Here is a 57,149-nt window from a genome sequence, read left to right on the forward strand (position 1 = left end):
GTCAAAATCCAAAATATCAAATTTTAAGCTGCGAGGTAGGTATGCAGAAACCTGCTTGGCGACATCGGTTTTATCGATTTTGCCACCTGGTGGTATACCTGAAGCTTCTAAGTCGCCATTGTCTTTTACACCAATGATCAGCGCGCCGCCACCGGAGTTTGCTAGAGCAAGGATATGTTTGGCAATTTTATGTTTTTCTGGCCAGATCTCTTTGAAGTCAAATTGATTTGCCTCGCCCGAGCCATATTTAAGAAGATCTCTTAATGTGTCTCGGGTCGGCTGATCAAAGAATCGAGAAAAACCACCGTGAAAATCTTTACTAATTGCCATACTGGGTCCTGCTGTGATGAATGGTTTTGTTTTAATGAATTCATCATACCCTATATGGTTATATGCTTAGTGGTCTTCTGGATTATTCGGCTTGATTTTGTAGATGGGGAAGGGTAAAAATCTTATCAAAAATCAAGGTGAAGACAAAGGTGTACACCAAGAAAAAGAGTAAAAGTGTGATTTCCATGGTAAAGGCTTTCCAAAGCCCAACCCCGTACCACAGCATATAAATCGGTAAGCAGATCAACAATAACCCGCCCTCAAACCCGATCGCGTGCACACTACGAATACGTAGACTGCGCACCGTAACATGCTGACGGCGCTCCCAAGATTCAAAAAGGGTGTTGTAGATGTAGTTCCAGATCACAGCGGCTACGGAAACCATAATAGCCACAGGCAAGGATTCTTGAGCATCGCTATGGCTAAGTGCCATCAGAATCCATGTGGAGAATAAAATAGCAAAAATTTCAAAGATGGTGACGTAAACAATACGTCTTTTGATAGGACTAAGTGTAATCAACATAAACTCCATTGAGCCTAAGACAGGCTCCAGATGCAAGAGCCGGCCCGTCCCGGTCGATGAAGAAAAACAAGGATGCAGCGCCACGGTTTCCGCCTGCGCTGCTTTTTTACCGCACTCACGCTTTTTTGTCAAAAAATCTGGTCAGATCAAACGAGGTAGAAAGTAGACAACAAAAAACCCGCAAAGCCAATGACTATGCGGGTTTATGGTGTTTATAGACGGTTTGTGACGTCTAGTGAAACATGAATTCTGGTAGGCAGTACTGGATTCGAACCAGCGACCTCTACGATGTCAACGTAGCGCTCTAACCAACTGAGCTAACCGCCTAAAAATATAACTATAGCGTAAGTTATGTTTTTGTGTCAAGTGTTTTTTGCTGTTTTTATGGGGGGAACTTTTTACTTAACACAGTGTCTATGTAGATAGGACCATAATTTAACCCAAACGTCGTGATAGAGCAACAAAAATCGTGCCTTTTGGCTGCGTAATAGGGGGGTTAATGGTAAACTTGTTAGTAACTACTAATCTTGAATAACGAATAGGATCTCTTATGACCACAACGCGAACGACTAGCTGGCGACAATAATATTGGCCGCATTGTGTTCGCTCGTTGATTCAAGCCAATCACAGATACCTTAAACGCGGCCTTGGTGCCGCGTTTTTTATTTTTTAGGATGTTGTATGGTTCAGATTACCTTACCCGATGGTTCACAGCGCTCATTTGATGGGCCTGTTTCTGTTGGTGACGTAGCTCATTCTATTGGCGCAGGTTTAGGGCGTGCTGCTCTTGCAGGGCGAGTGACGACAAAAGGGGCTGAGCCTACGTTGGTAGATACCAGTTATGTCATTGATCAGGACGCCGAGCTAGCGATTATCACCGCTAAGGACCCCGAGGGCTTGGAAATCATTCGCCACTCTACGGCTCACTTATTAGCTTATGCCGTACAAGAGCTTTACCCTGATGCGCAGGTAACGATTGGTCCTGTTATTGATAATGGCTTTTATTACGACTTTGCTTATAAGCGCCCCTTTACGCCAGAGGATTTGACGGCGATTGAGAAAAAAATGGCGGAGCTCGCCAAAGCGGATATTCCCGTTTCGCGTGAAGAGTGGGACCGCGATGAGGCCGTGGCGTTTTTTAAAAGCATTGGCGAAACTTACAAGGCTGAAATCATCGAGTCTATTCCGTCCGGCGAGACCATTAGCTTATATCGTGAGGGCGATTTTATTGACTTGTGTCGCGGCCCCCACGTGCCATCTACAGGCAAGCTAAAAGTCTTTAAGCTGATGAAGGTCGCAGGCGCTTACTGGCGTGGCGATAGCAACAATGAAATGTTGCAACGTATTTATGGTACAGCGTGGGCAACAAAAGAGGATCAAAAGGCCTATCTAACCATGCTAGAAGAGGCCGAAAAGCGTGATCACCGTCGTTTGGGGCGCGAACTCGGTTTGTTCCAGTTTCACGAAGACGCGCCCGGGTTGATTTACTGGCACCCTAAAGGCTGGACGGTTTGGCAGCAGGTAGAACAATACATGCGTAAAATCTACCAGCAAAATGGTTATCAGGAAGTCAAAGCACCGCAGATTCTAGATTTGTCCTTGTGGAAAAAAACGGGTCACTGGGACAACTATTCTGAAAACATGTTTACCACGGAATCAGAAAACCGTGTGTACGGGTTAAAACCCATGAACTGCCCTGGTCATGTGCAGATTTTTAATCAGGGCTTACACTCTTACCGTGAGCTACCTATCCGTTATGGCGAATTCGGGCAGTGTCATCGGAATGAGCCCTCGGGGTCATTGCATGGCATGATGCGGGTGCGTGGTTTTACGCAGGACGATGGGCATATTTTCTGTACCGAAGACCAGCTACAAGAAGAATGCATTAACTTTACGGCTTTATTACAAAAAGTCTATAAGGATTTTGGCTTTACTGAAATACTTTATAAGGTCGCTACGCGTCCAGAAAAACGCATTGGCGATGATGCGGTTTGGGATAAAGCCGAGGCGGCTCTCATGGAAAGCTTACGCCGTACCAATTGCGAATTTGAAATCGCCGAGGGTGATGGCGCTTTTTACGGGCCTAAAATTGAATACACCTTAAAAGACGCTATTGGCCGCCATTGGCAGTGTGGTACGATTCAAGTGGATTTTTCCATGCCAGCACGCTTAGGGGCGGAATATGTGGATGCCAATGACCAGCGGCGTACTCCCGTTATGTTGCACCGTGCCATTTTGGGGTCATTTGAGCGCTTTATTGGTATTCTATTAGAAAACTACGCGGGGGCTTTACCTGTATGGTTAGCACCCGAGCATGCTGTGGTGTGCTGTATTGCTGAATCTTCTGCCGATTATGCAAAACAGGTAGCGGATCAGCTAAAAGCACAAGGCTACCGTGTTAATAGCGATTTGCGTGGTGAAAAAATCACCCGTAAAATTCGTGAACACAGTATGCAAAAAGTCCCTTATATCTTAGTTGTAGGGGACAAGGAGCGTGAGGCAGGTACGGTCGCTGTGCGCGGTCGTGGGGGCCTCGACTTAGGGGTTATGCCACTGGCCGACTTTGCAGATCGTCTGCAAAATGATATTGACACACGTCAATAGCCAATCATTTGGCATAGATTTGATTTAATTACTTAGGAGTCTTAGACATCGCAACCGAAAAGAAACATCGCATCAACGGTGAAATCCGTGTTAATGAAGTGCGACTTATTGGAATTGATGGTGAACAGCTTGGCATCGTAAAAGTAGCTCAGGCGTTAGATTTAGCAGAAGAACATGATGTGGATTTGGTGGAAATTGCACCTAATGCAACGCCACCAGTGTGCCGTCTCATGGACTACGGCAAGTTCCGTTATCAGGAACAAAAGCGCCAACAAGAAGCTCGAGCCAAGCAAAAAGTGGTTCAGGTCAAAGAGGTGAAGTTCCGTCCGGCCACGGACGAAGGGGACTATAACGTAAAACTACGTAATGTCCGCCGCTTCATCGAGGACGGGGACAAGGTCAAAGTTTCACTGCGTTTTAGAGGCCGCGAAATGGCTCACCAAGAGCTAGGAATGCGTGTTTTGGAACGTGTACGTGACGACGTAGAGGATATTTGTCAGGTGGAATCTTTTCCACGCCTAGAAGGCCGACAAATGGTGATGGTGCTTGCGCCACGCAAGAAAACCACCTAATCCTTATAGCGTTACTTGCCTTTAACCCCTTCGTGGCTTTACGTTACGAAGGGGTTTATTACAGGATTCATTATGCACGTTTTATTTATTATTGATCCGTTGCCGTCATTGTCCGCCTATAAGGACACATCCGTAGCGATGATGCGCGCATTAATAGCGCATAACCATCAAATTAGCGTGACGCTATTGTCCGATATGTATATCGATAATAGTCGTGTCAAAGCTCGCACCACCCCTATTCATATTGCGGCAGATGCCGATTTGCATAGCGCTAACTGGTGGACGGAAACCGGAGCACCCACTGAGCTGGAACTGAATGCCTTTAGTGCAGTTATTATGCGTAAAGACCCTCCATTTGATATGGAGTATTTCTACGCCACACACTTGCTTAGCTTTGCCGAGGCCCAAGGGGCGAAAGTATTTAATACGGGCGCAGCATTACGCAATCACCCCGAAAAGCTGGCGATTACGGAATTTCCTGAGTTTACACCCCCGACGTTGGTGACGCGGGATATGGATCGAATTCGCGCTTTTCATCAACAACATAAAGACGTGATCGTCAAACCGTTGGATGGCATGGGCGGTATGGGGATTTTTCGTATGCGCGAAGGCGAGGTGAATGTGGGGGCGATTTTAGAGACGCTCAGCAAAAATAGCACAGAAAGCCTAATGGTCCAGCGTTATATTCCAGAAATTACACAGGGCGATAAGCGGATTTTGATTATTAATGGTCAGCCAGTGCCGTATTGCTTGGCGCGGATTCCTTTAGCGGGAGAAACGCGGGGTAACTTAGCAGCAGGTGGGCGAGGCGTAGCACAACCGCTTAGCGAGCATGACTGGCACATTGCTAATAGCATAGCGCCTAAACTCGTCGAGCGTGGTTTGTTTCTTGTGGGCTTGGATGTGATTGGTAACTATGTTACAGAAATAAATGTCACCAGCCCAACGTGTTTTGTAGAGATTACCGAGCAGACCGACTGTCATGTCGGAGAGCTGTTTGCACAAGCCTTAGCCACTGTGGTTGGAAATGAAACCTGATCCTACAGCCTTAGCGGTAGTGCTCGTGACACACGCGCCGTTGGGGCAAGCGCTCTATGCCTGCGCTCAGCATGTATTAGCTACACCGCCTAGTGTGCGCGTGGCGGATATTTTGCCTACGGATTTGCCGGAGCCGTGGATCGACACACTTGTGAATGAATTGCGAGCCCAAAATAAACAACATGTGTTGATGCTTTGTGATCTATATGGCTCTACTCCTTATCATATTGCCACAGGGGTGCAGCGTCAGCTTTGTTTAAAAGGCTTTCACGTACATCTTTTATCAGGGGTCAATGTCTGTATGCTGGTCAAAGCACTCACCGACGCTTCTCCTACAATGGATGAGCGTATTCAAAATATTTTACACAGTACACACCGCGGTATTGTGCATCAGGCACCCACTGTTTCTTAACTTTACTCATTATTGTTATGCCTTCTATAGATATTGTTATCAGTAATAAATTAGGGCTACATGCGCGGGCGGCGTCTAAGCTCACTCAATTAGCAAGCCAATTTCAAAGTGATATTCATATTGCACGTGGGGCTCAGCGTGTTAATGCAAAAAGCATTATGGGGGTGATGATGCTGGCGGCAGGGTTGGGGGTGACCGTGACCGTGGACGCAGAGGGCGATGATGCAGAGCAGGCTCTAACACAGATCGAGCAGCTCTTTGCGGATAAATTTGGTGAGGAAAGCTAAATGAGCGAAGCCGCGCTGCCATCCAATGCGATGTTTTGCTTAATGGGGCAGGGTGTAGTCCAAGGCTACGCAATTGGCAAGGCAGCAGTAATGGGTGCTGCCGCCTTAGAGGTTGCTCATTATTATATTGAAGCCGATCAGGTGCAAACCGAGTCAGATCGGCTTTATGCAGCAATGGACCAAGCTCAGCAGGATTTGGCGGTGATTGCTCAACAGCTGCCTGCTGATGCACCGCGAGAGATTGCGCCAGTGCTCGAGGTGCATCGTTTATTGCTGGCTGACCCGATGCTGCGACAACAAAGCGCACAGCTCATCGCTGACAGACTCTATAACGCCGAGTGGGCGCTAGCGACCCAAGGGCAGCAAATTATCGCGCAATTTGAACAAATCGAAGACCCGTATTTACGTGAGCGTAGCGCAGATGTGCGTCAAGTTATTGAGCGAGTGCTTTTGATTCTTAATGGTAAAGCACCCCATGCACATAGCTTGCCGGTGCAGACAGACCCGACCGATTCGGGTTTGATCGTTGTTGCCCGTGACATTTCCCCAGGGGATATGTTGCGTTTGCGTAAAGTACGTTTTTCTGCTTTTTTAACGGATTTAGGTGGTCCTACCTCGCATACCGCCATTGTTGCGCGTAGTATGAATATTCCCGCTGTGGTGGGCTTGGGGGATGTGCGTCGCCTAGTCAAAGATGGCGATATGCTGATTGTGGATGGCTTTAAGGGCATTGTCATCGTTAACCCAGCTGAAACAATTTTGCAGCAGTATCGTCAGCTACAAGCCGAGCATTTACGTCAAGAGGCGCAGCTTTCTCAGTTGCGTGATACGCCCGCCATGACGGTCGATGGCATTCGCATCCACCTTGAAGCAAACATTGAGCTTCCTTCCGAGGCCCAAGCCGCTTTTGAGATCGGAGCCGATGGCATTGGTTTGTTTCGTAGCGAGTTCTTGTTTATGGGGCGCAAAGATTTGCCTTCTGAAAACGAGCAATTTGAAGCCTATGCTCGTGTAGTGCAAACGATGCAAGGACGCCCCGTAACCATACGCACTTTAGATATTGGAGCAGATAAAACACTGGATGGGGAGCAGACCGTAGCGACGAACCCAGCGTTGGGCTTACGCGCTATTCGTTATTGCTTGGCGCATCCTGAGTTGTTTCAAACACAACTGCGCGCCTTATTGCGTGCATCTCAGTTTGGTTTGGTGCGTATTCTTATCCCCATGATCTCTACCATGGAAGAAGTACATGCCGTGCGACAAGCCTTGGATAAAGCGGAGCAAAGCTTAATAGCCGATGGTGTGCCTTATGCAAAACAGATTCAATTGGGGGCGATGGTAGAGGTGCCCGCTATTGCCATAGCGATCGAGCCATTTGCACAACATCTTGATTTTTTATCTATCGGTACTAATGATTTAATTCAATATGTGATGGCCGTAGATAGGGCTGATGCAGATGTTGCCGACTTGTACGATCCTATGCACCCAGCTGTATTGCGTTTAATCGCGCATACTATTAATCGTGCCGAGGTTTACGGTAAGCCCGTTTCCGTGTGTGGTGAGATGGCAGGGGATGTGCGTTTAACGCGTATGTTGCTTGGCTTAGGATTACGTTGTTTTTCTATGCCAGCGGCGCAGATTCCTCGTGTAAAGCAAGAAATACTCAGCTCACACTCGGCAGCTCTGCGCCTTAAGGTGGCGACGGCCTTAAATCGTGCTGAGCGGATTGATCTGCATAAACTTCTTGAAAAATAAGTATTAACCCCTATTTTTATGTAACAAAAGCTGTGTCAGTCGTTGCAATTGTAACTTCCAGTGCGCTGGCTTTTTGGATGGGTTTTATGTATCTGTTTGATAGTTAAGGGGTTTTTTTAATGGGTTTGTGTTTTTCAAAAAAAAGATGACATTGAGCTTTACACTACTTTGCTTGCTCGCAGGAGCGGACTGAGTAGAATGTAATTGTAACAAGGGGGCTGGTTACAGCTTCTCAATAATATCTTTAGAAAAAGGATTGATATGAATAAGACTCGTATTACATTAGCTGCTTTGGTTGTGTCTTCTGTAGCATTATTAACTGCTTGCTCGGATAATGATGATAAAGTTGCTGCGCCTGCAGAGTCTCCTGCCGCCACGGCACCTTCTGCACCCGTAGCACCATCTGCTGAAACCGAGGCAAAGATCGAATCCGCTAAAGAAAGTGCTATTGCCAAAGAAAAGGAAGTAGAAGCTGATCTAAAGTCAGGTGAGGAAGCGGCAAAGGCCAAAGCCGAAGCGGAAGAGGCAAAAGCCAAGGCCGAAGCTGAAAAGTTAAAAGCCGAGGCAGCAGAAAAGACAGATGAGGCCAAGTCCAAAGCAGAAGAAGCTAAGGATAAAGCAGCCGAAGCCGCAAAAGATGCTAAAGAGGCAGCATCTAAAGCTGCCACAGCTACAGGCGATGCAATTAAAGACGCTGCCGCTAAAGCCGATAGCGCTATTCAGGGTGCTGTAGGTAATGGTGTACAGTCACCACGTAACGAAGAGTTGCCTGCTGTACAACAAGCAAAACCTTAATCGCTGTGTTTGCTTGATATCAACAAAAGCCGCCCTTGAGGCGGCTTTTTTAGCTTAAACTAGCCTTAATATTTTATGAAAGGATAAATCATGAACACTCGTAATGATTTTTTTAGCCAGCTTCAACAAAATCTTTCAGATTTGATTGCTAATAGTCCCGCGGCAGATCTAGAAAAAAATGTCAAAGCTTTTATGGGGCAAACTTTTAACCGCATGGATCTATTGACGCGTGATGAGTTTGATTCACAAGTAGCGGTGTTAGAGCGTGCTCTAGCCCGTGTAGCAGCATTAGAGCAGCGGGTACAAGAGCTTGAGGCACAGCTTGGTCAGAAAAGCAGTACGGATGAAAAACCGACCGAATCGTAGTAATACGGAAGGCTCATAGGGTCTAGCTAGGGCGCATACGACTATTAGAATGCGGCATACTCCTTTAGTACGATAAAGGAGATGGCAATGAGTTTAGCTGTTTTGGCCAGCGGTACCCTGATTGGCCTAGAGATGATAGCAGTACGGGTAGAGGTACATATTGCTCCCGGCTTGCCTAGCTTTCAAGTAGTGGGGTTACCGGATGCGGGGGTGCGAGAAAGCCGAGAGCGCGTGCGCTCAGCCATTGTAAGCAGTGGTTTTGACTTTCCTGCTGCGCGTATCACAGTGAACCTAGCACCAGCAGATGTGCCCAAAGAATCGGGGCGGTTTGATCTGCCTATAGCGCTCGGGGTACTGTTGGCATCAGGGCAAATCAGTGATGCAACGGCTGTGTCAGGGGAACGTTTGCCAGTGGCAGTACAAGACTTTGTCTTTGCCGGCGAGTTATCTTTAACAGGAGCCGTTGTACCAAGTGGTGCGGCTCTGGCTTTTGCGCTTGGGGTGCAGCGTCATTATGCTGAGCGTATTCTTTTTTACCCGTGGTTGTCAGCAAAGCAAGCGGCACATATACCGCAATTAAAGGTTGTGGGGGTCTCTACGTTAACAGAGACTGTGGCCTTATTGTCAGGGCAGCAAGCTATGCAGTTTGCCCAGCCTGCTCCTATGACAGAGCGCGCAGCGTCTACCTCATGCTTATGCATGTCCGAGGTCTATGGCCAGCAGCAGGCTCGTTTTGCTTTAGAGCTAGCCGCAAGCGGTGGACATAGCCTATTGATGTCAGGGCCACCTGGTGTCGGTAAAAGTATGTTGGCGCAGCGTTTGCCTACCTTATTACCCCCATTGCGCACGCAACAGCAACTAGAAGTGGCAGTATTAAAACAGCTTAGTGGTAACGCAACTGATGCTCTGTTCACTGAGCAACCGCCTTTTAGGGCACCTCACCACTCTTGTACGATGGCAGCAATGGTGGGGGGCGGTCGTCAGCTGCGTCCCGGAGAAATCACCTTAGCACATCATGGGGTGTTGTTTATGGATGAGTTGCCCGAGTTTGATCGGCGTGTTCTTGAGTCTCTAAGAGAGCCATTGGAAACCGGAGAGGTGGTCATTTCTCGAGCAAATCAGCGCGGTTGTTTTCCAGCACGTTTCCAGTTGATTGCAGCCATGAACCCATGCCCTTGTGGGTATTTGGGGCATCCCAAAATAGCATGTCGCTGCACACCAGAAAAAATCGATCGTTACCGTGCAAAGCTTTCTGGGCCCTTACTGGATCGGATTGACTTGTATTTGGTGCTGCCTTTTGAAGAGACTTTTCCTACGCCGCACGTCGCAGTTGAAGACTCATCCACGATACGGCAGCGGGTACAACGCTGCCAGCAGCGACAATATCAACGTCAGGGCATATTAAATGCGTCCTTACAGGGCGAGGCATTGGATCGCTATGCGGCGTTACAGCCCGAGGCATTGCAGCTGATGGAAAATGCAATGCGTAAATGGGCCTGGTCAGTACGGGTGGTGCAGCGCTTGCGTCGTGTGGCGCGTACTATTGCCGATATGCAGCAATCAGAGCACATTACCGCCGAGCACGTGGCTTTGGCGATGCAGTTCCGTGATCAATCTGGTCTAAAATACTAATTTTTATAGACAAATTCTTTTTTTGCTTTTATAATTTTTCTTTTATTTGGCTAGTATTGGCTTCAAATAAAAAATCAATAAGTGTCTAAAGGGTTAAAAAGAGCAGCTTTAGTTTGGCTGCCACCTATAGTCACAACTTTATTTTGAGTGTTCTTATGCCTAAAATGAAAACAAAGCGTGGCGCAGCCAAACGCTTTAACGTACGTGGCAGTGGTTCCATCAAGCGTGGTCAGGCCTTTAAGCGCCACATCTTGACGAAAAAAACCACTAAAAACAAACGTCAGTTACGCGGTACTGTTGCAGTACATGCCGCAGACGTAGCATCCGTAAAACAGATGCTTCCTTTTGCTTGATTGGAGTGTAATACATGTCACGCGTAAAACGTGGGGCCAATGCCCGTGCCCGTCACAAAAAAGTTCTAGCCGAAGCCAAAGGCTTTCGTGGTCGTCGCAGTACCGTCTACCGCGTAGCTAAACAAGCGGTAATGAAAGCCGGTCAGTATGCATATCGTGACCGTCGTAATCGCAAGCGTGTATTCCGCGCTTTGTGGATCACACGTATTAATGCGGCTTGCCGTGAGCTAGACTTAACGTATAGCCAGTTCATTGCCGGCTTAAACAAAGCCAACATTGAACTTGATCGTAAAGTGCTCGCCGATATGGCTGTTAACGACAAAGCAGGTTTTGCTGCCGTAGTAGCACAAGCCAAATCCGCTTTAGCCGCTTAATCGCACAATTCGATTCTGTATATGTACAAACGGGCTCTTTATAGGGCCCGTTTGTTTTTGGAAATAGACATTGACCATGACACTACCGGCCGACGAGATGATTCAACGCGCACAGACTCTTTTTGCCGAGGCTGTGGATGCTGCTGCTTTAGAAAATGCTAAAGCGACTTTTTTAGGTAAACAGGGCGAGATCACTGCTCTTATGAAGGGGTTAGCTAAATTGTCCCCCGAGGAAAAGCGCACACAAGGCGCGGCAATCAATCAACTGAAGCGCCAAATCGAAGCACTGCTTAATGCGCGTCGTGCCGAGCTGGCTCAAGCTGAGCTGAATCAGCGCTTGGCTTCAGAAACCATTGATGTGACCTTACCAGGGCGTGGTCGCTCTGTGGGGGGGATCCATCCTGTAATCCGGACATGGCAGCGGGTCGAAGCGATTTTTCGCTCTATTGGTTTCGAGGTCGCAGATGGCCCCGAAATTGAAAACGACTGGACTAACTTTACTGCTTTAAACAATCCTGAAAATCATCCTGCACGCTCTATGCAAGACACGTTTTATGTGGATATGCAGGACGAGGATGGACTGCCGTTTTTATTGCGCACGCATACCAGCCCTATGCAGGTTCGTTATGCTCGTATGCATCAACCACCCATTAAAGTGATTGCGCCTGGGCGTACTTATCGGGTTGATAGCGATGCCACGCACTCGCCTATGTTCCACCAGGTCGAGGGCTTATGGATTGCCGAGGACATTTCTTTTGCAGACTTAAAAGGCGTTTACACTCATTTTTTACGTGCGTTTTTTGAAACGGACGACTTGGTTGTGCGCTTTCGCCCCTCGTTTTTCCCGTTTACCGAGCCATCTGCTGAAATCGATATGATGTTTAGTTCGGGTCCTAATAAAGGCAAATGGTTAGAGATTTCTGGCTCTGGTCAGGTGCATCCAGATGTGGTGCGTAATTTTGGCTTAGATCCCGAGAAATATATGGGCTTTGCTTTTGGTTCGGGGCTGGAGCGTTTAACCATGTTGCGTTATGGTGTTAACGATTTGCGTCAGTTCTTTGAAGGCGATTTACGCTTTTTGAAGCAGTTCAATTCTTAATTTTAGCTCGGTCTATTACTCATGTTTGTTTCTGAATCTTGGTTACGTACTTTAGTTAATCCTGCATTGGATTCTGATACGCTTTGTCATCGCTTAACCATGGCTGGGCTAGAGGTCGAAGAATCCGTTACGGCAGCGCCGGCATTTAGTGGGGTGGTAGTAGCAGAAATCACTGCTATAGAACCACATCCTGATGCGGATCGTTTGCGTGTTTGTCAGGTCAATACCGGTACAGACACGGTACAAATTGTATGTGGGGCACCGAATGCGCGTCAGGGTCTAAAAGCTCCTTTAGCTCAGCTAGGCGCGGTGTTGCCGGGTGATTTTAAAATTGGTAAAGCCAAAATGCGGGGCGTGGAGTCCTTTGGGATGCTATGTTCAGCTAAAGAGCTAGGCATTACCGAGGACTCCGATGGGCTCTTGGAGCTACCAGCTGATGCTCCTGTAGGCACCGATATTCGCGAATACCTAGACTTAGATGATCATATTATTGAAATCAAAATGACCCCAAACCGAGCTGACTGCTTGTCCATGCTTGGGGTGGCGCGTGAGGTAGCAGCATTAACGGGCGATACGTTAAATCTGCCTTCTTTTGAGCCAGTGCCTGTTACGATTGATGATCGTTTGCCGGTCACAATTTCGGCACCGGATTTATGTGGGCGGTTTGCTGGGCGCATAGTAAAAGGTATTAATGCGGCAGCGCAAACGCCTGATTGGATGGTTCAGCGTTTAGAGCGTGCTGGACAGCGTTCGGTTTCTGTGTTGGTGGATATTTCTAACTATGTGATGTTAGAGCTTGGTCGTCCGACTCATGTTTTTGATTTGGCAAAAATTGCCTCGGGGCTCGAGGTTCGTTGGGCAAAAGCAGGGGAAAAACTCACCCTGTTAAGCGGTAAAGAGGTAGAACTGCATGAGCAGGTAGGGGTGATTGCAGCCAATGGCGTTCCACAAAGTTTAGCCGGTATTATGGGTGGGGAAGACAGTGCTGTTGATCCCGCCACCACGCAAGATATTTACATAGAGGCCGCATTCTGGTGGCCAGAGGCCATTATGGGCCGTGCGCGTCAGTTCAAGTTCCACTCCGAGGCGAGCCATCGTTTTGAGCGCGGTGTAGATTATGAGCACGTGGTAGAGCACTTAGAGCGTATGACGCAGCTAGTCTTGTCCATTTGTGGGGGGCAAGCCGGTCCAATTGATGATCAAAAAATTAATGTGCCAGAGCCCCATCAGGTTTCTATGCGGCTGGCGCGCTGCCGCCGTGTTTTGGGTATTCCCGTCACCGAAGAAGAAGTAACCCAGATTTTTACACGTTTGGGATTTGAGTTTACGGTGGCAGATCAAGTGTTTACGGTAACGTCGCCTTCGTACCGATTTGATTTGCGTATCGAAGAGGATCTGATCGAAGAGGTTGCACGCATTTATGGCTTTGAGCGTATTCCCGATCAAGCGCCTGTTGCTGCTGCAAATATTGTGGTTGAAACAGAAACCCATAAAGGACCTCATCGTCTCCGTGCGCAGATTGCTGCTTTAGATTACCAAGAGGTCATTAATTTTTCCTTTGTCGAAGAGGCATGGGAAAAGCAATATGCTGGCAATGAAGACCCGATTCGCTTGCTGAATCCGATAGCGAGCCAATTGGCGGTGATGCGTTCATCCTTATTGGGTGGGCTGTTAGCTAATATTGAGCATAATGCACGTCATCGTCAATCGCGTGTACGGGTTTTTGAGCTAGGCAAAGTCTTTATGCGTGATGCTTCGGTTAAAGACGGGGATTTGACCGTGGCGGGGGTACATCAGCCCATGCGTTTAGCTGCTGCCGCTTGGGGGCCTGTGTATCCAGAACAGTGGGGGACAAAAACACGCCAGGTGGACTTTTTTGATGTGAAGTCCGATATAGAGAACCTGTTTGGTGTGCGTGCCGCGCAGTTGCGTTTTGTGGCCGCTGAGCACCCAGCGTTACACCCTGGTCGTAGTGCGCGTATTGAACTAGATGAGCGCGTTGTGGGTTGGTTAGGGGAATTACACCCCTTATGGTTGCAACAGCTTGATATTCAAACAGCCCCTGTGCTATTTGAGCTCGATGCAGAGGTACTGATGAATGTGCCGATGCCTGCTCCGCAACGGCAGTCCCGTCAGCCTGTCGTGCAGCGCGACTTGGCTTTTTGGCTAAGTACGACAGTCAGCTATCAAGATATTGTGGATACGCTGCAGCGTACCATTGCCGCGGATACCGAATTAACCATTGTGAAACAGTTCCGTTTGTTCGATGTATGGAAAGCCGATGCACAAGCCGCTGAACAAAGTCTGGCAATGCGTTTCTGGCTACAAGATAGTGAGAGCACCTTAGAGGACGAACGGGTAGAGAAAGCGATGCATAAACTGCTGGTTGCTCTTGAGCAGGCGCATCAAATTCGTCAACGGGCTTAATGTGTCATGATGATGAAAATAGATAAAACGTTGACCAAAGCGGAGTTAACCGATTTTATTTTTGAACAAGTCGGCCTCAATAAGCGTGAAGCCAAAGAGCTAGTGGATGCATTTTTTGCAGAAATTAGCGCGGCGCTAGAGCGGGGAGAGGAAGTCAAGCTATCCGGTTTTGGTAACTTTCAGGTACGAGATAAATCTTCTCGTCCTGGGCGTAACCCAAAAACCGGGGAGCCGATTCCCATTTCTGCGCGTCGGGTGGTGACTTTCCATGCCAGTCAAAAACTGAAGTCAGCGGTAGAAAATACCGGCCTTGAGTAAAGGTTATGGATTGAGCACAAAATGCGCTTATACTAATAAGCACAAAGGATCAACGAAATGAATGCTATGGAAAATCAAAACCTACCACCCATTCCGGCAAAACGCTACTTTACCATTGGCGAGGTCAGCGAGCTGTGTGATGTTAAGCCCCATGTGTTGCGTTACTGGGAGCAAGAGTTCACCCAGTTACGCCCCATGAAGCGCCGTGGTAATCGCCGTTATTATCAGCACCACGAGGTCTTGCTGATCCGTCGTATCCGCCACTTGCTCTACGAAGAGGGGTTCACGATTGGTGGAGCGCGTAATCGCCTAGGGGGCACAGGTGCTATTGAGCCAGATGCCGCTGCAGCGGTGCGTTTATCGGGTGCAGAGCTTCAAAGCATCCGTCAGGATTTACTAGCAGTAAGAAATATTTTAGATAAAGCCTTGGCGCAATAGCCCTTAGGCTGCTTCAACAAGTCCGGCATCGTCCGGACTTTTTTACTATGGAATACGATTACTTACGTGAGCATGCATTGCATGCTTTATTGATCAGTGACCCTAAAACTAAAGCAAATTACATTAAACAGCTGCACCAGCAGGGACCATGGCAGGTAGGGGCAGATTTAGCGATTCAAGAACCAAGTCAGGGGGTACCTGGCCGCCCACAAAAGCCGGACATTGTGCCCCCGCAGCAGGTGAAACAGCGCTCACTGAATACCCCAGAGGGCCGCGCTACGCTTTTACATGCTTTAGCCCATATTGAGTTTAATGCCATTAATTTGGCTTTAGACATTATTTGGCGTTATGCCGATATGCCTGATGCTTTTTATGGGGATTGGTTATGCGTGGCTTACGAAGAAGTACTGCATTTTGAGTTGTTAAATCAACGCTTAAAGACCATGGGGTATGTCTATGGTGACTTTCCGGCGCACGATGGCTTATGGGATATGGCGGAGCGAACCAAGCATGACTTGGTAGCACGCCTTGCTTTGGTACCACGTACCTTAGAGGCCAGAGGGCTAGATGCCTGTCCGGTGGTTAGAGCGAAGCTTGCACAAGCGGGCGACGAGGATTCGGCTGCGATTTTGGATATTATTTTGCGTGATGAAGTAGGTCATGTGGCCTTGGGCAATAAATGGTATCACTGGATATGTTTACAAAAAGACCTGGATGCGGTGTTGTTATATCCGGATTTAGCGGAGCAATACCGAGCGCCCCGCTTACGTGGTCCTTTTAATTTGCCCGCGCGTCGTGCCGCAGGTTTTCAGCCCGAAGAGCTCGATTACCTAGAAAAACAAGCCCAGCTTAAAAATTAAGTGGTGGGCGCTTCCTGAACGGGGGCTTGGTATTCACCAAAATTAACCACTCTTCCGATAAACAACACAGCGCTAGAGGGTTCAGCCGAGCCCTCTTTGGGCTCTATCGTCATTTCAAAGATTTGCCCCACATGTACTTGACCAATAATTTCTGCTGGAATAGTGACGGGTTGATTCGGGTTGATTAAACCCAATGAGCGAATTTCTGTGCTGCTGGGTTCTTGGGTCCACAATTGTACAGACTGATCCGGGTGGAGATCGGTGCGGACTTGAGGGGCAAGCAAAACATGACCTTCGGGATCAACGCTAAGCACCCAGCCCGGGGTAGAGGTCTGCCCTGGGGCTTGAAGCACGGCTCCGGCGCGTGGGCTCATCTGTACCATTTGGACGGTGGGGCTTTTTGGGGTAAGTAACCAAGCAAGCGCAGCAAGGAGGACGAGAAAAGCAACAATAAGCCAGATATAGTGTGGCCTCCAAGTAAAACGCGCTCTTTTTGTTTGATCAGGAGAGGGGGCTGCTGGCGTTGATGGAATAGAAGTATCCGTAGCCAAAGGCTGCGCTGTAGCCTGAGTTTTATCTGGCTGGTCGCTATTTGTAGAAGCAGGAGGGGTAGAGCTGCTGGGCGCAGAAGGGGTGGCTTTGACGGTGGTGGGGGTATCAAAGCGTGTGGTGGCCGGCTTTTGTAAAATGGCCTGTAGGCTTGCGCTTGGCTGTTGAGGGCGGGGGACAGGAGCCTTAACGGGGGTAGGCGTGCTGATTGGCAGCCCAAGCTCTTGAAAGAGACGTTGTTGTATACGAGGGTTGGGCTCAATAGGGGTAAGACAGGCGGTTAACGCACAGAAAATGCCTTCCCACTGAATGAGGTCTTTAGCGGCATTAGAATCAGCACTAAGAAGTTGTTGAGCAGGTAGAGCGGCGTGTGCATCCCGTAATAAACCAAGGCAATATATTCCCAAAAGTGCCACTTCGTCATTGATGGGACGGTGCCAACCTGAATAATGCGGCGCCAAGGCCAATAGCGCGTCGTGAATTTGTTTTTGAGTGTGGCTAATGCTGCTATGGCATTCCTTAGCGATTTCAGCAAAGCTATAACCATGTAGATAGGCTAGGCCTATCATTTTGCGTGATTTTTCATCCAGGTACTGAAAAGGCAGCAAGTCCTTAGGGGCTTGCGCAGGAATAAAGAGGCTGTTTTTGACCTTTATAAAAGGGCTTAGTGTTGGGCTTTGTTTAAGACGTTGCTGCGCCCGAAAGCGTAAAATACTGTACATCCACGCTTTAGCTGAACCCATGTCAGGTGCATAGGCATTAGCATGCCGCCAAATAAGGGCAAAACTTTCTCGAGTTAATTCTTCGGCGTCAGTGGTGCGTTGTAAAAGACTTGTGCCTAATGCTAAAAAAGCCGGGGCTTCTTTTTCATAGAGTTGCTCGAGTGCTGCACTTTTTTCTTGTGCACATTGTGCTAATAAGGTCTGATAGGATACAGATTGCTCAGCCATAAGCTCGCCAAAAGAGGTTAAACAAAAAAACTATTGTATGGGCGAGCGCCCGTTTGATGCAGTAACAGAATGCAGCATTCTATTTGACGTATATAGTACCAAAGCGGTACTATATAGGTATAGTTAGTAAAAACCGAGACGAATATGCTGCGAATTAGCAAAATCATCGATTATGGCACCTTGGTGCTGACCCACATGGGCAACGAGCCAGACCGAGTTTTTAGTGCTTCGGAGCTTGCCACTGTGTTGGGTTTGGGCCAACCTACCGTAAGCAAAGTATTAAAGTTACTTTGCCAAGACGAGCTGGTCGTAAGCACACGTGGCGCGCGCGGTGGCTATGCCCTAGCCAGACCGGCGGATCAAATAAACATCGCTCAAATTATTGATGCCTTGGATGATCAGCCCTTTGGTTTAACCGAGTGCGTTGCCCACCCCGGAGCCTGTTCGGTAGAACAAGATTGCCATCTACGTAGCAATTGGCAGCGTATCAATGATATTGTACGCCGAACGCTAGAAGATGTCAGCGTTGCTGACATGCTTCGCCCTAATAACGAATACCCTTTGAAGCAATCCGACGGATTTGTGACTACATCAAGACGTCAGAACAGCACTTCCACAGCGGAGTTATCTTAATGAGTACTGTTAATGAACACCTCGACACGTTCTTGGATCGTGACTATGAGGCTGGGTTTATTACCGAGATTGAATCGATTACGATTCCTAAAGGCCTAAGCGAAGACACCATTCGACGTATTTCGGCTATTAAACAAGAGCCTGAGTTTATGTTGGAGTGGCGTTTAGCCGCCTACCGCCAGTGGCTACAAATGAAAGAGCCAACATGGTCGGTGGTGGAATACGAGCCTATCGATTTCCAAGACATCAGCTATTATTCAGCACCGAAAAGCAAAATGGATGGACCTAAAAGCTTGGATGAGGTCGACCCAGAGCTTTTGCGTACGTATGAAAAACTAGGCGTGCCCTTACACGAGCGTGCGCGGTTAGCCGGAGTGGCGGTGGATGCCGTTTTTGATTCGGTGTCAGTGGCGACCACTTTCCGTAAGCAACTCGAAGAGGTAGGCGTTATCTTCTGCTCCTTTTCAGAAGCCGTGCGGGAATACCCCGATCTGGTACAAAAATACCTAGGTACGGTGGTGCCGCCCAGTGATAACTTTTATGCGGCCCTGAACTCCGCAGTGTTTTCGGATGGTTCTTTTGTTTATATCCCTAAAGGGGTCAAATGTCCGATGGAACTATCCACGTATTTCCGTATTAACTCACCGGATACAGGGCAGTTTGAGCGTACTTTGATTATTGCCGAGGAAGGCGCTTCGGTGAGTTACCTAGAGGGCTGTACGGCGCCCATGCGGGATGAAAACCAGCTGCATGCGGCCGTTGTCGAGTTAGTAGCGTTAGATGACGCCAAAATTAAATACTCTACCGTACAAAACTGGTATCCCGGTGACAAGGATGGTAAGGGCGGGATTTATAACTTCGTGACCAAACGTGGTGAATGCCGTGGCGCTCGCTCTCATATCTCTTGGACGCAGGTGGAAACGGGTTCAGCCATTACATGGAAATACCCGAGTGTTGTCTTGCGTGGTGATGACTCGGTTGGCGAGTTTTACTCGGTCGCGTTAAGCAACCATCGTCAGCAAGCGGACACTGGAACCAAAATGATCCATATGGGGAAAAACACGACTAGCACCATTATCTCTAAAGGGATTTCTGCTGGTCGCGGGCTTAATACCTATCGAGGTTTAGTGCGCGTTAGTCCCAAAGCGGAAAACGCACGCAATTACACGCAATGTGATTCGCTGCTGATTGGTAAAGAATGCGCTGCTCATACTTTCCCTGTGGTCGAGGTACAAAACCCTACAGCCAGTGTGGAGCATGAAGCCACGGCCTCACGTATTGGGGAAGATCAGCTGTTTTATGCGATGCAGCGTGGTATCTCTGCCGAAGACGCCGTGTCCATGATTGTAAATGGCTTCTGTAAAGAAGTGATTAAAGAGTTACCTATGGAATTTGCCGTAGAGGCCCAAAACCTACTTGGCGTGAGCCTTGAGGGTAGTGTTGGTTAAGGACTGAATAAACATGTTGAAAATTAATGATTTACATGCCTCTGTTGAAGGCAAACAAATTTTGCGCGGTTTAAACCTCGAGGTCAAACCCGGTGAGGTACATGCGATCATGGGGCCGAATGGCTCAGGTAAAAGCACGCTGTCTCAGGTGTTAGCAGGTCGTGAGGACTACACCATTGATTCTGGCTCAGTAGAGTGGCTAGGCCAAGATCTACTGGATATGTCCATCGAAGATCGCGCACGTTCGGGCTTGTTTTTAGCATTCCAATACCCCATCGAAATCCCAGGGGTATCCAATGCCTATTTTTTACGTACAGCTGTTAATGCCGTACGTCGTGAGCAAGGTCAGCCTGAATTGGATGCTATTGACTTTCTAAAACTTGTCAAAGAGGAAATGAAAGTCGTAGGTATGCGCGAGGAATTCTTACATCGCTCTGTGAACGAAGGGTTCTCAGGGGGTGAGAAAAAGCGCAACGAAGTATTACAGATGAGCATGCTACAGCCTAAGCTAGCGATTTTAGACGAAACGGACTCAGGCTTAGATATTGACGCGTTGCGAGTTGTTTCCGAAGGGGTAAACCGCCTACGTTCGCCTGAGCGTTCTATGGTGGTGATTACACACTATCAGCGACTTCTCGATTACATTGTGCCGGATGTGGTGCATGTGTTGTCGGGTGGCCGCATTGTACGCACTGGCGATGCCTCTTTAGCCAAAGAGCTCGAAGAGCGTGGCTATGGTTGGGTTTTAGAGCAGGCAGATGAGCAAGCCAAAGGAGCCGCGGTATGACCTCCTTACCCACATGGGTAACCCCTTTCGTGGAGCAAGTCGAGGCACAATCGGCCACACCGGCCTGGTTGCAAACGGTGCGCCAACAGGGGTTAGCTCGTTTTGCGAATGAGGGTTGGCCTACCAGTCGCTTAGAGGCTTGGCGCCATACATCACTGGCTCTATTAGATAGCAAGCAGTATCAGGTTGCCGAGGCTTTTGATGCTAAAGCGTTGGTGGATTCCTGTAAAAACAATGAACAAGCGTACTGGTTGGTTTTTGTGGATGGGCAGTTTGCCGCTGACTTATCCTCAACCGATATGCCTACTGGTGTGAGTCTACGTTCGGTAGCAGAGGTTTGCGCTAATGAGCCCACCGCACTCGAAACCATTTATGGTCAAGCGGATGATGGCTTTAGCCCCGATGCTTTAAACCTGGGCTTAGCACAGGATGGGGCCTTTGTGCGTGTATCGCGCGCAGTTCAAGTCGAGAAGCCCATTCATCTGGTGTTTGTTTCCGGGCCGGGTAATTGTGTCGCTTTTACGCGTAACTTTATTGCGCTTGAAGCCGGTGCGCATGCGACCGTGGTCGAACATTACATCAGTGCCGATGATTTTTCTGGCTTAAGCAATGCGGTAACGCGTGTTTGGACCGACCGTGATGCGAATTTGGTGCATTTTAAGCTACAAACCCAGAGCGAAAGTGCGGTGCACTTAGCTTCTATTGATGCCGAGCAAGAGCAAAACTCACACTATGAGTCGCATTCTTTTTCTTTTGGGGCGCAACTTGCACGGACGAACATCACCACACGCTTTAATGGTGAGCGTTGCCATACGTTACTAAACGGGCTGTATTACACCAATGAGCGTCGTCATGTGGATCATTACACCCAGATTCATCATGCCGTTCCTAACTGCACGAGCCATGAATACTATCGTGGCATTATGGCTGATCGGGGGCGTGGTGTGTTTTCAGGGCGTATTGTGGTTCATAAGGGCGCGGACGGCACGGATGCAATCCAGCGTTCAGATAGCTTGCTGCTATCCAAAATGGCAAAAGCTGATAGCAAACCCGAGCTAGAAATCTACGCCGATGATGTGAAATGCGCGCATGGCGCCACGGTAGGTCAAATTGATGAAGACAGCTTATTTTATTTACGCTCACGTGGTTTAGATCGTGAAGACGCGTTTAATTTGCTGATTTATGCGTTTGCCGCCGAGGTACTCGAGCGTGTTCAGTCTGAAGCTTTACGTCAACGGGCTACGGCAGGGATCCAATCTCGATTACCTGGCGCAAGCCAACTAGGAGAGTAACACCATGGTAGAGCCGGTCACTACACCTGCAATGCAGCTTGATCGGCGCGCCGATTTTCCTATCTTGGCGCAGCCTGTTCGCGGGCAGCGCCTTGTTTATTTGGATAATGGCGCGACCACGCAAAAACCCGCCGTTGTAATTCAGGCGGAAAAGGATTTTTATGAAAAGTCCAATGCCAATATTCACCGTGGTGTGCATTGGTTATCCCAACATGCAACGGATTTGTATGATCAAGCTCGCGTTACCACCCAGCAATTTTTACATGCCCGACGTGTAGAAGAAATTGTATTTACCGCTGGAACAACCGATAGCATTAACTTGGTGGCGTATACTTGGGGGTTGGATAACTTAAAAGCCGGTGATGAAATTGTGCTAACTGGCTTGGAGCACCATTCCAACATCGTGCCTTGGCAGTTAGTGGCACAGCGTACGGGTGCCGTGATTAAGGTTGTACCGGTTCTGGATAACGGTGAGCTGGATCTGGATGCGTATCAGCAGCTTCTGAGTGAAAAAACCAAGCTAGTGGGAATTGTGCATGTATCCAATGCACTCGGGACAGTGAACCCTGTTGCCGAGATGACGCGGTTAGCGCATCAAGTGGGCGCAAAAGTCTTGATTGATGGCGCACAAGCCGTTGCTCATACCGTGGTAGATGTTCAAGCGTTGGACTGTGATTTTTATGTGTTTTCCGGGCACAAAATCTATGGTCCTACGGGCACAGGGGTGTTGTACGCCAAATACGAGATCCTCGATGCGATGTCACCATGGCGTGGTGGTGGCGATATGATCCATACCGTTAGCTTTGAGGGCAGCACTTATGCGCCCGTGCCACAGCGCTTCGAGGCGGGCACGCCCAATATCGCCGGGGTAATCGTATTGGCCGAGGCTTTACGCTATGTGCAATCGGTGGGTTTAGCGCAGATTGCTGCGCACGAGGATGCGTTATTGCGTTATGCAACCGAACAATTGCAACAGCTTAAAGGCATCACCTTGGTTGGAACCGCCGCGCAAAAAGCCGGTGTGCTGTCCTTTTTGGTCGATGATATTCACCCCCATGATTTAGGAACCATATTAGATATGGATGGGGTGGCCATTCGAGCCGGGCATCATTGTGCGATGCCACTGATGACTCGTTTTGGTATTCCAGGTACCGCGCGCGCATCCTTTGCCTTATATAACAGCTTTGATGATGTGGATGCGTTAGTAACAAGCTTGAAAAAAGCGCAAAAACTATTTGGAGTTTCCGATGAGTGATGATTTTGGCGGTTTACGTGATCTTTACCAAGAGGTAATTTTTGATCACAACCGAAACCCTCGCAATTTTGCCCACATGGAAGACGCAACGCATAAAGCCGACGGCCATAATCCTTTATGTGGCGATCAATTGCGGGTTTATGTACACCTAAAAGACGATGTCGTAGAAAAAGTCTCGTTTATTGGTCAGGGTTGTGCGATCTCTAAGGCATCGGCCTCGCTGATGACAGAGGCATGCAAAGGCAAAACCAAAGCCGAAGTAGAGCAGTTATTCCAAGACATGCATGCCATGTTAACAGAGGATCACCCCGATCGTGATCTAGGCAAATTAGAAGTGTTATCAGGGGTAAAAGAGTTCCCCGCTCGAGTAAAATGCGCCTCTTTGGCGTGGCACACATTAGATAACGCGATTCACCAAAACGATGAGATCGCTAAAACTGAGTAAAGGCAGTTGTCATGAGTTATTTTGAACGCGAAGAAGTCATCGTCAGCCGGGACTGTCCGGCAGTTACTATTCCTTATGGTTCGCCAGTAACCATCGAAAAAGGATGCAGTGCCACCATCACGCAAAAGCTTGGTAATAGTTACACCGTGATCGTTGAAGGCAACATGTATCGCATCGAGGGTGTGGATGGTGATGCCATTGGACAAGAGATAAAAACGGTAGAAGCCTTTATTCCCGAGCAGCCGGCTACGGAAAAAACCATCGAAGAGGCGTGTTGGGTAGTGCTCACCGAAGTCTTTGACCCAGAAATACCGGTTGATATTGTTAACCTAGGGCTGGTGTATAAGTGCCATGTAACACAAGAAAACGCGGATGAGTTTTCTGTAGTACTGGATATGACGTTAACGGCGCCTGGGTGCGGGATGGGGCCGATTATTGCCGAAGAAGCGCGAGCAAAGGTATTAAATATCCAAGGGGTGACCCAAGCGGATGTTAACCTGGTTTGGGACCCACCATGGAGCCGAGACATGATGAGTGAATCCGCACGTTTACAGTTGGGTATGTTGTAAGCAATAAAGTGGACAGAAGGCCGCTAAATGAAAAATTTAGCGGCTTTTTACGTATTTGATTTAGTTGGATTTATTGCTATTTAGCACAGACTGTTATGATAGGTTTTTGTTTAGGAAACCTCCCTCATGCGTTTTTTACATACTTCGGATTGGCATTTAGGCCGTGCGCTTTACGGCAAAAAACGGGATGCTGAATTTGAGGCGTTTTTTGATTGGCTATTAACAACCATTGAAAACGAACAAATTGATGTGCTTTTGGTGGCAGGGGATATTTTTGATACGACTACCCCTAGTCACACAGCACAGGCTCATTATTATCGTTTTTTGTATCAGGTGTCACAGACCTGTTGTTCGCATGTGGTGATTATCGCGGGTAACCATGATTCACCTACCTTTTTAACCGCTCCACAGGCTTTATTAAAACATCTGCATGTACATGTGGTGGGGGCGATGAGTGAGCGGATTGAGGACGAGATCATCGTCTTAGAAAAAAACGGCGAAGCGCAAGCTATTGTCTGTGCCGTGCCGTATCTGCGTGATCAGGATTTACGCCGGTTGGAAGCAGGGGAAAACCTAGACGATAAGAATAAAAAAATGGGTTTGGGGTTGATGCGGCATTATCAGGAGGTCGCCCAGCAGGCTAAGCGTTTGCAACAGCAACACCAGCAGGCTGGCTTAGCAGCGCTTCCGGTGATTGCTATGGGGCATTTGTTTGTGGCTGGCGGCAAAACCATTGATGGCGATGGGGTTCGTGATTTATATGTAGGGAATTTGGTTAAAACAGGCGTTGATATTTTCCCCGCTATTTTTGATTATGTGGCATTAGGGCATTTACACGTGCCCCAGTGTGTGGCTCAGCAGGAACATATTCGTTATAGCGGCTCACCGATACCCATGGGCTACGGCGAGGCCGGACAACAAAAACAAGTAGTGGTGGTGGATTTCACTCAGGGCACAAGAAAAATCTCTACGATAACAGTACCGCGTTTTCAGGATTTGGTACGGGTGGTAGGCGATCTGCCACAGATCCAGCAACAGCTCCAGCAGCTTGTGCAAGTGCGAAGCCAAGCGTGGCTAGAGGTGGAATATACAGGCGCAGAGCGTGTACCCCATTTGCGCCAGCAGCTAGAGCAGTGGGTAGAGGAAAGCACATTGGAAATATTGCGCATTAAAAATCCTTTGCTGATCCAGCAAACCCTACAGGCTCAGCACCAAGCTCAGCAGTTAGATGAACTTAGCCCAGTGGAAGTATTTGAACGTTGTTTAGCGGCGCACCAAGTGCCTCAAGCCCAACACCCAGCGTTATGGCATTGCTATCAGCAGATTTTGCAGCAAATTCAAGAGGATGATCAGCACGCCTAGGAAGCACCATGAAAATCTTAGAGTTACGTTTTAAAAATTTAAACTCCTTGTATGGCGAATGGTGTATTGATTTTCGGGGGGAGCCGTATGCCTCGCAAGGGATTTTTGCCTTAGTCGGGCCGACGGGTGCTGGTAAATCCACACTGCTGGATGCCATGTGTTTGGCTTTATATGGGCAAACGCCACGTTTGGGTCGTATTACGAAAAGCGATAATGAAATTATGTCGCGACATACGGGTGAATGCTATGCCGAGGTGGTTTTTGCAGGTCAGGGTGGGGTGTTTCGTTGTCATTGGGAACAACGGCGTGCGCGCAAATCCCCGACCGGTCGGTTGCAAGAGCCTGACCATCAGATAGCCGATGCCAGTACGGGTATCTTACTAGAGAGCAAACGCCGTTTGGTTGTCGACGTGGTCGAGCAAAAAACGGGCATGAATTTTGATCGCTTTCAACGTGCAGTATTATTAGCCCAAGGCCAGTTTGATGCTTTTTTGAAAGCGGATGTGGGTGAAAAGTCAGAAATGCTCGAGCAGATCACCGGCACCGCGATGTATAGTGAGATTTCTCAGCGTGTCCATGAGCAAACACGCATGGAGCAACAGCAGCTGCAGCAGTTGCAAGTCCAATTAGAAGGGGTGGCCTTATTAGCACCAGAGCAAGTCCACGCTTATCAGCTAGCGATCCAACAAGAAAAACAAGCACAGGAACAACTCCAGCAGCAGCTCAACGTGTTACAGCAGGCATCACACTGGATAGATATACAGCATTCGTTGCGTATAGAGATCCAGCAGCTCAGCGAAGAAGCGCAGCGCTTGCAACAGGCCCAGCTAGCCTTTAAACCCGATCAAGAACGCTTACTGCTTGCCCAACAGGCAGCACGGATTCAACCCTCTTATAGTAGTTTGCTACGGCTGCGGCAGCAACGACAAGAGCAAGAGCAGACATTTCAAGCGTTACAGGAGCAGCAGCGACAACAGCAGCAACAACTACTGCCACTGCAAAATACCTATGAGCAACGCCTTACCGTTTATCAGCAGTTGTTGGGGATGAGCGAGTCTTTATCACTGTGGCTTGACGAGATAGAGCAAGTAAATTATGCCCTACGCCGCTATCAGGAGACATGGCAGACTGGACAAAAGACTCAGCAGTTATGGCAGCAAAAGCATAAGCAAACTAAACAGTTACACCAGCAGAGCCAACAGGCCAAACAGCAGCTGCAACAATATCAAGAGCAAATACAGGCGCAAAACGCACACATAGCGCACTTATTAGAGGGGCGCTTATTACGCGAATGGCAAACCGAAAAAGAGCAGTTACAACGAGAGCAAGCGCTATGGTTACGCATTGCGAGTTATGAAGAACAACGGCAGCGGCTGGTAAAGGGCGAAGTCTGCCCTTTGTGTGGGGCACTAGAGCATCCTTTTGCTGAACAGGCCGCCACACAGCCAACGGAGCTAGAACAGCGTCTTGAGTTTGTTGAGCAGCGCTTGCAAGCGTTGGAGCAAGCGGAGCAGGATCTGCGTAAACTAGCGAACCAGGAACAACATGTCCACCGTGAGTTTGCCGTTTTGTATAGCCAGTGGCAGCAGAGCCGTGATCAGGAGCAAGAAAGTCTTGAAGATTATCAGCAACAGCAAGCGGAGCTCGCACAGCAACAAGCACAGCTAAGTGAACGTTGTGGGCAAACCCAGACGCACTGGCAAACGATCCACCTGCCACAAGAAAGCCGGATGATCTTGGCACCGCTATTGCGGCATGTACAGCAGGCGTTACAAAAATGGACCGAGCCGCTAACCATGCATACGTGGCCTTTCGTGCCGGTGCAAACGCTCAGGCAGCAGTGGCAAGCGCTATTACAACAAGCACGACAACAACAAGAGCGTGCAGCGCAGCAATACCAGCATGCGGAAAAAGAGGTAGATCGCCTAGCGCAACAACAGCTACAGGTAGAGCATTATCTGCAAACGTTTAAAAAAGAGATCCTAGAACAGGAACAACGTTTTGCTCAGGCTTTAGCGGGTACGTTTCAGGATGAAGCCGCCTTTTTAGCGGCGCAACTACCAGAAAAGGTATTAGCAGACCTACAGCGGAAAGAGCAACAGTTAGCCCAGCAGGCGCTAGAAAACCGTACGCTTTTAGCCAATGCCCAGCAGCGTTTAGAGCAAGAACAGCGCAAAAAACTCACCACATTGGACCAGGCAGCCCTAACCACTCAGATTGAGCAGGTAGAAAAACAGCTGCAGCATATTCAAGACAGCATCAGCCGTAACAGATATGCGCTAGAGCAACATGAAAAAGAAAAAGCCAGATGGGAAAGCCAGCAAAAGCGCGTACTTAAACAACAAGCCGTTTATGAGCAATGGTTGGCTTTGCATGAGCTCATTGGTTCTGCTGATGGTAAAAAATACCGTAATTTTGCGCAAGGATTAACTTTTGAGTTGCTGGTGGCACAAGCGAATCAGCAGTTAACAAAAATGACAGACCGGTATTTATTGCTCCATCAGACTGAACAGCCGTTGGCGCTTTTTGTAATTGATAATTATCAGGGTGGTGAAGTGCGCTCGGTGAAAAATCTTTCTGGGGGCGAAAGCTTTATTGTGAGCTTGGCATTAGCGCTAGGTTTATCGCAGATGGCCAGTCAAACGGTACAGGTAGATTCGCTCTTTTTAGATGAGGGGTTTGGGACACTGGACGAAGAAGCATTGGATGTGGCCTTAACCACCCTAGCACAACTCCAAGGCGAGGGTAAGCTGATTGGTATTATTTCTCATGTGCCAGCGCTGAAAGAGCGCATAGCAACACAGATTCATGTGCTACCCCAAGTCGGGGGGCGCAGCCGTTTGCAAGGACCAGGTTGTCGATCGATAATATAACTAATGGCAATAACCACTAGACCCACCTGTACGCGCTGTACACGACCCCAGTCGCATTGCTTGTGCGCGCAGATCCCGTACTTACCCAACCAGTCTCAGGTATTAGTATTACAACACCCAGATGAAAGTAAACACCCGTTGAATACGGCGCGTTTGGCGGTATTAGGGTTGCAGCAAGCGCAGCTATGGATAGGCGAGCGCTTTGAGGCCTTGCCCGCGTTACTCGAACGCATGGAGCAGGTTTGTGTACTTTTTCCGGCAAAAGCACACCATGTATGCCAACCCTTATCGGCTTGGAATACGAGTGTTCCCAGTTTACTTATTGTGCCTGATGGCACCTGGCGCCAAGTTCGTAAAATCATACACGCTAACCCTATATTAGAACGCTTACCACACCTAAGCCTGCCTTTAGCCGAGCCATCCGCGTATCGGGTGCGCAGAGCGCGCGAGGCGGCAGCGGTTTCCACCATAGAAGCCATTACCCGCGCTTTACAGATTTTAGAACCAGAGCAAAACTTTTCCCCGCTATTAAGACCTTTTCAAACCATGGTCGAGCAACAAATCCAAGCCATGGGGGCAGAGGTCTATGCGCGTAATTATCAGAAAAATCACTAGTGGATAGATGTAGATAAGGGTTCAGCGGGTGGGGGTGAGACGCATCTCATGCTACGATGTGAAGTTTTTATGACACAGAATGTAGTTGAGGTAAATGTGGTAAAGACAGCACAGTTAGCGCCGGTATTAAGTGGTGGAGAAGTAGAACGGCTTTTGGCCGAGACGTTGCAGCGAGAACTTAAAGGCTGGTCTAATCAACATATGTTGGTAAGAGTACGTGGTGTACTCATGAATTTGACTGCGCAACGTCGTGCTGCCGCCATGCGACAATATTCAAAACTATTTAGTGTACAGCTTGAGGCCGAAGGCACGTTAACACTAAACGCTCCGCTTAAAGTTTTAGAGCCATACGAGGACGGTGATGTTGTCGAAGTGGTTGGTTATCCGGTAGTAAATATTTATCAGGGGGTGGTATCAGTACGCTTAGAAGTCATTCAAGCTCATAACCCCTATGCACAAGAGCAACCGGAGCGCCGTGCCACCCATGCTCAGTTAGCGCAATTGCGTTCGCTCAAACCGAGACGCAATGCCTTCCCTTTGCGCCCAGTCGTCTCTGTAGATGTGATTCATTCTGCTTCCAGTACCGCTCAGGTCGATGAGGATTTTTATCAGGGCTTAGGAGAGCAAATTTCTCGCTGTCGTCTAAATGCATATCCAGTTCGTATTACTTCGGCCGAGGACATTTGCGCAGCAATTAAAGCCAGTCGAGCGGATATTCTAGTTGTTATCCGCGGTGGCGGCCCCGATGCAGATTTTTCTGTTTTTAATGATAAGGCCGTATTAGAAGCCTTTGCGCAAAAGAAAAGCTATCGAGTCACCGGCATCGGGCACAGTGGGCATTCTACACTGATGGATTTGATGGCGGATTTTGCTGCTACCGTACCCGCTGAAGCGGGGGCGCATATTCAATCACAACTTAATCATATGGCAGGGCTGGTGGAGCAATATGAAAATAGCTTAGAACAAAGCGAATATGAAATTAGTCAGCTCCAACAGCAAATCGATGTCCTTGCTAACCAATCCGAAATAACCAAACAGCATTTGCAAGAAAATCTTAAGCAAATTCAGCCTAAATCTTCTTTTAAAAACCCTTGGCCTTATATTTTGATCATTATCTTATTAGTTTTGTTGTTTTTGAAGTAGAGTAGGTGATCAGAATAGAAGCATTATATCGCTTTATGGTTTTATTGGGCGCAGGTCACAGTACTAAGGGTTGTACCGCTTGGTCTATAGACGGGGGTAACTTACGGTGCTTGGCAAGAGCAGCAGCTTAGGTAAATACATAATGAATGAGTCTAGTTATTTTTGCCTAGTGGTTACTGTAGCGCAAAAGATTATTTAAAAATTATCCAAGAGCTTGAGCTACGATTCCAAGAGGACTCTTACCCTGTGCACTCTTTTCCAGAGCTCTCTTTATCGGCAATGCTATTTAAAGATGTTAGCTCTTCCTCATCATCAAACACCATGACTCTAGATGATGATGCATGGGACGCTGAAAATGTATTGGATAAGAGGGCGTTTTTAGAATCTTATACGATTGAAAATATTATTGCTGATGGCTGCTTTGTTGACCAAGGAAAGCTGGCCAAAATGATTTCGCAGTTAAGAAGTAAGAAAAATATCATTCTTCAGGGGCCGCCAGGAACAGGTAAAACATGGTTAGCAAAGCGGCTTGCCTATGCATTGATAGGATATAAGGATGATAATTTGCTTCGAGCCGTGCAGTTTCACCCAAATTTATCTTATGAAGATTTTGTACGTGGGTGGAGGCCATCGGCTGAGGGTAAGCTTGCTCTTACTGATGGCCCATTTCTTGAAATGATCAATAATGCCAAAAAAGATGCCAGTACCCAATATGTTGTGGTTATAGAAGAGATTAACCGTGGTAATCCTGCTCAGATTTTTGGAGAGATGCTCACTTTATTAGAGGCTGATAAGCGTACTCCAAGCGAAGCGTTAGAGCTTAGCTATCGGCGGGGGGATGGTGAAAGAGTTCATATTCCATCTAATCTGTATGTGATTGGAACAATGAATATTGCAGACCGCTCGTTAGCTTTAGTCGATCTTGCCTTGGCCCGCAGTTCGCAATAGGTCATAGTTATGTCACGCCACCTTTAAATAATAAAATAAACGATGCTTCAGCCTGGTTTCACAATGTGGTTGAAACGGAAATTGGGCCTCTTCTTGAGGAGTACTGGTTTGATGATCTGGAACGAGCCCAGCAACTTAAAGGTGCTTTGGTCAAAGGTATTTAATGTCAGCTGCCATTGAAACCCAAGACCCATCTATGTCTCAGTGACGATTAGGTAAGATCCCCGTTCGTAATTTATGGTTACTCATGCTCTATGCTTCAGATTTATATCGGTATCTTGGAGCACAGAAGGTAGCGGTAGAAGATAATCCTGAAGACATAGCAGATTTGGTTGCTGAGATTCTTTGCTCACAGGTTGAAGAGCGCCTGAAACGAAATTTAAGCTATGGCTATGAGCCTAAGGAGGCAGTGATTAATCGAGTTCGTGGCCGCATAGATATGCTTAAAACTGAAAGTCACAGGTTGCTTGAAAAAGGGAAGGTATATTGTCGTTTTGATGAGCTAACCGTAGATACGGTCCGCAATCGCTATGTTTTATCTGCTCTAGAGTGTTTATTAAAGCTCAATATTAAAGCGTCTCTTGCACGTAGATGTCGAGCCTTAATATTGAGCTTAGAGCGTCTGGGGGTTAGTAAAGTTAAGCCAATTAATTACAACATGAAATCAGAGAGATTTGGTCGTCATGATGTGGCCGATCAAAAAATGCTAGCGGCAGCTCAGTTGGCTTTTTCTCTCGCTTTACCTACAGAGGTTGGGTAATCCCCCCACCAAACCGTAGTGCTTTAAAGTAGAATTTCTCGAAAAGGAAATTCAATGAAAAAGTCTCGTTACACCGACAGCCAAATCATGGCCATCTTAAAACAAGCTGAAGCCGGTACAGCGACTCCAGAGCTGTGTCGTGAACACGGCATGAGCAATGCGACTTTTATAAATGGCGTGGAAAACCCGACAGTTTACGTTATGAAACGAAGTTCGGCGTAGCCACAATGGTCCAGAATACATCGCTAGAACGTTGCTTGGATGGGCAGCGCAACGTCAGATCCCTTTGTAGCAGGGCAATGTCTCAGACTCCACCCCTAAAAAATAACCAATGATATCAATGTCTTATATGGCCAAAAAACACCTCCGATTTTTTTCAAAAAGTTGACTATTTTTTGACCAAATTTTTGTTGGATAGTAGATCGGGTTTTACGTAGCATAGCTGAGTGTTCGATTGAGACAGTTTGAATTATATCGTAGATTAAGCGTGAGTGATATTAACAGTAATTATGTAAGATTGCTTATGGCAGAAGTGTTTATTTAAGCTAGAGCAGAACTACCGACTGGTGGATTCTCTAGTAACACGTCTAGGGTGGAGTAATAGGAGAGAGCTGCGCTGCGCAAGTTAGAGCGGATTGCTTGGGCGGCTTTTTCTGGGTTTTCTTCAATAAAGCCTTGGAGTAGCTCTTGAGTATATTGTAGAGAAAGAGCGCGGTATTTGGCTTCTCGTAACGTGGCTAATCGCACGGCCTCAACGTGATTGCTTAGGCGTTGGATGGTTTCGCGTAAATGGGTATTTGGCGTCATATTTAGCCAGCTAGCTCGAAAGCGATCATTGGCTTCCATATAGGCGAGGGGATCGTTTTGCTGGTGAGCTTGCTCAGTCGATTGTGCGTGAGTATTCAGAATCGCAAGCTTTTCTATGGTCGCATTCCGGCAAGCTTGCATGGCTGCCTCTGGCTCAAGCAGTAAGCGAATTTCAAAAATTTGTGCGATATCTGTAGGGGTAAATTGACGTAGGATAAAACCTCTGGATGTACCTTCGAGTAGGCCTTCATTTTTAAGTTGCATCATGGCCTCACGTACAGGCATTCGTGACACGTTTAACTCAGCAGCAATCTCATGATCGACTAAACGGTCCCCAAAACCTATTTCTCCTAATCGCATACGAGCCCTTAATAAATCGTAGACTTGTTCACGAATGTTTTTTTTGGTTGAGATGAACCGAGTGTTAGTTTTAGACATGTGCGACTGGTTTAATAATGAAAAGGCAAGATTTGGAGTGATTAGGTTGAGCATGACAAAAATGCTCTAGAACCTGCACAGGCCCATTAAAAATAAAGGATCCCATGCTCTCCATTATACCGAGTATTGGAGTACATACTGGAGTCTGGCTGACTATGCTAGCTTTGGCAAAGGGGCTATTTATAACTTCTATAGTGAGTTCTTGGGGTGTGTATTTGCATATCTGCCAAGCGCCCCAGCCAAGTTGAGCTGAGATGCGAATCATAGTATCCAGTAAAACTTGTGGGTTTTTATTTATTGCTAACCAATAAGCGGCAACGGAGTTTGAACCATGAGCTTTAACGGAGTTCATAAAGCTGTGCAAGGCCTGTTGTCTTTCTGCGTCTGGGAGTTGATTAAAAATACCCATGAGCACATCAGCTCTGAGCATAACATAGCGCCTTTCTTCATCCAAAATTTGCCCATTTTTGGTGTCCCAAATCATTCGTTCAATTAGATCCATTTTAGTCTCTGGCTCCCTGATTAGTACATTTCTTTAAACAGTATACCGTATATTAATCATGTAAATATATGAAAAATAATGGTTTTATTTTTATGGAAAACCCTTATGCTCTTATTTTCATAACAAGAAGTATAATTTTTTTCGGAGACATATATACTTTAACTAGGGGGACACCACATGCGCTCTATTTCTAGCAAGTTAAAAAAGTTAACGTGCAGTACTGTTTTAGCGCTAAGCTGTGTGGGCTTGGCTTCAGCTCAGAGCAACGAATTAAAAATTGCTTTTCCAGTAGATATTCCCTCTTGGGAACCTACGTCTGTTACTTTTCCAGCAGGGCAATCGATTTATAAAGCGGTGTTTGATTCACCTCTGTTTGTGAACGATGATCTAGAGCTCGCACCTCGCCTAATAGAACGTTGGGAGTGGCTAGATGACAGTGGTAAACGTTTAAAGGTGGCATTGCGTTCAGGGGTGTTGTTTCACGATGGGAGTGAAATGACGACGGAGGATTTAAAGTTTACGTTTGAGCGGGCCTTAAAAAAGAAAACGTTGGCTTTGAATGGCATGATGCCTAGTCTAGAGTCTGTTGAAATTATTAGTCCTTCTGAGGCCATAATCCATTTTGCTTCGCCGACGCCTACAGCCCCAATCAGTTTGGCTTTTTTGTCAGCGTATATTTTGCCCAAAGCCTATTTTGAAAAGGTGGGAGAAGAGGGGTTTATAGAGCAGCCTATTGGTGCGGGGCCTTATAAGTTGGTTGATTATCAAAGGGGATCTCGCATTACCTTAGAAGCTTTTCCCGACTATTGGGCAGGGGAGGCTCCTATAAAAAATGTGACATTTGAAATCGTGCCCGACGCATCTGCGCGTGTGGCAGCTATAGAGTCAGGCCGAGTCGATGTTTCAGTTCAGATTCCAGTCCGAGATGTGGATCGTTTGGCAGCGAACTCTAATTTAAAAGCTGAGGTCTATCCCTATAGCGAAATTTATATTTTGCAAATGCCTAGCTATAGGCCTGAGTTTCAAAATGAGCATGTACGCCGAGCTATGCATTTAGCCCTTAACAAGGAGGCTATTTCTCGTGCTTTTTATAAAAATAAGGCGCAACCCATTTCGGTATTAGCAACCGAGGGTTCTCCAGGGCATATCGATTTCAAGGTGGATTTCAATAAAGAGCTAGCCAAGGCAGAGTTAGATAAAGCGGGTTACAGCAAAGAAAACCCACTTAATATTACGTTCTACTCTACAAATAACACCTTTCCCTCTGATTATGATGTTGCCAGAGCTATAGCTCAAATGTGGGCCGAGATTGGGATTAATGCGCGTATGGAGGAGATTACTGTTGCTAAGTATCTAGAACTTAGTCATTCCTCTAGCTTAGATGGGGTGATGTTGTACAGTTGGGCTAATGCTACCGGAGACCCTGAGATTTATACGGGGCGAATTCTGGATCCTCGCTTACGTTTTTCTACCTGGAAAGAAGAAGGCTTAGCAGAGATTTTAGATGCTTTGAATACAGAAACAGATGAGTCCAAACGGATTCTTGGCTATCAAGAGTTGAATAAAACGGTTGCGGAAAATGCCTGGACGATTCCTTTATTACAATCTATTTCTACTATTGCCCATAAAAAAGATTTAAACCTTGAAACCTATCAAACAGGCTATATTTTGCCTCAGTATTATTCTTGGTAAGTAATGAAAGGCAGTGCAGTGAGTCTGTACTGCCTATTTTTTTGAGTGAGCCATGGTGAATTTTTTGTTTGGATTATTAAGAAAAATAGGTTTTATACTACTGACATCTTTTTTATTGTCTTTTATTGTTTTTTTTATTTTGAGAGCGATTCCAGCTGATCCTCTTGGTATGATGCTGCCGCCTTCAGCAACACAAGCAGATGCTGATTTACTTAGAGCTGAATTAGGTTTAGATGGCTCATTATTTTATCAGTATTGGATTTGGTTAAAGTCGGTAGCTCAAGGAGATTTAGGAAATTCTATTTTCTTTAAGCAATCAGTAAATAAGCTTCTATGGACAGCTTTGCCCGCAACTATAGAGCTATCTTTAGTCAGCTTAATGATAGCTTTAATTATTTCTATACCAGGTGGGGTTGTTTTTTATCTCATTGATAAAAAGAAAGTTGATTTTTTTGCTGATTTTTTATTGGTTTTTATTATATCTATACCTTCCTTTTTATGGGGTATTATTCTAATCATTGTGTTTGGAGTTTTTTTTCCTGTTTTACCTTTTATGGGAAGAATAGAGGGGAGTTTAGGAATAGAAGGTGGAACTGGTTTTTTGCTCTTTGATTTTTTAGTGCGAGGGAGATGGGTCCAGTTTTGGGATGCGCTTAAGCATTTATTATTACCTGCGCTAGCATTAGCTTTAGCTTTTAGTCCTATTATTATCCGCGTGCTTAAGGCAAGTTTACTCGAGGTTGAAAATGAACAATATGTGGCTGTTGCTCGTTTAAGAGGGGTTTCGGAGACTCGGGTTTTATTGGTTCACATGCTTAAAAATGCTGCTTTGCCTACCATAACTTTAATAGGAGTTCAATTTGGATTTTTATTTGGTGGAACTTTATTAATAGAGGTGATTTTCTCTTTTCCAGGTATAGGAAACCTAATGGTACAAGCTATTAAAAATCATGACTTGCCTTTGATCCAAGGTGTTGCTTTGATTTTTTGTTTAATGATTTTAGTGATTAATTTTAGTGTAGATGCCTTATATAGTATTTTAAACCCAAGGTTAAGGTGATTTTATGAAAATAAAAATAGAAAATATTAACAGAAAAATTATTATAGGCGGCAGTCTAGTTTTATTGTTTTTTGTTTTTGCTATTTTTGCTCCTTGGTTGGCTCCTAATGATCCAAATTCGCAGGATTTATTGGCTACGTTGTATCCCCCCGCATGGTTCGCTGATGGCATTGAAAAATATCCTTTGGGAACAGATTCATTGGGGCGTTGCGTACTATCAAGACTAATTTATGGAGCAAGGATTGCTTTATTAGTAGCATTGTCGGCTTCCCTAGGAACGATGCTGATAGGTAGTGTTTTAGCTATTGTTGCTGGTTATTTGGGTGGACTATTCGATAAGGTAACGAGTTCTTTAGTGGTGCTTTGGATGGCTTTTCCCCCAGTAGTTTTTTCTATGATGTTGATGGTGGGATTAGGAACAGGTGTTTTTAATGTAATTTTAGCTGTGATTTTAGTGGATTGGACGCGTTTTTATCGGGTGGTACGTTCTGAGGTTTTAGTGATTAAGCGAAGGGAATATATCTATGCTTCACAGTTACTAGGTTTTTCTCATTTGAAAATTATGCTTAAAGAGATTTTACCTAGTGTAGCTCCGCTTATTATTACTTTATTTAGTATTCAAATGGGCATCGCTATTATTGTGGAAGCTATTTTAAGTTTTGTGGGTTTGTCGGTGCCATCAGATGTAGTGGCTTGGGGGGTAATGCTAGCCGATGGGCGTGCTCATATTTATGGTGCAAGTTGGACTATTTTAGCTCCCATGATGGGGATTGTGTTTGCGGTGCTAGGTTTTAATTTGCTCAGCGATGGGCTTAGGGTTGCGTTAGATCCTAGAAATAAACGACGAGGAGAGGCGTAATGGAGAGACAAGCTGTTGTCGAGTTTGATCGAGTATCTATCTCGTTGGATTACAGAGGGCAACGAGTGGATTTGTTGAGGCAGGTATCGTTTCAAGTTGAAGCAGGAAAAACATTAGGATTAGTGGGAGAGTCAGGGGCAGGTAAAAGTATGATGGGGAGGGTGCTATCGGGGCTGTTACCTGAAAATTTAAGGCTTACTAACGGTGAGGTAAGGTTTCATGGCAAAAAGGTAACAGACTCACAGATGCGTGCCTTGCTAGGTAAAAAAATTGCCTTCATACCTCAAGAGCCTTTGTCATCGTTGAATCCAGTGATGTCCATTCAAGATCAAATGTTTGAGCATTTAAAGCGTGTAGGAGTGGCTAAGAAAGATCGTTATGCCTACAGTCTTGAGCGATTAGCTGAGGTAGGGTTGCCTGATCCGGCGGCTATTTTAGGACGTTATGCTCATCAATTATCGGGTGGACAGTGTCAGCGCGTTTTAATTGCTATGGCTTTCTCAGGAGATCCAGAGCTGATTATCGCAGATGAGCCCACTACCGCCTTAGATGTGATTACTCAAGCACAAATCATTCGTATTTTGCGTGAGGTGCAGAGACGCCATAATACAGCTGTGATTTTGATTACTCATGACTTACGGCTGGCTGCTCATGTCTGTGATGAGGTGATGGTATTGTATGCAGGCGATGTAGTAGAAAAAGGGCCCGCCCACCAAGTATTAGATCAGCCGCGACACCCTTATGCCTGGGCGTTGAAAAATGCCACACCAAATTTAACGGGTCCCCTTTATCAGTTACCGACTTTAGCTGAAATTATGCCTGGCATACAGGATATGGCTGAGCTAACGGGGTGTCGGTTTATTAAGCGTTGTCCTTTAGCGCAAGAAGCATGCCATCGTTACACTCCCATTTTGACAGGTGCACAAAGCCAAGTGGCTTGTTTGTTGGTTAATTCGCTGACCCAGCAGGTTCCTACCCAGAGACTCTCAAAGTTAGAGCAGAAGTCGCATAACCAGCCAGAGGTGTTAGTCAGTTTTGATAAGGTGGAGCAGGTCTATCAGATAGGTAAGTTTAGCAAAAAGAAAGTCATGTCTGCTTTGAAACCGTTGTCTTTGACTGTTCATGCTGGTGAGTTAGTTGGGATAGTGGGAGAGAGTGGGAGTGGCAAAAGTACGGTAGCACGTTTAATGGTGGGATTGAATACGCCGAGCTCCGGAACCATTCATGTATTAGGAAGGCCGAGGTCAACTCTAAGCAAAAGTGAAAAACTAGAGGTGTCTCGTTCTGTACAAATGATTTTTCAGGATCCTGACTCAGCTTTAAATCCGAGGAGGAAAGTGTGGGAGTTAGTAACACAAGTTTTAGAGTTGGATCCCACGTTAAGTACTGAGTGTAGGCAACAAGTGGCTGTATCTCTTATGAGTCAGGTGGGTATAGCCACTGATGCAGCTTACCGGTTTCCTGTTCAGTTATCAGGGGGACAGAAGCAGCGCATTAATATTGCGCGGGCTTTGTGTGTAGAGCCACGTTTATTGGTAGCAGATGAGGTGGTTTCTGGTTTGGATGTATCTGTGCAGGCACTCATTATGAATTTGCTGCTCAGATTAAATCAAGAGCTAGGGATTGCGGTGGTTTTTATTTCTCACGACTTATCGGTTATTCGGTATTTATGTACTCGAGTGCTCGTGATGAAAGAGGGAGAGGTGGTAGAGCAAGGGCCTACAGCCCGTGTTTTTTCACAACCCAGACATGAATATACCAAAAGCTTATTAGCAGCAGTTCCTCCTGATGACTCAACTCAATCGTGGCCATCCATCCATTTCTAAATAGATAAAAAGAGGTTGATATGAGCAAGCAAAAAGTATTGCATTTAGTAGAAGAAAAGCAGTTGCACAGTGATATTTATACGGACCCTAAGGTGTTTGAGCAGGAAATGGCAACACTGTTTCATAATGCATGGATTTATGTCGGACATGAAAGTCAGGTTCCTAATACGGGTGATTATATTTCAACTCGGATTGGTAATAGTCCCGTTCTTTTGGTCCGAGATGCTCAACAGAACATTCATGTGTTGATGAATCGTTGTGCACATAAGGGTGCGCGTTTAGTCAATGAGACTAAAGGGAACTTAGGCAAGATGGTACGCTGTCCTTACCATGCCTGGACTTATAGGTTAGATGGTTCCTTATTGTCCATTCCTATGAAAAGAGAGTATGAGGGGACTGGTTTTGAGACATGTCCAGCAGCTGCGGGCCTTAGCACAGCAGGAGATGTGGCGATTTATAGGGGATTTGTTTTTGCTCGCCTAAGCCCAGAGGGGGTAGGTTTTTACGAGTATTTTGGTGATGTGTTGCAAGCATTAGACGCGATGGCGGATAGTTCTCCTGTGGGTGAGCTGGAAGTGGCAGGCGGTTCAATTCGGAGCCGCATGAAATGTAATTGGAAGTTTTATTTAGAAAATGTGAATGATACGGTTCATCCTATCTCCACTCATGAGTCAGCTTACCATTCGGCTGAAAAGGCAGCGGAGAGGTTTGAGGGCTTGGATCCACTTTCTTTAGAGCAATTATTACCTTTTGGTTCAAATTATGATTTTTATTCTACGATGGGGGTAAAAACATTCCGGAATGGTCATAGTATTTTAGGTACCAATTTTAGTATACATACTGGATATGCAGACGTGGAAGGTTATAAAGACGCCATCAGGCAGGCTCATGGTAAAGAGCGAGCCACAGAGGTGCTCAACTTTACTCCTCAAAATGTTATTTTCTACCCCAGTATGGCAGCTAAAGGCTCTCCTCAAATCATACGGGTTTTACGTCCTGTTTCTGTGGATGAGACGTTGCTAGAGGTGTGGGTGTTCCAGCCTAAAGGTGCTTCGGAGAAACTCTTGCAAAGAGGCTTGAATTATAGCCGTTTAGTGTATTCACCAATGAGTGTCGTGGCGCATGACGATATTCATTTATTTGAAAGTCAACAAAGAAATTTGCAGGCTGATGGTAATAAATGGATTAATTTATACCGCCAGTTTGATGAAAAAGAGTTAGAGAAAGAGGTGAATGAGTTTGAGAATGCGAATAATGAATTAGTAATTAGAAATCAATACCGAGCTTGGAAAAACTTGATGCAAGAAAACTAGGGGAAATAGAAATGGAAATAGCTGATTTTATTTTTTATGAGAATAAATTATTAGATAGTGAGCGCTATGATGAATGGTATGAATTATTTGCAGAAGATGGGGTGTATTGGATACCAGGTAGTAGTCAGCAAACAGATCCAGAAAATGAAATCTCAATAGCTTTAGAAAATAAATTACTTTTAAGGTTGAGGATAGAGCGGTTGGCTCATCAGCGCGCTTTTTCTCTACAGCCACAAGTTAAAGGTTTGCGTTTGGTTCAAAATCCTTGTGTTTTGAATGCTGATATAAAATTAGGATTAATTCAGGTGGAAACCAATATTATTTACTCTGAATATCAAGCGGATAGGACTGATATTTATCCTGCCAATGTAATCTACTATCTGCAGCCTAAACAGCAGAGTTGGGAAATTGTACAGAAAAAAGTCAATCTATTAGCAGTGGATGGTCATTTGCCTTGTATCCAGTTGTTTGTGTGACTAGCAGAAGGAGGAGATCTTGCATAGAAAAATTGTTTGTGCCGAGTTGAGTAGGGAGAAAAGTTACTATTGGCTGTCTTCTCTAGTTGTACCGCGCCCTATCGCTTGGGTGACAACACTAAGTGAAAACCAAGAGGTAAATTTAGCACCGTTTAGCTCTTTCAATTACGTGGCTCATGACCCCTGCTTAATTGCGATTAATATTAATCGCAAGCAAGATGGGTCGCATAAAGACACTGCTCGCAATTTGGTTCGAGAGCGTGAGGCAGTTATACAAATGGCTGAGAAGAGTCACGTTAGGGAGTTAGATTTGAGTTCTAGGGAGTTTGATCCTAGTCAAAGTGAGGTCAAGGCATTGGGTTTATCTACACGCTCTAGTGCTTTAATACGAACTCCACGGTTGGAGTCAGGTTCTATTCAACTTGAATGTAAGCTAGATCAAGTTATTCCTCTAGGGAATGGAGTGAATGAGTTATTTATTCTAGAGGTTCTCTGTTTCCATGTGGATGAGCGTATTTTGCAGGGAGATAAGTTGATTCATAGTCATTATCAACCATTATGCCGCGTAAGTGGCCCGTATTATGCTGTCGTAGAGCAGACTTTTCAAGTATGAATCTGTAAAGATGGCTTATGTTGAACATAAACTGCCCTTAAGAAGATTGGTGATTCATCCAACTTTTTTTGGGCAATTGGTTACTCTCGGATGAAAAAAGCCAGAATCAAGCGAAAGCGTTGCTTGATATTCCTGTGATTGCTAGCTCTTGCCGCAATGGTTCAGAATACATCGCTAGAACGTTGCTTGGATTGTCCTTTCCCCGCACTCACTACTGCAGCTGCAAAAGGTGCAGGTAATGATGTAATGACCCACTGATTTCCTGCTCAGGTATTATTACGAAAGGAAAGTACGATGAGTATCGAGATGACAGAAGAAATCAGTGGGTCATTACAAACTCCCTGCTCCATTCAACTTAGGTATAAGTTTTACATAGGGTGGCGCGGTTGGGTGAGAACACAAGCTTGTGCTTTTAAGCACTTCGCCAAGAACCTTGCCTAGTTTAAAAGCTTAGCCGCCAGTCACCACTAACCTAGATGTGGTAGGCAAACTCTGTAAGCTGTTTGGATGTACTGTAGGGGAGTTGTTTGAGTATGTGCCTACAGAGGGGCAGGGTGGTCGCCGAGGCTGGAACAGATCAAGGCATGACATGATACAGGTAGAAGCGAGCCATGCTCGCTTCTACCTTCAAATTTGGTCCACCAAATTCAAGTGGTCCACTAAACCCAAGAAACAAAAAAGCACTTAAAGTGGTTAGACTCTAAGTGCTTAATTGTTTGAGGTATTCTTGGTCGGGACGGAGTGATTCGAACACTCGACCCCTTGCACCCCATGCAAGTGCGCTACCAGGCTGCGCTACGCCCCGAAAAATTTAACTATAGCATGTTGGGTTTAAATTTGTCAACTATCATTAACATCTGCCAACATAGGATATCTGCTTTAAAATAGCGTATCCACGCACACAATCTGTGCTGTGCTAAAGTTAAAAAATGATTATATAGGAAAATGAAAAATGTTTCAAATTGGTGATGTGGTTAAGTTAAATAGTGGGGGGCCGGCAATGACGGTGACGCAGTTAGGGCTAACACATGGGCGGGTAGAATGCATGTGGTTTGATTGCGAGGGGAATTTAAAAACGGCGTTTGTCCATGCTAGGGCGTTGCAAAAGGTGGCTGGATGAGGTGGGGCAAGCCGCTCACCCCTTTGGCAAAGAGCAAAGCCTTGGCCATGGCTTTTTTATTAGGGGCTTTTTTTCTCTTTATTATTGCCAAACGGTTAAATGATGATGCTGTCTACTGGGGGTACCTGATTGCTTTTGCTGAGGCTGCCATGGTGGGAGCACTTGCGGATTGGTTTGCTGTGACGGCATTATTTAGACATCCATTAGGGGTGCCTTTGCCACACACAGCAATTATTCCTCGGAATAAAGCGCGTATTGCGAATAATTTGGGGGATTTTATTTGTGAGCATTTTTTGTCTACCGATCAAGTAATGCTCAAATTAAAACAGATGCAGTTGCCTCGAACGACGATGCGCTGGTTAGCTAAAAAAACCAATGCCCAATTATTAGCTTCTTATGCAGCATTGGTAGCGCAGCACAGTTTAACGGCATTGCGTGATGTCAGGGCCCAGCAGTTTATTCAGCAAACCGCTGTGCGTAATTTGAAAAATATCAATTTCGCCACTTTGGGCGCACAAGTACTGCAGTTGCTCACAGCAGACCAGCGTCACCAAGAGCTTTTAGATCAGTTGTTACATCGCATTAGCGCATTAGTGCAACAGCCTAAAATACAAGCTTTTATTGCTGAAAAAATCGCAGCAGAGGTTAAACGCACAGTTCATATTAAAAAAATCAGTGACTATGTAGGGGATTGGGGGACAGAAAAAATTGTCAGTCTTGTGGCTAAGGAAATAGAAGCCATTGCTGCCGACCCCCATCACGAATTGCGCTATAGCTTTAGTGCTTATTTAAAAGTCATGGTGCTGCGGCTTCAAAGTGACCCCGTTTTTATAGAAAAAGCAGCGCAAATGCAAACGCAGTTTTTGCAAGATCCGGCTTTACAACGTTATTTAACCCAGCTTTGGGGGGATATTTTAGATTGGTTGGAACAAGATCTGCATGGTGCGGATTCTGTATTACAACAAAAACTAAGTGTTGGTCTGCAGCAAGTGGCTCATCATATTTTGCAAGATCATGCTATGCAACAGTTACTTGATGAAAAACTACAAGAGATGGCGCCACCGCTGATAGAAAAATACCGGGGCCGTATTGCACAGTATATTGCTGATCGCGTAAATGCTTGGGAAGAAAAAGAATTGGTGTATCAGCTAGAGCATGCTATTGGCAAAGACCTGCAATATATACGCATCAATGGCACCGTAGTGGGTGGTGCCATTGGCCTAGTGATCCATTTTATTGGGCGTTGGTTGTAATGGGTGGTTGATGCAGGGCTTGTCTGGCTTTTTGAATGGCGAGTTTTATATAAGGGTCCATGCTGTCTTGCCGTAATACCCAGTCTTGATAATCAGGCGGTAACTCGCTAATAGGGGTGCCTTTGTGTTTACCAAAAGGCATCACCCGCGGTAAGCGTGCTTGCTCAGAAAGCTCCCAAAGCTGCTCCCAAGTTTGTACGGGTTGCTCAAGTAGAGCCAGCATTTTTTGCAGAATAAAACGACAGTTTTGTACATCTGCTAAAGCAGAGTGGGCGTTTTTTAAGCGTTCACGGGCATGAGGACGAAAAAAATAGTACATCAGTGCCGATTGGCTATGACTATCTAGCTGAGGTAAAAGCATACGGCTTAAAGCCAAGGTACAAATTCGCTTAACGTTAGGGCGGCCTGCCATTTCCCAGTCATAATCGACATTGTGCCCAATCATGTACTGGGCTTGTGCTGGAAACTGAAATGTTGTGCAGGGTGGGCAGTTGACCAGCTCTTCATCATAAATATGATGCACCGCTAGTGCTCCTAAACTAATGGGATGACGCGGTTGATAACGCTGCTCAAACTGACTTACCACTTGTAAAGAGGTTGGGGCATCGATCTCTAGCCAGGCGGCTTCAATAATATCCGGTTGTTCTGTACCAGTCGTTTCTGTATCAAAAATATAAGCACTCATGATGATATCAGTAAAGTTATTTAATCTATTTATGATAACGCAGTAACGTCACCTTGGTGGTTGTGCGGTTTTGTAACAGCCGTTTTAAGGTGTTCAGGTCGTAAAGGACGCTGTGACGGTCACTCAGTAACAATTATGGGTTTATCCGTATTTACTTTTTGATAAAAATTGATCTTGGAATAATAAGAAATAGCAGTATGATGAAACTGTGCTTTTAATTCATTCTTGATTGATTAAAAGCGTTTTATCGATAACGGAGGTGCTTTATGTTTAAATCCACTTTAAAAACCACAGTTGCCGCTGCTGCTATTGCTTTAGCAGGAATAAGTGGTGCAGCTCTTGCTGACACAACAGCCCACGATCAAATGCAACCGGTGGCCACATCCGTTGCCCAGATTCTGCAAGACACCAAAGATGATCAACGTGTGTCATTACGTGGACAAATCACCAAGCAAACGTCTGAAGAAAAATTTATTTTTACTGATGGTAGCGGTGAAATTCAATTAGATATTGATGATGACCTCACCAAAGTTCAGCCGATCAACCCACCGGTAGAGGTAGAAATCATCGGCGAAGTAGATAAGGGTCTGATTAGTGACACCGAAATCGAAGTCAAATCGTATACCATTGTGCAATAAACTACAGCTAAAAAACCCAGGGTAATGCCTGGGTTTTTTTGTGCTTAACCAACTTGGAAATGTCCCTCTGGATAACGAATACGGCTGCGGCGACGTGTAGCTAGACTATATACCAAGGTCAGGGGGCCTAGTCGCCCTGCAAACATGAGTAAGGTAAGGACAAATTTACTGGGCAAGGAAAGCTCTCCTGTTATACCAAAACTCATCCCTGTGGTTGTGATGGCAGACATGACCTCGAACATCACACTGCGCAAAGGCAGCTTATCAAAAATCGTAATAAATAAAAGCCCCATAAAAAATAGACTAAATGTAATGAGGACTAAAGATAATGATTTTTGTACTGTTTCTGGGGATACAGTACGCTGCATGAGCACCACCTCTTCACGGTGACGTAAATAAGAAATAACAGCAGCGATTAAAACAATAAATGTACCAAGCTTAATACCGCTCGCTGTACTTAAGGAACCGCCACCAATAAACATATAAAACATGATGAGCAAAACCGAACTGTCACGCATGCTGCCAGCGTCCATTGTCACAAACCCAGCTGTACGACTGGAAATGGTTTGAAGCCAAGCGGCGGTGGCTTGCTCATACCAAGGCAGGTTGGCGATGGTACTGGGGTTTTTGTGCTCAAATAACCATATAGCTAAAAAGCCAAGCAAATTTAACGTTAGTGTGCCCAGGATAATGATTTTGCTATAAGGGGACAAACGTTGCCAACGCTTCTTACGCAAAATATTAATAATGACAGGAAAACCCAATCCGCCTAAGGCAATCATCAAAGATAGGGTCAAAATACTAATTGGATCATGGGTTAGGCCAATTAAGCTGTCTTCATACAACGCCATACCCGCATTATTAAATGCCATGGTCACATGAAAATACGCCTGATAAATAGCGTCTTTGAAGTCCATGTGTCGCCCCCACCATAGGCTTAACCACAACATGGTGACCCCTTGGATTGTGAACGCGATTTTAATTACCGAAAAAGCAGTCTGGCGGATACGTGATACGCTGGTTTGATTAAAAGCCTCTAAAGCCAACGCTTGTTGTTGCAAACTAATACGCTTACCAAGCGTAATAGCAGCAAGCACAGCAAAGGTAACAAATCCCAACCCACCAATCTGTACTAATATCGTCACCAGAATTTGACCAGGAATACTCAGCACTGTAGCGGGCTCAATTACTGTCAGTCCTGTCACCGTTACAGAAGAGGTCGCGGTAAAAAAGGCCTCGAACCAACTGATCGGAGAGCGTGTAGCAAACGGCATTTTTAATAACACCGTGCCTAGTGCAATTAAGCTTAAAAATCCCAAGGCCAACACTACTGGAGGGCTGGCAGGAAGGTGCGTCGTAGGAAGACTGCCTTGTTGACGCAGCAGTCTAAAAGGCCAAAGGCGTAGCATAATCTGAATTAGATGAGTTTTGGGGCGATGGTGCGAAGGATGTTCAGTGGTCCAAATAGCACCAAGATGTCTTTGGCCTGAAGAATAAAATCATCAGCGGGACGCACCAGAATCTGTGATTTTCGTTTAATGAGTAAGACCTCGACGACGTCATTGTTTGTCCGCAGAACCTCGCCAATACTGATATCGTCCAGGCGCTCACTAGCGGTAATTTCTACAACGAACTCACCGTTACCCAGAGAAATATAATCGTTAACCATCGGATAGCTCAGCATTTGGGCTACCCGAATGCCCATTTCTTCTTCTGGGTGGATAATACGATCTACGCCGAGTTTACTAAGGATCAAATGCTGGGCATGAGAAATGGCTTTGACCCAGATTTTATTTACATTCACTGCTTTTAAATGCACCACGCAAACCAGTGAAGCTTGAATATCATCACCGATGGCGATTAGGACAACATCATAGTTATCCAGTCCCAGCTCATCGACCGCCGCTTTGTCTGTGACATCGGCAATTACCGCTCGTGTTAATTGATCGGCATATTTGTCTACGACTTTGCTATTGATATCCACGCCCAAAACCGAGTGCCCCATTTTCATGAGCTCTAGTGAGGCGGCCGAACCAAATCGGCCTAAGCCAATGACGGCAAATTGAGCCATATCACATCCTATTTAGAAAGCTCGGTCGTATTTTTTTCTGGCCAAATAAAACTAAGCTGATGACCAGTGCCTTTAACTTCTATAGTTTGGTGCAGGGTTTGGCCCTCGTACGTGACATAGACTTGGTATTTTCCGTAATCCATATCTAGTAGGCAAAATGGACCTTCGCTATTGATATTTACAACGGTTTGATCGTATTGATCGCGAATGACCACCTGAATATCTGCAATAAAAGCGACTTTATTACCGAGCTTTTGTCCAAAGTTTAAGCTAAGTGGGTAGTGAGAACGTGCAGCTTTAAAAGCTGCTGCTTGATCGCTACCAATCCCTCCACACATATAGGCGGTATTTAAATAAAACTCAACGGGAGGAAGGTTTTGAGCCGAAACAGTTGCCACACAAAAACAGGCACAGATCCCAGTTAACCAAGAACGCATGGTAACTCCTTTGCTTAGTTATGAATTTGCATCTAAGTTTAACAAGGAGTGGCCAAGTTTGATACGGTTCATAATAGTAAAGGCCAGCTGTGGCGCTCTGTTTCTTTTCCTTGTGGATTATAACTACACTCATGGAAAAAACTGTGTCCGCTTTGTGACACTTGCCATACTGTGGAACTACGAGTGCCATAGTCTGGGCTAATAATAAAAGGACTGCTTAATAAGCGCTCCCGCTCAAGACTGAGCCCAGTTTGGGGAAGCAAATGGTCTTCGGCTTTTTGTTCGTCGCGCAAGATAGCATACACCTCGCTAATGGCGGCTGGCGTTTGCGCGGATAGGTAATGTTGTAATCGCTCACATAAACGTTGGCTTTTTGGCCAGGGTGTATTGAGTAAGTGATTGCTTAATACATAATGTCCTGGAGCAAGAGCCTGAGGCTGCGTATCATTACGATTGCTGTAGTAATAGCACTCAAACTCAGCTTTTTGAGCGTGCCATTGTCCCACGATAAGATTAAAGCCTTGATACAAATGGCCTTGTTCAGCCACCTGTTGTATATAGTCTTGGGCGGATAGTGTCTGTATTAAAAACTGCTTGGGTAGCTCGCCACGACTTTTTTCTAAGCCCGTTGCAGGGAACATATCCCTAAAGTTAGTCAATAAAGCAAATCGGCCCTGAGTACTCACAGCAAACCAGGTACCACCTGCTTGTAAATCTAAGCCACCTATAACATGTGGGTAATCCGGCCATGGTGCTGCCGCACGAGTAGGGCGCTGATGAAACTCATCACGATTAGCGGCAATAAATAAAGGCCACTGCGGGTCGGTGGCCAAAGCAAGATAAGCAATACACATAAAAAGCGTTAAAGCATAGCAAGTTTATTAGAGCTTTCTACCAAGTTACGCAAACGGATGGCGTCACCTATACGAGAGTAGCGCCCCTGAGCGTTAAGCAAAACAATGCCGACTTGGCGGCCTTCGAGCTTAGTGAGTAGCACAAGACACTGACCGGCTTCATTAATAAACCCCGTTTTAGAGACTTGAATATCCCATTTACTGTTTTGTACTAGCCGGTTTGTGTTACTAAAAACAAGTTGGCGCCCTGGGCGAGGCTCTACGGTAAGTTGTTCGCTGGTGCTGTACTCTTGAATAAGTGGGTGCTGAGCAGTGGCTTGCATTAAACGCACCAGATCTTTGGGGCTAGAAACGTTTTCGCTAGAGAGCCCTGTGGGTTCTACAAAACGCGATTCGCGCATCCCCAAAGCACGGGCTTTATCATTCATGGCGCGCACAAAAGCACGAATACCACCAGGATAATGTCGTCCTAAAGCATTTGCTGCACGATTTTCTGAAGACATCAGGGCCAAATGCAGCATCTGAGCGCGTGTTAGCTTAGAGCCTACGCTTAAACGAGAGGTTGTGTTTTTTAGGCGGTCGATATCGGCAGAGGTGATTTCGAGTGTTTCGTTTAAATCTTGGTTCGCTTCGAGCACGACTAATGCGGTCATGAGCTTGGTAATAGATGCAATAGGGCGAACCTGAGTGCTGTTTTTTTGATAAATGGCCCGCCCGGTTTTTAGATCCTGAACATAAGCAATCTCAGAGTGCAACTGTGCAGGTAAGCCTTGTAGTAGCGATGGGCTAGTTGGAGCAAGCGAGACCTGTACGGGCTGTAAGTTTGCTGCAAACTGCGTATACGGCGCGTGATAACGAACAGGATTGACATTGAGGTCTTGTGCAGACACCGACGCGGGTAAAACAGCAAATAAGGCGGTAATTGTGCTGATGCTAGCGCCCAGCCAACGTCGAGATAAGTGATATAAGTGCATATGGAATACCTAAGACCGTCAAAAAGCGTCATCTACGCAGAAATGGTATCAGATATTTCTCTATAAATTAAGCACTTATACGCTCTTTTTAAAAAAAATTTAAGCTGTGCTTTTGGTTTTTTAGCGGCATTGATTTTTAAGCCTTTGTTTTATATTTGTTTTTTAAGATATAATTCGCTCATTACGGTTTGCCGCTGTGAGGCGGGGGCAATAATGTGGATCACATGCGTAAGTTCGCTGGCTTGAGCGTCAATTGGGATGCGGTTAATGGCATTAACAAAAGGGCGCAAGAGCGTATTAGCGGCTAACACAAAAAAGGTCGCCATGATGGCTTCTAAGGCATGGCCATATCGACAAAAATCGCTGCGCCTACTGCCACCAGCACATTCGTACGTAAGCCGGCTGTACGTTGCCTAAATTGCCGTTCAAAACCAATAATGCCACCAAGGACAAAAGCGGTAAAAAGGCTGATAAAGCTATTGAGCAGCTCCATCAAGTTAACATTAATCAAAGCTTGCATAGTATAAGGGGATAGAAAAGAACAAGAGCGAGTGTAACTCGCTCTTGTGACACAAGGATCACACAAGAGGGTGAAAAGGTGATCCTTATGTTAGGTTAGACGGTGGGCATTTCTAATAGGATATTAGCAATATTAAAGTAGATTAATACACCTACACCGTCACAAATAGAAGTAATAAGTGGAGCACTGGCCGAAGCTGGATCAAGTTTGAAGCGTGTGAGCAAGAAAGGTAAAGACATACCAATTACACTACCGACAATCACAATGACAATCATTGTCAATGCCACTACCAGCGCAATGTCTGGACCACCGCGATAAAAGCCAATGATGGATACGGCCGCCGCCATACTTAAACCCAGTAGTAAGGCAACCGTAATTTCTTTACCTAGCATTGAAAACCAATCGCGTGCTCGCACATCACCCGTAGCCAAAGCACGTACCATTAGTGTGGCACTTTGCGAGCCGGCGTTACCACCACTATCTACCAATAATGGCAAGAAGAACACCAGGGCCACCATGCTTTCGATGAGCTCCTCAAAATGCGCAATACCTGCCCCAGAAAAAATGTTACCAAAAACAAGAATCACCAACCAAAATACCCGCATGCGGTACAGGACAGCGATGGACGCATCTTTTAAAGAAATATTTAGTCCGGAGCCAACGGTACTGACAGCACCCAAACGCATTTGGTCTTCGGTGCTTTCCTCGCGCGATACATCTAATGCATCGTCGTGGGTCACAATACCAACAATACGTTGTTTGTCATCGACAATGGGTAAAGCTAATAGGTCATAGCGGGCAATTTGGTTAGCGGCTTCACTTTGGTCTTCGTCCGCACGGGCATGCAGTACGTCTGTGACCATGATGTCACGTAAAACCGCATTGGGGTTAGCGAGCATGAGTTCACGCAAAGACACAGTGCCCTTAAGATGACGCTGCTTATCGACAATATAAATTTGATAAATGGTTTCTGCATCAGGGGCTTCGAGACGAATACGCTCTAAGGCTTGGGCAACGGTTAAATCATCATGCAGGCTGACGTAGGCAGACGTCATGATAGAACCAATCGTCCCTTCTTTATAACTGGCTAATGTGCGAATGTCTTCGCGTTCGGCATGGGCTAGGCCGGGTAAAATGCTTTGACGCTCTTCTTCTGACAAACGGTTATACAAGTCTGCACGCTCGTCATGCTCCATTTTTTCAAATAAAGCCGTTAGTTCTGAGCGGCTCATTAACTGCGCCATCTCCGATTGAATGCGCGGTGCCATATAGCCAAAAATAATAGATTGCTTATCATGTTGACAGCGGCGTAGCAGCTGTAAAGCCGCCTCGGCAGAAAGATGCCCTAAAACGCTAGCAATATCTGGGTAAGGTAGCGCATTCACAATGCCGCTAGCGGTTTTCCAATCATTGCGAGCTACCGCACTCTGTGTGGCATGGATGATGGTATCGAGTTCCATATCAGTATCCTATTAGAAATATATTGATTACTTAAATCAAAATAGAAAAAACTGATTGCAATAAAAGAAGGACGCAATTAGCCCTAGCGAATTTAATAATTAAAATCACTAAATAAAAAAGACAAATTGATCCCTGCGCAAAATTAATTGAAAAATTAATTACGCATAATGAGGATGTGATAAGGATAAAAGCAGGCCGCGGCCATCGCGCAAAGCTATGCCAAGATAAACACGAGCAGCCCCATTAAAGGGCATGTAACAAGTGAGTTGCGATGTGAAGAGGGCGAATACCCAATAGACACTGCGTCCTAAGCGGCTAGGACACAGTAAAGACGAGAGAACTGTGTCCTAGAATGCACAATGACCGATCAAAGATCGGCAACTTTCACCAGGATCGGTATCCACAGTCAGTTCTCCTTTTGTTGAAATCCAAAAAAGTATAACAGGGTTTTCACTAGGATAGCAACCCTGTTGTAAAAATAATGAATTAAAGAGAAAAACAACTGACATAATAACGTAAATTTTTTTTTGTTTTTAAGTGATGTGAAAATTGAGTAGGAATATAGAGATATGGTATTAAAACCTAAACATCCTTGGCTTTTATCTGCCGCCTGTGTGATGGTAGCCCTGTCAGGGCAAGCGTATGGCTTAGATATTTGGCACTCGAATACGGTTTGGGCAGGTCAAGGTATGTGTGCCGCCTCCTTTACTTTGGACAGTGGAGGTGTTTTTGGTGATCATATCCAAAACTTACGTATTGCCCTAGCTGCAGTCGATACAAAAACAAATAGTCCCATTGAACAAATAGTTTTAGAGGTGGATGAGTTTGGCAGGGATAATGCTAGCCGCTATGAGACGGTGTATTGGGAAAGCGAGTTAGCATGTGAGGATAACCTGCGCTTGGTCATTACTGAAGCCGATGCCATCGTAGAAGGGCAGGCTCGAGATTTATTAGCGGATGGTTATTTAAACATACGAGAGTTCGTACCGTATCGTATTGATATTGATGCTAATTTTCTAAATGCTTCAGAACGTCCCTCTACTTGCCAAGCCTCAAGGTTTACTGCTACCGCTATCATTCAAGACAAAGACGGTTACAGCAATGTCTGGGCTCAGCCTAATGCTGAAAGCAACGTTATTGAAAAGCTCTTTGAGAATGAGCTGTTTTATACCTTCGAGCAAAAAGGTAACTGGTGGCAGGTGTGTACTCCCACCGGGCAGGTGGGGTATTTGTACCATGACTGTATACAGTTGCAGCATTAAAATATGGCTCGTTTTTCAGATTGCGCGTTCTTCTAAAGGAGTGACCAGTCGATGAAAAATGGATTGACGCTGATAGTTTATAGCCAGTCTAGCAGTCATCCACAGGTGGATTTATGTTGGAGATTTTGACAGTTTTAATCGAGTGTAAACTCAGGGTTTTAAGTCGATTAAAAAATTAGAACTTATTTTAATAGCGTGCTGTAATAAGTCGCGGTATTAATGAGGTTTTTATGCGTACGATAGCCCAGATTAAAGAGTTACTGCTTGAGCTTGAGCATTGTATTGCTGATGATCTAGAGGATCAGGATCTTGATTTTAAGCAATGGGAGACAAAAAACCGTGATAAAGCGGTCAGGACAATTGTACAGATGGCTATGTGTATGGCTAGTGGCGAGGTGAGACGGTTGTCTTTGAGGTGTCTGATCGAGTGATAGGGCAAGAAAAAGCCATTCTTGGTGTTCCTCCTGAAGTTGATGTTCCGTACATGACGAACTATTGCTCTACGTGAAGCGTTAATGGATGCTGTTTGTCATCGTGACCTGCGATTGTCTGGGCCGTTGATGGTTAAACTGTACTCAAACTGTATAGAGATTAGTAGCAACGATGGTTTTATTGGTGGTATTAGTCCTGACAATATTCTTTATTATCAGTCTGTCTCTCGGAACCCACTATTGGTTGAGGCATTAACCCGTTTACGCTTGGTCAATCGCACTAACTTTGGCATTAGTCGTATGTTCAGTACCAAGTTAATGGAGGGCAAGGCGCCGCCAGTCACTCGTGAAAGTGGTGAGTCTGTCACCATCGTATTTTTTCGTCGTGAGCCTCATCCAGCTTTTAGGGCTTTTGTTACTGAAGAAAACACAGCAGGTCGAGACTTGAGTATGGATAGTCTGACCATCTTACAGTACTTGTATTAGCATCCTGAACTTGATATAGCAACAGCAGCCAAGTTGTGTCAGCGCAGGGAAGCCGAAGTGCGTGAAACAGTCTCTGTATTAGAACAGCGTGGTTACATTGAGTACGGTGGCGTAGGGCGTGGCACCTATTGGGGCACGCACCCAGATCTGTATAACCGATTGTCTGATGATGATCAGGGTGAAGCGCGGCGGCGCATAGTACTATTTTTTGCTGTAGGTATGATTTTGCATGATGATCCATAAGGTAAAGCTTATCGTTCCATATAGACAGGATGGTTACAAACTTAGAACCCATCTTCTAGGCTATCAGGGGGAAGGGTTTCAGGGAGCAGGATAGTTGGTCACTAGTAAGGACCAAAAGTTAACTAAAGCTCATGTGAAATATCTAGAAAGCCAGCTCATCTGCAGGGTGAGTCAAAGCGCTCTATGCAAAATAGAGGATGGCACTGCTCATAATTATGTCAACTTACCTGAGCCTGATCAGGCTGATATGGCATTTTTTATGGAACAATTGTACATTATTTTACCTGTTCTTGATTTTGACTACTTACGTCTCGCGGTGGCTGAAGACAATGAAAAAGGGCAACTCCCAGCCTCAGAGAGTCACCTTTGTTTGTTTTTTCTTGTCAACCAAAGGTATTAAAGATCAGTTTAAAGAGGTAGAAGGTCAGTTCATAGTTTTAGCAGGATTGTCAGCTAGGAGTAAGCGGTAAGGGGCGGCTTATGGGACTTGGCAGTATTTGCAGATGAGATTGATTTAACTCTATAGGCTATTATAGATCTACTTAGTGCTTTAAAATAGTTACAAGAAAGCCAAAGCTAAGAAAGAATAAGTTAGAAAGAGATTTAAGGTTATTACAAGGAAAGAAATGACGCAAATAGTTTCGAAACAGAGAGTCTCAGATCATGGCGAGGTTTTTACTAACGAAAGAGAGGTTAATGCCATGTTAGATCTAGTAAAACAAGAAACCGAGCGCATTGATTCAAGGTTTTTAGAACCTGCCTGTGGCACAGGAAATTTCTTAGAAAAGATATTAGAGCGTAAGTTAGCTGTAGTAGAGAGACGTTACGGAAAATTACAGTTTGATTATGAGCGTAATGCGGTCTTAGCTGTGTGTTCTATTTATGGGATTGATATATTAGAAGATAATCTTGTTCAATGTCGTGAACGTTTGTTTAATTTATTTAATAGTCAATATATCCGTTTATTTGGGGATAACTGTAAAGAGGATTGTCGTGCCTCTATAAGGATTATATTAGGTCTAAATATCATTCATGGTGATGCAATTACTCTAAAGAAAGTAAATAAGGATGAGCCGATTGTTTTTTCTGAATGGTCTCAAATTAATAGTAATTACTTAAAACGTCGTGATTTTTCTTTTCAAGACTTGCTCGAGCATGAAATTGTAGCTGGCCTACCTTTGTTTTCTGACCTTGGTCAGGATGTTTTTATTCCAAAACCTATAAAAGATTATCCGGTACAGCATTTCTTGGAGTTAAGTAATGAGTAATGGGCTATTAAATAAACAATATAACCCTGATGTTTTATCTTGTTTATCAAACTTAAGTAACGATGAGGTTTTTACACCTCCTGAGATAGCAAACGCTATGCTTGACTTGCTTCCTGCAGAGATATGGCAAGATAGCACAGCTACTTTTTTAGATCCGGCCTCTAAGTCTGGTGTTTTTCTCAGGGAAATAGCTCAGCGTTTAGATAAAGGGCTTACTCACGAGATTCCTAATAAGCAGGAACGCCTCAACCATATTTTTAAAAAACAATTGTTTGCTATTAGTATTACAGAGCTAACAGGCCTAATATCTAGACGAAGTGTTTATTGCTCTAAAACAGCAAATAGTAAATATTCTTTATGTAATGATTTTTCGGATGATCGGGGGAATATTCGTTATGAGCGAATAGAGCATTGCTGGAGCCCTGGTAATAATCGTTGTGTGTACTGTGGGGCTAATGAAAGTGGATATGAGCGTGATGACTCTTTAGAAAATCATGCGTATGAATTTATTCACACAGATTCACCTGAAAGGATTTTTAATATGAAGTTTGATGTGATTATTGGTAACCCGCCTTATCAGTTGAGTGATGGTGGAGCAGGAGCAAGTGCTATTCCTCTGTATCATAAATTTGTAGAGCAGGCTAAAAAAATGAATCCTCGCTATTTATCAATGATCATTCCCTCTAGATGGTTCGCTGGTGGAAAAGGACTCGATCAATTTCGTAATGAGATGTTAAATGATGACAGAATAGAGTTTTTAATTGATTTTGTAGATGCTAAAGAGTGTTTTCCGGGAGTGAGCTTAGGAGGTGGCGTTTGTTATTTTTTATGGAATAGAGATTATAGGGGTGATTGTGTTGTTACAAATGTACTTAGAGGAAAAAAAGACTCCCTGATACGACCGTTAAATAGCCATGATATATTTATCAGAAATAACCAATCATTAAAAATAGTAGAAAAAATAAAGAAAAAAAATAAAGATAACATTGTAAATATAATAAGCTCCAGAAATCCATTTGGTTTCTCCTCATCGGATAGGGGCCGAAGTGTGAAAAAGATAGGTGATATTACTCTACATAGCAGCAAAGGAAAGGGGTATGTAAGCATTGATCAAGTTAATAAAGGGGAGGATTTAATAAATGAATATAAAGTGATGTTTAGTAAAGTAACAAGTGAGCATGCTGGCGAACCAGATAAGTCAGGGAAGTTTAGAGTCTTATCTACAGCAAAAGTTTTACCTCCAATGCATGTTTGCACAGACTCGTATTTAATAGCCGGACCTTTTTCAAGTAATGAAATAGCAAATAATTTTCTCAAATATTTATCTACTAAGTTTGCTAGATTTTTACTTCTTCAAGCGGTAACATCCATTAACTTGTCAAAAGATAAGTTCCTATTTGTTCCTCGATTGGATTTCAATAAAGAGTGGGGAGATGATGATCTTTATGAGATATTTGGCTTAAGTTCTGATGACATTGAACATGTTGAGTTGATTATGAAAGAGTGGAGGTAAGGTGTGAGTAACTTATTCCCTAACAAGTCGGAAATTCAACCAACTATTTACGCCTACTCTGACTCTCACCCCGAGCTCGTTGGCTTATTAAAAATTGGTTACACTATTATTGGAGCTGAGCGGCGAGTCGGACAGCAGTATCCAACATTAAGACCAGGAAATAAGCCCTATCGTATTGAATTAGAAAAGTCAGCTATGCGTGAGGATGGCACAACTTTTAGTGATCATGACGTTCATAGAGCATTGAGAGAAGCTGGTTTTAGCAACCCCAAAGGCGAATGGTTTAAGTGTTCAGTGTCAGATGTAAGATCAGCCATCATTGCAGTTCGTAATGGTGAAATCTTATCTATGACTCGTGATCAAGATTTTCCTATGAGGCCAGAGCAGAGGGAGGCTGTCGAAAAGACAGCCCGTTACTATCGTAGTTTCCAAAAAGACAACAAAGGACATGGGAATAATATTCCCCGTTTTTTGTGGAATGCAAAAATGCGATTTGGTAAGACGTTCACTGCTTATCAGCTTGCAAAAAAAATGG

58 protein-coding genes, 2 tRNA genes and 3 pseudogenes (2 of these 63 only partly in view) are annotated in these 57,149 nt (G+C 45.4%); 48 read left to right on the forward strand and 15 right to left on the reverse strand.

The genetic code is table 11. The features are described 5' to 3' along the window. From ABD980_RS09680 to ABD980_RS09690, 3 genes are all read right to left on the reverse strand, one after another. Positions 1-330, reverse strand: the 5' end (the start) of a protein-coding gene (locus ABD980_RS09680) for an AlbA family DNA-binding domain-containing protein (protein WP_260648828.1). The gene continues 441 nt to the left of window position 1, outside the view; only the first 330 of its 771 coding nucleotides appear in the window; the start codon lies at positions 328-330; its stop codon lies beyond the left edge, outside the window. Positions 331-412: 82 nt separating this feature from the next. Further along, on the reverse strand, positions 413-985 hold the full coding sequence (locus ABD980_RS09685; protein ID WP_345371350.1) for a PACE efflux transporter: 573 nt from the start codon (positions 983-985) through the stop codon (positions 413-415). Between the two features lie 118 nt (positions 986-1,103). After that, a tRNA-Val gene (locus ABD980_RS09690) sits at positions 1,104-1,180 on the reverse strand. A 354-nt stretch (positions 1,181-1,534) separates the two neighbouring features. Between ABD980_RS09690 and thrS the strand changes: the two genes are divergently transcribed. The 16 genes from thrS to ABD980_RS09770 all read left to right on the forward strand — a co-directional run bounded on the left by thrS (position 1,535) and on the right by ABD980_RS09770 (position 16,183). Next, positions 1,535-3,457: a threonine--tRNA ligase gene (gene thrS, locus ABD980_RS09695; RefSeq protein WP_260648826.1), complete on the forward strand. Its 1,923-nt coding sequence runs from the start codon at positions 1,535-1,537 to the stop codon at positions 3,455-3,457. A gap of 47 nt (positions 3,458-3,504) precedes the next feature. Beyond that, a complete protein-coding gene (infC, locus tag ABD980_RS09700; RefSeq protein WP_260648963.1) occupies positions 3,505-4,029 on the forward strand; it encodes a translation initiation factor IF-3 in 525 nt (174 codons plus the stop codon). 72 nt (positions 4,030-4,101) lie between these two features. Beyond that, positions 4,102-5,067: a glutathione synthase gene (gene gshB, locus ABD980_RS09705; RefSeq protein WP_260648825.1), complete on the forward strand. Its 966-nt coding sequence runs from the start codon at positions 4,102-4,104 to the stop codon at positions 5,065-5,067. After that, positions 5,057-5,479, forward strand: coding sequence for a PTS sugar transporter subunit IIA domain-containing protein (locus ABD980_RS09710; protein ID WP_260648824.1), 423 nt, complete (start codon positions 5,057-5,059; stop codon positions 5,477-5,479). The genes gshB and ABD980_RS09710 overlap by 11 nt, the downstream gene beginning before the upstream one ends. A 17-nt stretch (positions 5,480-5,496) precedes the next feature. Continuing rightward, a complete protein-coding gene (locus ABD980_RS09715; RefSeq protein WP_345371354.1) occupies positions 5,497-5,766 on the forward strand; it encodes an HPr family phosphocarrier protein in 270 nt (89 codons plus the stop codon). After that, positions 5,767-7,521 (forward strand): phosphoenolpyruvate--protein phosphotransferase, encoded by a 1,755-nt coding sequence (gene ptsP, locus ABD980_RS09720; protein ID WP_345371356.1) that lies wholly within the window; start codon positions 5,767-5,769, stop codon positions 7,519-7,521. A 261-nt stretch (positions 7,522-7,782) separates the two neighbouring features. Beyond that, positions 7,783-8,316, forward strand: a complete 534-nt coding sequence (locus tag ABD980_RS09725) for a hypothetical protein (protein ID WP_345371358.1) — start codon at positions 7,783-7,785, stop codon at positions 8,314-8,316. Between the two features lie 90 nt (positions 8,317-8,406). Beyond that, a complete protein-coding gene (locus tag ABD980_RS09730) occupies positions 8,407-8,682 on the forward strand; it encodes an accessory factor UbiK family protein (protein WP_260648820.1) in 276 nt (91 codons plus the stop codon). A gap of 87 nt (positions 8,683-8,769) precedes the next feature. Further along, a complete protein-coding gene (locus tag ABD980_RS09735; protein WP_345371360.1) occupies positions 8,770-10,314 on the forward strand; it encodes a YifB family Mg chelatase-like AAA ATPase in 1,545 nt (514 codons plus the stop codon). Positions 10,315-10,469: 155 nt separating this feature from the next. Next, on the forward strand, positions 10,470-10,667 hold the full coding sequence (gene rpmI / locus ABD980_RS09740; RefSeq protein WP_260648818.1) for a 50S ribosomal protein L35: 198 nt from the start codon (positions 10,470-10,472) through the stop codon (positions 10,665-10,667). A gap of 14 nt (positions 10,668-10,681) precedes the next feature. Continuing rightward, positions 10,682-11,041, forward strand: coding sequence for a 50S ribosomal protein L20 (gene rplT / locus ABD980_RS09745; protein WP_260648817.1), 360 nt, complete (start codon positions 10,682-10,684; stop codon positions 11,039-11,041). 76 nt (positions 11,042-11,117) lie between these two features. Beyond that, positions 11,118-12,140 carry a phenylalanine--tRNA ligase subunit alpha gene (pheS, locus tag ABD980_RS09750; RefSeq protein WP_345371363.1) on the forward strand — a complete coding sequence of 341 codons (1,023 nt, stop codon included), beginning with the start codon at positions 11,118-11,120 and terminating at the stop codon, positions 12,138-12,140. A gap of 21 nt (positions 12,141-12,161) precedes the next feature. Next, complete coding sequence (gene pheT / locus ABD980_RS09755; protein WP_300647029.1) at positions 12,162-14,567, forward strand: phenylalanine--tRNA ligase subunit beta; 2,406 nt, start codon at positions 12,162-12,164, stop codon at positions 14,565-14,567. A gap of 12 nt (positions 14,568-14,579) precedes the next feature. Further along, entirely contained in the window at positions 14,580-14,885 is a 306-nt protein-coding gene (locus ABD980_RS09760; protein WP_377536260.1) for an integration host factor subunit alpha, read from the forward strand. A gap of 57 nt (positions 14,886-14,942) precedes the next feature. Beyond that, positions 14,943-15,323, forward strand: a complete 381-nt coding sequence (locus tag ABD980_RS09765) for a MerR family transcriptional regulator (RefSeq protein WP_260648814.1) — start codon at positions 14,943-14,945, stop codon at positions 15,321-15,323. Positions 15,324-15,370: 47 nt separating this feature from the next. Further along, entirely contained in the window at positions 15,371-16,183 is an 813-nt protein-coding gene (locus ABD980_RS09770) for a DUF455 family protein (protein WP_260648813.1), read from the forward strand. On the opposite strand, the gene ABD980_RS09775 is transcribed toward ABD980_RS09770, so the two are convergent. Beyond that, complete coding sequence (locus ABD980_RS09775; RefSeq protein WP_345371366.1) at positions 16,180-17,682, reverse strand: anti-sigma factor domain-containing protein; 1,503 nt, start codon at positions 17,680-17,682, stop codon at positions 16,180-16,182. The genes ABD980_RS09770 and ABD980_RS09775 overlap by 4 nt on opposite strands. A gap of 144 nt (positions 17,683-17,826) precedes the next feature. Here ABD980_RS09775 and ABD980_RS09780 point away from each other — a divergent pair, with 144 nt between their 5' ends. The 14 genes and pseudogenes from ABD980_RS09780 to ABD980_RS09845 all read left to right on the forward strand — a co-directional run. Then, positions 17,827-18,315 carry an SUF system Fe-S cluster assembly regulator gene (locus ABD980_RS09780; RefSeq protein ID WP_300647025.1) on the forward strand — a complete coding sequence of 163 codons (489 nt, stop codon included), beginning with the start codon at positions 17,827-17,829 and terminating at the stop codon, positions 18,313-18,315. Beyond that, positions 18,315-19,763 (forward strand): Fe-S cluster assembly protein SufB, encoded by a 1,449-nt coding sequence (sufB, locus tag ABD980_RS09785; protein ID WP_260648810.1) that lies wholly within the window; start codon positions 18,315-18,317, stop codon positions 19,761-19,763. Before ABD980_RS09780 ends, sufB begins: the two co-directional genes overlap by 1 nt. Positions 19,764-19,776: 13 nt before the next feature. Beyond that, positions 19,777-20,550: a Fe-S cluster assembly ATPase SufC gene (sufC, locus tag ABD980_RS09790; RefSeq protein WP_260648809.1), complete on the forward strand. Its 774-nt coding sequence runs from the start codon at positions 19,777-19,779 to the stop codon at positions 20,548-20,550. Then, entirely contained in the window at positions 20,547-21,842 is a 1,296-nt protein-coding gene (gene sufD / locus ABD980_RS09795) for a Fe-S cluster assembly protein SufD (RefSeq protein ID WP_345371369.1), read from the forward strand. Before sufC ends, sufD begins: the two co-directional genes overlap by 4 nt. Before the next feature lie 4 nt (positions 21,843-21,846). Continuing rightward, a complete protein-coding gene (locus ABD980_RS09800) occupies positions 21,847-23,097 on the forward strand; it encodes a cysteine desulfurase (RefSeq protein ID WP_345371371.1) in 1,251 nt (416 codons plus the stop codon). Beyond that, the gene (gene sufU, locus ABD980_RS09805) at positions 23,090-23,542 is read left to right on the forward strand and encodes a Fe-S cluster assembly sulfur transfer protein SufU (protein ID WP_300646929.1); all 453 of its coding nucleotides are present in this window, start codon (positions 23,090-23,092) and stop codon (positions 23,540-23,542) included. Before ABD980_RS09800 ends, sufU begins: the two co-directional genes overlap by 8 nt. Positions 23,543-23,553: 11 nt before the next feature. Beyond that, positions 23,554-24,111 carry a putative Fe-S cluster assembly protein SufT gene (sufT, locus tag ABD980_RS09810; protein WP_300646930.1) on the forward strand — a complete coding sequence of 186 codons (558 nt, stop codon included), beginning with the start codon at positions 23,554-23,556 and terminating at the stop codon, positions 24,109-24,111. 126 nt (positions 24,112-24,237) lie between these two features. After that, the gene (locus tag ABD980_RS09815) at positions 24,238-25,473 is read left to right on the forward strand and encodes an exonuclease SbcCD subunit D C-terminal domain-containing protein (RefSeq protein ID WP_345371374.1); all 1,236 of its coding nucleotides are present in this window, start codon (positions 24,238-24,240) and stop codon (positions 25,471-25,473) included. 8 nt (positions 25,474-25,481) lie between these two features. Then, positions 25,482-28,346: an AAA family ATPase gene (locus tag ABD980_RS09820; protein WP_345371376.1), complete on the forward strand. Its 2,865-nt coding sequence runs from the start codon at positions 25,482-25,484 to the stop codon at positions 28,344-28,346. A gap of 3 nt (positions 28,347-28,349) precedes the next feature. Further along, positions 28,350-28,961, forward strand: a complete 612-nt coding sequence (locus tag ABD980_RS09825) for a tRNA-uridine aminocarboxypropyltransferase (protein WP_345371378.1) — start codon at positions 28,350-28,352, stop codon at positions 28,959-28,961. Positions 28,962-29,030: 69 nt separating this feature from the next. Further along, the gene (locus ABD980_RS09830; RefSeq protein WP_345371380.1) at positions 29,031-30,104 is read left to right on the forward strand and encodes an exodeoxyribonuclease VII large subunit; all 1,074 of its coding nucleotides are present in this window, start codon (positions 29,031-29,033) and stop codon (positions 30,102-30,104) included. A 246-nt stretch (positions 30,105-30,350) separates the two neighbouring features. Further along, positions 30,351-31,052 carry an McrB family protein gene (locus ABD980_RS09835; protein ID WP_345371382.1) on the forward strand — a complete coding sequence of 234 codons (702 nt, stop codon included), beginning with the start codon at positions 30,351-30,353 and terminating at the stop codon, positions 31,050-31,052. A gap of 220 nt (positions 31,053-31,272) precedes the next feature. Beyond that, on the forward strand, positions 31,273-31,812 hold the full coding sequence (locus tag ABD980_RS09840; RefSeq protein WP_345371749.1) for a 5-methylcytosine restriction system specificity protein McrC: 540 nt from the start codon (positions 31,273-31,275) through the stop codon (positions 31,810-31,812). Positions 31,813-31,866: 54 nt separating this feature from the next. Next, positions 31,867-31,997 (forward strand): annotated as a pseudogene (locus ABD980_RS09845) (transposase); the annotation flags it as partial. A 355-nt stretch (positions 31,998-32,352) separates the two neighbouring features. Here ABD980_RS09845 and ABD980_RS09850 read toward each other — a convergent pair. Both ABD980_RS09850 and ABD980_RS09855 read right to left on the reverse strand, forming a co-directional pair. Further along, a complete protein-coding gene (locus ABD980_RS09850; RefSeq protein WP_345371384.1) occupies positions 32,353-33,057 on the reverse strand; it encodes a GntR family transcriptional regulator in 705 nt (234 codons plus the stop codon). Further along, a complete protein-coding gene (locus tag ABD980_RS09855; protein ID WP_345371386.1) occupies positions 33,050-33,559 on the reverse strand; it encodes a hypothetical protein in 510 nt (169 codons plus the stop codon). The genes ABD980_RS09850 and ABD980_RS09855 overlap by 8 nt, the downstream gene beginning before the upstream one ends. Before the next feature lie 177 nt (positions 33,560-33,736). Between ABD980_RS09855 and ABD980_RS09860 the strand changes: the two genes are divergently transcribed. The 8 genes and pseudogenes from ABD980_RS09860 to ABD980_RS11195 all read left to right on the forward strand — a co-directional run. Continuing rightward, the gene (locus ABD980_RS09860; RefSeq protein ID WP_345371388.1) at positions 33,737-35,251 is read left to right on the forward strand and encodes an ABC transporter substrate-binding protein; all 1,515 of its coding nucleotides are present in this window, start codon (positions 33,737-33,739) and stop codon (positions 35,249-35,251) included. A gap of 52 nt (positions 35,252-35,303) precedes the next feature. Further along, positions 35,304-36,311, forward strand: a complete 1,008-nt coding sequence (locus ABD980_RS09865) for an ABC transporter permease (RefSeq protein WP_345371390.1) — start codon at positions 35,304-35,306, stop codon at positions 36,309-36,311. A 4-nt stretch (positions 36,312-36,315) separates the two neighbouring features. Continuing rightward, a complete protein-coding gene (locus ABD980_RS09870) occupies positions 36,316-37,170 on the forward strand; it encodes an ABC transporter permease (RefSeq protein ID WP_345371392.1) in 855 nt (284 codons plus the stop codon). Next, positions 37,170-38,996 carry a dipeptide ABC transporter ATP-binding protein gene (locus tag ABD980_RS09875; protein WP_345371394.1) on the forward strand — a complete coding sequence of 609 codons (1,827 nt, stop codon included), beginning with the start codon at positions 37,170-37,172 and terminating at the stop codon, positions 38,994-38,996. The genes ABD980_RS09870 and ABD980_RS09875 overlap by 1 nt, the downstream gene beginning before the upstream one ends. A 20-nt stretch (positions 38,997-39,016) precedes the next feature. Further along, positions 39,017-40,309, forward strand: coding sequence for an aromatic ring-hydroxylating oxygenase subunit alpha (locus ABD980_RS09880; RefSeq protein WP_345371396.1), 1,293 nt, complete (start codon positions 39,017-39,019; stop codon positions 40,307-40,309). Positions 40,310-40,320: 11 nt separating this feature from the next. Beyond that, positions 40,321-40,785, forward strand: coding sequence for an aromatic-ring-hydroxylating dioxygenase subunit beta (locus ABD980_RS09885; RefSeq protein ID WP_345371397.1), 465 nt, complete (start codon positions 40,321-40,323; stop codon positions 40,783-40,785). A gap of 46 nt (positions 40,786-40,831) precedes the next feature. Further along, positions 40,832-41,398, forward strand: coding sequence for a flavin reductase family protein (locus ABD980_RS09890; protein WP_345371751.1), 567 nt, complete (start codon positions 40,832-40,834; stop codon positions 41,396-41,398). A gap of 475 nt (positions 41,399-41,873) precedes the next feature. Further along, positions 41,874-42,086 (forward strand): annotated as a pseudogene (locus ABD980_RS11195) (helix-turn-helix domain-containing protein); the annotation flags it as partial. Positions 42,087-42,126: 40 nt separating this feature from the next. Here ABD980_RS11195 and ABD980_RS09895 read toward each other — a convergent pair. Further along, positions 42,127-42,203 (reverse strand) — tRNA-Pro (locus ABD980_RS09895). Positions 42,204-42,350: 147 nt separating this feature from the next. Here ABD980_RS09895 and ABD980_RS09900 point away from each other — a divergent pair. Both ABD980_RS09900 and ABD980_RS09905 read left to right on the forward strand, forming a co-directional pair. Further along, complete coding sequence (locus ABD980_RS09900; RefSeq protein ID WP_260648791.1) at positions 42,351-42,518, forward strand: YodC family protein; 168 nt, start codon at positions 42,351-42,353, stop codon at positions 42,516-42,518. Continuing rightward, complete coding sequence (locus tag ABD980_RS09905; protein WP_345371399.1) at positions 42,515-43,771, forward strand: DUF445 domain-containing protein; 1,257 nt, start codon at positions 42,515-42,517, stop codon at positions 43,769-43,771. The genes ABD980_RS09900 and ABD980_RS09905 overlap by 4 nt, the downstream gene beginning before the upstream one ends. Here the strand turns inward: ABD980_RS09905 and ABD980_RS09910 are convergent. Then, positions 43,752-44,456 carry a putative quorum-sensing-regulated virulence factor gene (locus ABD980_RS09910; protein ID WP_345371400.1) on the reverse strand — a complete coding sequence of 235 codons (705 nt, stop codon included), beginning with the start codon at positions 44,454-44,456 and terminating at the stop codon, positions 43,752-43,754. The genes ABD980_RS09905 and ABD980_RS09910 overlap by 20 nt on opposite strands. Before the next feature lie 266 nt (positions 44,457-44,722). Here ABD980_RS09910 and ABD980_RS09915 point away from each other — a divergent pair, with 266 nt between their 5' ends. Then, positions 44,723-45,094, forward strand: coding sequence for a NirD/YgiW/YdeI family stress tolerance protein (locus ABD980_RS09915; protein WP_300646982.1), 372 nt, complete (start codon positions 44,723-44,725; stop codon positions 45,092-45,094). A 44-nt stretch (positions 45,095-45,138) separates the two neighbouring features. Here ABD980_RS09915 and ABD980_RS09920 read toward each other — a convergent pair whose 3' ends face one another. The 7 genes and pseudogenes from ABD980_RS09920 to mgtE all read right to left on the reverse strand — a co-directional run bounded on the left by ABD980_RS09920 (position 45,139) and on the right by mgtE (position 51,410). Next, positions 45,139-46,503, reverse strand: coding sequence for a TrkH family potassium uptake protein (locus tag ABD980_RS09920; protein WP_345371403.1), 1,365 nt, complete (start codon positions 46,501-46,503; stop codon positions 45,139-45,141). An 8-nt stretch (positions 46,504-46,511) separates the two neighbouring features. Further along, on the reverse strand, positions 46,512-47,165 hold the full coding sequence (locus tag ABD980_RS09925) for an NAD-binding protein (RefSeq protein ID WP_260648786.1): 654 nt from the start codon (positions 47,163-47,165) through the stop codon (positions 46,512-46,514). A gap of 8 nt (positions 47,166-47,173) precedes the next feature. After that, positions 47,174-47,602, reverse strand: coding sequence for a carboxypeptidase regulatory-like domain-containing protein (locus tag ABD980_RS09930; RefSeq protein ID WP_345371406.1), 429 nt, complete (start codon positions 47,600-47,602; stop codon positions 47,174-47,176). A gap of 68 nt (positions 47,603-47,670) precedes the next feature. Then, a complete protein-coding gene (locus ABD980_RS09935; RefSeq protein WP_300648018.1) occupies positions 47,671-48,456 on the reverse strand; it encodes an NRDE family protein in 786 nt (261 codons plus the stop codon). A gap of 8 nt (positions 48,457-48,464) precedes the next feature. Further along, a complete protein-coding gene (pbpG, locus tag ABD980_RS09940) occupies positions 48,465-49,430 on the reverse strand; it encodes a D-alanyl-D-alanine endopeptidase (RefSeq protein WP_260648783.1) in 966 nt (321 codons plus the stop codon). Between the two features lie 176 nt (positions 49,431-49,606). Beyond that, a pseudogene (locus ABD980_RS09945) lies at positions 49,607-49,950 on the reverse strand (MgtC/SapB family protein); the annotation flags it as partial. 95 nt (positions 49,951-50,045) lie between these two features. Next, positions 50,046-51,410, reverse strand: coding sequence for a magnesium transporter (gene mgtE, locus ABD980_RS09950; protein WP_345371409.1), 1,365 nt, complete (start codon positions 51,408-51,410; stop codon positions 50,046-50,048). A gap of 570 nt (positions 51,411-51,980) precedes the next feature. Here mgtE and ABD980_RS09955 point away from each other — a divergent pair. The 7 genes from ABD980_RS09955 to ABD980_RS09985 form a co-directional block, all read left to right on the forward strand. Then, complete coding sequence (locus ABD980_RS09955) at positions 51,981-52,673, forward strand: IrmA family protein (protein WP_345371411.1); 693 nt, start codon at positions 51,981-51,983, stop codon at positions 52,671-52,673. A 230-nt stretch (positions 52,674-52,903) separates the two neighbouring features. Then, a complete protein-coding gene (locus ABD980_RS09960) occupies positions 52,904-53,104 on the forward strand; it encodes a hypothetical protein (protein WP_345371413.1) in 201 nt (66 codons plus the stop codon). 84 nt (positions 53,105-53,188) lie between these two features. Further along, the gene (locus ABD980_RS09965; protein ID WP_345371415.1) at positions 53,189-53,590 is read left to right on the forward strand and encodes an ATP-binding protein; all 402 of its coding nucleotides are present in this window, start codon (positions 53,189-53,191) and stop codon (positions 53,588-53,590) included. A gap of 57 nt (positions 53,591-53,647) precedes the next feature. Continuing rightward, complete coding sequence (locus tag ABD980_RS09970; protein ID WP_345371417.1) at positions 53,648-53,833, forward strand: hypothetical protein; 186 nt, start codon at positions 53,648-53,650, stop codon at positions 53,831-53,833. A gap of 626 nt (positions 53,834-54,459) precedes the next feature. Beyond that, a complete protein-coding gene (locus ABD980_RS09975) occupies positions 54,460-55,101 on the forward strand; it encodes a DNA methyltransferase family protein (protein WP_345371419.1) in 642 nt (213 codons plus the stop codon). After that, entirely contained in the window at positions 55,094-56,614 is a 1,521-nt protein-coding gene (locus tag ABD980_RS09980; protein WP_345371421.1) for an Eco57I restriction-modification methylase domain-containing protein, read from the forward strand. The genes ABD980_RS09975 and ABD980_RS09980 overlap by 8 nt, the downstream gene beginning before the upstream one ends. A gap of 3 nt (positions 56,615-56,617) precedes the next feature. Next, positions 56,618-57,149, forward strand: the start of a protein-coding gene (locus ABD980_RS09985; RefSeq protein ID WP_345371423.1) for a DEAD/DEAH box helicase. Its footprint extends 1,988 nt past the window's final position; the window shows 532 of its 2,520 coding nt (coding positions 1-532); its start codon is at positions 56,618-56,620; the stop codon falls past the right edge of the window.

This window comes from Paenalcaligenes hermetiae (assembly GCF_039543645.1).
In the GTDB taxonomy this organism is placed as follows: domain Bacteria; phylum Pseudomonadota; class Gammaproteobacteria; order Burkholderiales; family Burkholderiaceae_B; genus Paenalcaligenes; species Paenalcaligenes hermetiae.

Excerpts from the sequence above, each read along its gene's own strand:
- thrS (WP_260648826.1), top strand. The coding sequence starts at position 1,535 with ATGGTTCAGATTACCTTACCCGATGGTTCACAGCGCTCATTTGATGGG.
- gshB (WP_260648825.1), top strand. The coding sequence starts at position 4,102 with ATGCACGTTTTATTTATTATTGATCCGTTGCCGTCATTGTCCGCCTAT.
- ABD980_RS09710 (WP_260648824.1), top strand. The coding sequence starts at position 5,057 with ATGAAACCTGATCCTACAGCCTTAGCGGTAGTGCTCGTGACACACGCG.
- ABD980_RS09715 (WP_345371354.1), top strand. The coding sequence starts at position 5,497 with ATGCCTTCTATAGATATTGTTATCAGTAATAAATTAGGGCTACATGCG.
- ptsP (WP_345371356.1), top strand. The coding sequence starts at position 5,767 with ATGAGCGAAGCCGCGCTGCCATCCAATGCGATGTTTTGCTTAATGGGG.
- ABD980_RS09725 (WP_345371358.1), top strand. The coding sequence starts at position 7,783 with ATGAATAAGACTCGTATTACATTAGCTGCTTTGGTTGTGTCTTCTGTA.
- ABD980_RS09730 (WP_260648820.1), top strand. The coding sequence starts at position 8,407 with ATGAACACTCGTAATGATTTTTTTAGCCAGCTTCAACAAAATCTTTCA.
- ABD980_RS09735 (WP_345371360.1), top strand. The coding sequence starts at position 8,770 with ATGAGTTTAGCTGTTTTGGCCAGCGGTACCCTGATTGGCCTAGAGATG.
- rpmI (WP_260648818.1), top strand. The coding sequence starts at position 10,470 with ATGCCTAAAATGAAAACAAAGCGTGGCGCAGCCAAACGCTTTAACGTA.
- rplT (WP_260648817.1), top strand. The coding sequence starts at position 10,682 with ATGTCACGCGTAAAACGTGGGGCCAATGCCCGTGCCCGTCACAAAAAA.
- pheS (WP_345371363.1), top strand. The coding sequence starts at position 11,118 with ATGACACTACCGGCCGACGAGATGATTCAACGCGCACAGACTCTTTTT.
- pheT (WP_300647029.1), top strand. The coding sequence starts at position 12,162 with ATGTTTGTTTCTGAATCTTGGTTACGTACTTTAGTTAATCCTGCATTG.
- ABD980_RS09760 (WP_377536260.1), top strand. The coding sequence starts at position 14,580 with ATGAAAATAGATAAAACGTTGACCAAAGCGGAGTTAACCGATTTTATT.
- ABD980_RS09765 (WP_260648814.1), top strand. The coding sequence starts at position 14,943 with ATGAATGCTATGGAAAATCAAAACCTACCACCCATTCCGGCAAAACGC.
- ABD980_RS09770 (WP_260648813.1), top strand. The coding sequence starts at position 15,371 with ATGGAATACGATTACTTACGTGAGCATGCATTGCATGCTTTATTGATC.
- ABD980_RS09775 (WP_345371366.1), bottom strand. The coding sequence starts at position 17,682 with ATGGCTGAGCAATCTGTATCCTATCAGACCTTATTAGCACAATGTGCA.
- ABD980_RS09780 (WP_300647025.1), top strand. The coding sequence starts at position 17,827 with ATGCTGCGAATTAGCAAAATCATCGATTATGGCACCTTGGTGCTGACC.
- sufB (WP_260648810.1), top strand. The coding sequence starts at position 18,315 with ATGAGTACTGTTAATGAACACCTCGACACGTTCTTGGATCGTGACTAT.
- sufC (WP_260648809.1), top strand. The coding sequence starts at position 19,777 with ATGTTGAAAATTAATGATTTACATGCCTCTGTTGAAGGCAAACAAATT.
- sufD (WP_345371369.1), top strand. The coding sequence starts at position 20,547 with ATGACCTCCTTACCCACATGGGTAACCCCTTTCGTGGAGCAAGTCGAG.
- ABD980_RS09800 (WP_345371371.1), top strand. The coding sequence starts at position 21,847 with ATGGTAGAGCCGGTCACTACACCTGCAATGCAGCTTGATCGGCGCGCC.
- sufU (WP_300646929.1), top strand. The coding sequence starts at position 23,090 with ATGAGTGATGATTTTGGCGGTTTACGTGATCTTTACCAAGAGGTAATT.
- sufT (WP_300646930.1), top strand. The coding sequence starts at position 23,554 with ATGAGTTATTTTGAACGCGAAGAAGTCATCGTCAGCCGGGACTGTCCG.
- ABD980_RS09815 (WP_345371374.1), top strand. The coding sequence starts at position 24,238 with ATGCGTTTTTTACATACTTCGGATTGGCATTTAGGCCGTGCGCTTTAC.
- ABD980_RS09820 (WP_345371376.1), top strand. The coding sequence starts at position 25,482 with ATGAAAATCTTAGAGTTACGTTTTAAAAATTTAAACTCCTTGTATGGC.
- ABD980_RS09825 (WP_345371378.1), top strand. The coding sequence starts at position 28,350 with ATGGCAATAACCACTAGACCCACCTGTACGCGCTGTACACGACCCCAG.
- ABD980_RS09830 (WP_345371380.1), top strand. The coding sequence starts at position 29,031 with ATGACACAGAATGTAGTTGAGGTAAATGTGGTAAAGACAGCACAGTTA.
- ABD980_RS09850 (WP_345371384.1), bottom strand. The coding sequence starts at position 33,057 with ATGTCTAAAACTAACACTCGGTTCATCTCAACCAAAAAAAACATTCGT.
- ABD980_RS09855 (WP_345371386.1), bottom strand. The coding sequence starts at position 33,559 with ATGGATCTAATTGAACGAATGATTTGGGACACCAAAAATGGGCAAATT.
- ABD980_RS09860 (WP_345371388.1), top strand. The coding sequence starts at position 33,737 with ATGCGCTCTATTTCTAGCAAGTTAAAAAAGTTAACGTGCAGTACTGTT.
- ABD980_RS09865 (WP_345371390.1), top strand. The coding sequence starts at position 35,304 with ATGGTGAATTTTTTGTTTGGATTATTAAGAAAAATAGGTTTTATACTA.
- ABD980_RS09870 (WP_345371392.1), top strand. The coding sequence starts at position 36,316 with ATGAAAATAAAAATAGAAAATATTAACAGAAAAATTATTATAGGCGGC.
- ABD980_RS09875 (WP_345371394.1), top strand. The coding sequence starts at position 37,170 with ATGGAGAGACAAGCTGTTGTCGAGTTTGATCGAGTATCTATCTCGTTG.
- ABD980_RS09880 (WP_345371396.1), top strand. The coding sequence starts at position 39,017 with ATGAGCAAGCAAAAAGTATTGCATTTAGTAGAAGAAAAGCAGTTGCAC.
- ABD980_RS09885 (WP_345371397.1), top strand. The coding sequence starts at position 40,321 with ATGGAAATAGCTGATTTTATTTTTTATGAGAATAAATTATTAGATAGT.
- ABD980_RS09900 (WP_260648791.1), top strand. The coding sequence starts at position 42,351 with ATGTTTCAAATTGGTGATGTGGTTAAGTTAAATAGTGGGGGGCCGGCA.
- ABD980_RS09905 (WP_345371399.1), top strand. The coding sequence starts at position 42,515 with ATGAGGTGGGGCAAGCCGCTCACCCCTTTGGCAAAGAGCAAAGCCTTG.
- ABD980_RS09910 (WP_345371400.1), bottom strand. The coding sequence starts at position 44,456 with ATGAGTGCTTATATTTTTGATACAGAAACGACTGGTACAGAACAACCG.
- ABD980_RS09915 (WP_300646982.1), top strand. The coding sequence starts at position 44,723 with ATGTTTAAATCCACTTTAAAAACCACAGTTGCCGCTGCTGCTATTGCT.
- ABD980_RS09920 (WP_345371403.1), bottom strand. The coding sequence starts at position 46,503 with ATGCTACGCCTTTGGCCTTTTAGACTGCTGCGTCAACAAGGCAGTCTT.
- ABD980_RS09925 (WP_260648786.1), bottom strand. The coding sequence starts at position 47,165 with ATGGCTCAATTTGCCGTCATTGGCTTAGGCCGATTTGGTTCGGCCGCC.
- ABD980_RS09930 (WP_345371406.1), bottom strand. The coding sequence starts at position 47,602 with ATGCGTTCTTGGTTAACTGGGATCTGTGCCTGTTTTTGTGTGGCAACT.
- ABD980_RS09935 (WP_300648018.1), bottom strand. The coding sequence starts at position 48,456 with ATGTGTATTGCTTATCTTGCTTTGGCCACCGACCCGCAGTGGCCTTTA.
- pbpG (WP_260648783.1), bottom strand. The coding sequence starts at position 49,430 with ATGCACTTATATCACTTATCTCGACGTTGGCTGGGCGCTAGCATCAGC.
- mgtE (WP_345371409.1), bottom strand. The coding sequence starts at position 51,410 with ATGGAACTCGATACCATCATCCATGCCACACAGAGTGCGGTAGCTCGC.
- ABD980_RS09955 (WP_345371411.1), top strand. The coding sequence starts at position 51,981 with ATGGTATTAAAACCTAAACATCCTTGGCTTTTATCTGCCGCCTGTGTG.
- ABD980_RS09960 (WP_345371413.1), top strand. The coding sequence starts at position 52,904 with ATGCGTACGATAGCCCAGATTAAAGAGTTACTGCTTGAGCTTGAGCAT.
- ABD980_RS09965 (WP_345371415.1), top strand. The coding sequence starts at position 53,189 with ATGGATGCTGTTTGTCATCGTGACCTGCGATTGTCTGGGCCGTTGATG.
- ABD980_RS09975 (WP_345371419.1), top strand. The coding sequence starts at position 54,460 with ATGACGCAAATAGTTTCGAAACAGAGAGTCTCAGATCATGGCGAGGTT.
- ABD980_RS09980 (WP_345371421.1), top strand. The coding sequence starts at position 55,094 with ATGAGTAATGGGCTATTAAATAAACAATATAACCCTGATGTTTTATCT.